Genomic DNA, 47,575 nt, shown 5'->3' with positions numbered 1-47,575 from the left:
CGTTGCTCGAGTACAAAATCCGAAAACGAAAGAGAGCGCTAAAGAATCATTAAAATCCCTAGGTGAAGATGAATTACAGAGGCGCTATAAAGAAAAGTTCATTCCACCCCCACCTAAGGCAAAGAGAAAGTCAGATAAGGAAAGAGCCCAAGAACAGCAAGAATATGCGGAGTTCTATCAAAACTATGTAGATATACGAAGTGGCAAGAAGGCGCCACCTAAACAGTCAACCTCCCCATGGAAAGCTGTGAAGGATCAACTACCGATAAAGGAACTGAAGGCTCATATCGAGAAACAGGCTAATCATAATGAGGCTTTACAGGGGCTTGTGAATGTAACCAAAGCATTATCTGGCTCGATAGAAAAATGGGGGGATCGTTGGGAGGAGCGAAGAGAGGAACATCAATTAAATGAGTTGATTCCGCAGGTACCGGATTATCTTAGCAAAATCCCGGACGAGGATATCTATTTCTCACGTTTCACCTTTGAGGAGCTCGTGGTTAAACAGCAAAAATTGATGACAGAACTCAACTTATTGTTTGGAGCCGTAGCTGTGGTAGGTGCCTTTTTCACCGCAGGTGGCTCGTTATATTTATTAGCTATAGCCAACGGAGTTTGGGGTGTCGCACAGATCGGTGTAAGTACCATGAAGCTGCGGGATTTAAATGATGGGGTAGTATCCGACACAAGCCTCCTAGGGATTAATCAGGAAATGCTGGATGTGACCGGGTTAATGCTAGGAGCGGTGGATCTAGCGATACTTGGGAAAACGTTGCTTAAAGGGGCCAACGGAGCAGCTAACAACAAGTATATGAAAGGGATTGACCAGATTTCTACACCTAAGACTCGCTTTAAACGTGGGCAAGATAGAAGACAGAAAGAAATGGCAATGCGAGTTCGGCAAGCCGTTGAAGAGAGCAAAGCTATTAGGAAAGCTTCTAAAGATAAGAGAGATTTATATTTCAAGAAAGAGAAGGAATTATATGAAGCTTTAAAGAAAAAGAAAACAAGCTCAAGTGGATCGTTTGGGGAAACAGATAATCTTTTCAATACACTGGAGAATTTAGGACTTAATACTCCACAAAATATGGTTCGTGCTAAAAAATTGCAAGCTGTAGGTGTAACAGAAGAGAATATCATTAAAGTAATTCAGAATGGAATGAACTCTTCGGCATTTATTCAAAAGAAAATTTTGAATTTGGATGAATTTAAATATCTTAATGCTGATCAGCGAAATGCAGTAATTTCAGCTATTAATGATGGCAGAGTTGATATTTCTAAGTGGACGGGTAAAGTATCAGGGGAATTAGATGGATTAACTCGAGAAGAATGGTTGGCGATCGATAAATACATGGGGAACGGAAATAAAGTCTATAGAATTCCTGAAAATGCTAAGGAAAAGGTAGCTGATTTTGTAGTTGATGGAGTTAAAGTTGAATTCAAAGGTTTACTTACTGACACACTTGAAGGTATTGAAAGTAAGGCATTTAAATACGCTAGAGAGAGTTTTACGCCGTTACCTGCAGGTAAAAACGCAGACTCTTTAGTGTTGGATGTTTCTTCAAATGGCCAGAGTATTACACTTGAGCAAGCGAGTAATATTGCAAATAAAATTAAGGAGAAATATCCAAACAAAACTATTGAAATATGGACATCAGATGGGGATGTCATTAAGTAGGAGGATATCATGAGAAAGACATGCAAGTGCGGAGTAACTCTGTCGGACACAAAAGTACCTAATAATGTTATTTATTGGACTTATAAAGGAACTGAAAAAAATCAACTTATTAAAAATTTCGAAGGAGAATTTACTGACCTAACTCAAATTGCAATTTGGTACTGTGAGGAATGTAAACGATTTTACTATTGGGGTGACGATGGAAAAGTATACACGTATGTATTAAGAAACAAAGATATGCTAGACAATCACCATATAGACTGGGAAAAAGATGAGGAATTATACTATTCTTTTAATGATTTTGAGGAAGAAGAACTTAGAAGTGAAATGAAGAGAACAGGTGAACTTACTATCCGAAGGAAAATAAAAATACTAGAAAATGGGAGTAAAATTGTGATTAAGTTAAAGGAAAATGAAATTTTAAAGCTATATGAGCTAGAAAATGTTGAATAAACATAAAAGGTGCTCATTGAGAACGTAAAATAAATTAGTCAAGCCACAATACGAGATAGCCCGTATTGTGGTCTTTTTGTCATCTCTTAGGGATTAATTACGAAATGCTGGATGTGACAGGGATGATTCTAGGAGCGGTGGATCTAACGATACTCGGAAAAATGCTGCTTAAAAGGGCCAATACAGCAGCTAACAACAAGTATATTATAGTGTTGAGTACGGGGACAAAGCTTCTAGAGATAGAGGGAATGCTGCTTTAGCTCAAGAGCTAAGAAAATTAGAGGAGAGATAGTATGGATTTTGATATTCGTGAAATCTGCGAATATTATGACTCTGAAGTACGTGACTACGATTACGATGAATTATTAAGTCTCGGCATAAGTCATGATAATGCTCAATTTATGGTTGGCATTGGAGTACCAGAGGAATTTAATGATTTTGTATTCTATGGGACTGATACTTTTAAAAAAACATTTATCGAAGATATACAATTTATTAATATTGGTCATTATGCGTGTTTCGGTATGCACAACCCAGATGGACTGTATTTAAAAGAAGGTAGCGACGAGCTTTTCACTACTTCATCCTTTCATAGACCCCAAATTTATTTGCTTAATAAAAACCTAAAAACATTTTTCTTGTTCCATTTAATTAGAAATGAATTGGCAATGAAAATGAGACAAGAAGGTGAATATAGTTCACAAAAATATGCACGAGAACTACGTAAGTTATACGAACAACTCGATCCCGAAGCAATGAAGGATGTTGAAGGGTATTGGTCACATTTGATTGAAGACTATGAAACTGGATTATGAAACCTTGTAAATAGAGCACTGATATCTGTCGAAAGAGGTCTGTCAATAACATGGAATAATCATTGTGTAGTAAAACAAATAATGCCACAATTACGAGCTAGCCGCCCGTGTTGTGGCTTCTTTTCTATCCGCCGCTATATGATAAACAATACAAACATACAAGTGGCGGCCCCACCCATTGCCGCAGTGAGGCCATATTCCTCCACAATTGCACCTCTGGACTTCCAATTCTCATAGAGTTTTACCATTTTTTTCTTGAATTCTGATGTAAATGTCCGTCGTTCTCTTGGCACTGTAGATCCGCTCCTTTAATCTTATCTGCTTATTCTACAAGCCCTTATCTTTATTGTCTAACTAAGTGTAGCCGATCCAAAGCCAACAAAACCAAAGTATGAGGCTACACTTGCACCAGATAGAGGCGGAAATATAAGAAAAAGAGATAATGATACGGAGTACAAGATTCTAAATGATTTAGCTGCCAGATTGGATAAATTAAATGATCCCTCAAAAGCCCGTGGAAAAATAAAATTATTCACTGAAATAGATACATGCGCAAGTTGCAGTAGGCTTATTAAGCAGTTTAATAAGGATTGATATTGAGGTTATTCATAACGGTGATAAATTGGTTGGTTCATAGATCATATTAAAGGAGACAAATATATGAGACGAAATTATGAAGCGTTATTTGGTGCATATTATGAAAGATACTTTGATTTTAAAAGTGAGAAAATGAGCGATGCTGAAGCCATTGCGTGTACAGCTGATGCATATTATGGTGTGCAAAGTAGAGGAGAAATGGAGAAGGCCGTTGTATATATTGCAGAGGGTAAAATTTACCTAGCGCATTCAAAGATATTTATTAAAGCAAAGGAAAGAATAGTTGGGGCATTAAATTCTTTAGATTTAAATAAGCTTCAAATTGAAACAACCTCAGATGAGTATAAGGACATATTAGAGCGTAGAGATATGGTACTGGATGAAATTGATAATATTCCAGTAGATTATAGCCCATACTCAAGATGGAAATACCATGAAATGGGGAAAGAAGTTAATAATTATTTGGGGCTCATTTATAATGAATTAAAAGACAAAAGTAAAATTATAGAGAAAGTGTTGGAACGTTTTGAGCGTGAATGTACGAATACTCTTAGTGAAAATATTGTTGTAAAAACAACACTTTTGGAACTACTCATCAGATACAATGTCAAGGTTGACGAAGAAGAGCTAGTGAAATTAAGAAGCGAACTGGAGCAGTTTGAAATAGGTGATGTAGGACAACAATTATCAGAATTTGAAAAGTTAGACTTATCCTTTCGAATTAAGGATTTAAAGAGTAAGCACTAGAAAGTAAAAATACTGCCTCGAATAATGTTTTAGCGTTATTGTCAAAGCTCTCTTGGTATTCATAGATTGTTCTAATGTGACAAATTCAAGATTTGCTTCTGTATGTCTGGTGTGATTCCTGCCTGTAGAGTGTCTAACCTATAAGAGAAGACAACTTGAAGGGAGAACTCATTTGTGAATCATCCAGTTAAAGAATGCATTCAGAAGCTAGGGCTGACACATCGAGCGTTTGTTGTCCTGTATGACATCTGATGGAAAAGGTTTCGTAGTTGCTTGTACGGCTACACCGATTCCATCCCACGCGCCATCCTGAATGTCATGGTGCAGAATGGCTATGATGAACAGGAAGCACAGCGGCAGTATCTCTTATGGAGGAAGTGGAGAGTCGAGCAAGAGCTAAGCGCCCCCGCCGCCGCAGAAGGGAGGGCGAATCCATGAAACGACTACCGTTAGATACAGCCTTAGCCCTGATGCGGCGGGAGAATGTGCTAGGACATTGTTCCGATGATATGGACGAGCTTGTCGGCATCTTCGTCAAGTATGTCAAAGACCCGATGTCACAGGAGCAAGTCGAGCTAAGCCTTGCGCATTACCTTACTAAGTCTAAACACAATGATGTTGTTCATCGGAATCAAGTCTTAGCAAAAGTTGCTCAGTTCTTTAATCAGTATGATTGGCGGTTATCCGACGATCATATAGATTACTACCGTAAATACTTGTCGTTGTTTGGCTAACCTATCCCCCCGCCGTTTGCGGGGGATTTTCTTTTACTGGGGTCTTAACTGTCACATCACCTTAATCGTATAGAGAAATTGAAGGAACATCGCTTCTGACAACATAGAAAAGGATGATGAACATGGCAGTATATCAATGGTTGAATGACATGAAAAACCAGTTTCACTACATTGACGACGAGGGCGCATTCGCAGAATTGGACGTGGAACAGGAGAAAGGCAGTTACGTAACATGCCGTCAAGGTAATAATACCCATTTCTTGCCCGTTCCCCAAGTGCTAAGAAGATGCTTCTTCCTGTCAGTTAATGAGAAGGCGGTATTGTGGGAGTTGATGTCTTGGCTTGATGACATTGGATTTAGTCGCGGCTCTCTCAAAACGCTAAGTCTATATACAGGGGTATCCGAAAAAACGGTTAGCAAAATGTTAAATGGACTTGTAGATAAGGGGATTATTTGCAGGAAGCATACGTCCTCGACAGAAATGTTTTTGGTTTGCGATCTGTCGAAAAACGTAATCGGATAATTCCAGTTCTAACTTTCGAAGCATTAGAATTCATTTGGTTCACGAATTCTATTTTCATAATTTTATAGGTAGCTTCGGCGACGGTGTTGTCATATGGACAGCCTTTCATTGGCAAGTGAGCGTTAGAAAAGGAAATGCTGACAAAAAGAGATATGGATGGACAAGTACAAGGAGAGTTAAATGGATAGAAATTGGTTGGTTACGTTAAATACGAAGAATTAAGCAACTTTGCTTATAAGACAACCCAAAGCGAAGCGTTAAATAGAGTACAGTTACAATCAGTATCGTACATACAGCTTGTGGTTTACCGGTGAAGCTTGTTAAGCTGCGAAAGTTGAGAATTTTGTAAAACATGCTTTCGCTTGTTGCAACAATGCGAAGGAATCAATATAGTTAAGTGTGACCGTATTTTTCCAATCCAAGGAGTAATATGAATGAAGGTAATTCTCGTAGATGACGAACCGTTGGCTTTGAAGTATTTAGAACGTCAGCTGTTAAAACTGGATACCATGTCTATAGATGTAATCGGTACATATACGAATCCCTTTGAAGGACGAGACGAAATTCTTACGAGGGATGTTGATATCGTGTTTTTGGATATCAGCTTGCCGGAATTGAACGGCATTGAGCTGGCAGAGCAACTGCTTGAGCAGAAGCCTCATCTCTGTATTGTATTTGTGACGGGGTATCACGAATATGCAGTCACTGCCTTTGAATTGAATGCCGTAGACTATATTGTTAAACCTGTCCAGCTTGATCGAGTCGCCAAAACGATGGAGCGTTTGCGAAGCCGCATTGCGTCCAGACCGGAAGAGGTCATGGAGTCCAATCGAAACATTCGGATGACGATGTTCCGCCAGGTTATGATCGAGCAGCCGAATGAACAGGGGCAATTCGCGCTACTTCATTGGCGGACAACCCGGGCTCAGGAGATATTCATTTATCTGCTCCAGCATAGAGGACAGCTTGTACGAAAGTCGGCATTGATCGATATGTTATGGCCGGATTTTGACATGGATAAAGCCTATCCCCAGCTGTACACGGCTATTTATCATATCCGAAAAACATTGGAGCCTTATGATACCCGCTTCCAAATCACCAACACGACAGAAGGCTACGTGCTGAATATGGAAGGCGTGCAGCTGGACATAGAGGAGTGGGAGAATTGGTTCAAGTTAAACCCCTCTGTGTCAGCTGAATTGATTGAGCGACATATTGAAATGATGAAGTTGTATACGGGGGACTACCTGCAGGAATATGACTACTGGTGGGGAGAAGGAGAGCGTCAAAGGCTGAAGGAGTTGTGGCTTAGCGTTTCTTTATCCATGGCGGAATGGTATGTCGATCAGGAACGCATTGATGAAGCCATATTATGCTACTTCTCGATCCAGAGGCAGCATCACCTGGAGGAAAAGGCTTATTTTTCATTGATGAAAATATATGCTTTGCAGGATAATCCGGCCCAGGTGCACCGTCAATTCAGTCTTCTGTGTCAGGTGTTAGAAGATGAGATGGGCGAGGAGCCAAGTCCTTACATTGTGAAATGGTACGACGAATGGGGCAATGGAATCGAAGTCACCAGTATGAAATAGATGAAAAAGCCAAGTACTCATACGATATGAAATCACCGGTTGTTCGACCGGTGATTTTTTTGTTGCCCGATTTTATGGTTCTCCCGTGTTGTTCAGAAATTGTAGAGGACGGCCTCCTATACTGTGGAGTGAACCACAACAATCGGGAGGTACATGATTCGGTTATGAAATTCATTCGGAAATTTAAGGAATCTTCGCTGCATAAGGCCATGGGATTGGAGCTTGGAACGTTTCGGGAGATCGAGCTTGATGCGGAGAAGGACCTCCAGCATTGCAGAGGCTTCTATGTTCACTTCAACAGCAAGCGGATTGGCATCGTTGCTACTGATGAGGGTCCGGTATTTCTGTGTGGTCAGGAAAAGTACTTGCTGGATGAGCGTACCGTTCATTTTTTGTTGCAAAAAAATGCCGAGGTTAACACATTTATTTTTATGTGGGACGGGGGAGTGAAACTCCAAATCCCTTATTTGCGGTCGTTGATCGAGTACAACGGAAAATGGGTGGATGATTCGATTTTTGACTTTTTTTCGTGGATCTATGAGGCATCCGGGAGAAAAAGATTCTACTCTTATTATACGGTGAAGCATGTATCCGCTGCGGAATTATGTCCGTACCAGCCGCTGCAGCGCCCAGGCAAGACATTATCGTTTGTATAGCGGCCTGACCAGACCTGTTAATTTATTGGACTTTATGGAAAAGGAACAGACAACGGCTCCGTAACGATGTAAAATAATGGACAGTTGTGCAGTGTTGTTGATTTTTTACAATATGTTATAAGGGACTGTTATTATTGTCGACTTATTCCAACTCGAAATTGAAACGGATCTCCGGCAGAAGGCTGCTGGGGATTACTTTTCTGTTTATTGTCATCTTACTTTCCGTGCGGCTGGCGTATTTTAAAATCATCATGATCCCTGAGGAAGTTCCGTTTCAGCAAGGCGTGCTGGATCTTCGGGATTGGCAGGCGGATGACCGCAATACGGTTGCGCTGAACGGAGAATGGGCCTTTTATCCGAATCAATGGATGGGCCCGGATAGATGGTCTCAAGGAGAGCGGCAGCCTGCCGCCGATCCGCGCTGGATGCAGGTTCCCGGTCCATGGGAAGGCGTAAACGAGAACGGGAACCAAATGGGCTTCGGAACTTATCGTCTCAAGCTGCTCGTACCGGAGCTTAACGTAACTTACGGCCTCTGGATCACCGATATTCGTACAGCCTATCGTTTGTACGTCAATGGTGAGTTATTGTACGAATCCGGACATCCCTCCGATACGCCGGAGACCCATGTGGCAAGAAACGTACCCCATGTCGAATTCATCCCTCCGGCTGCCGGGAATGAGCTGAATATCATCCTGGAAGTGAGCAATTATCAATATGCTGATTCAGGCGGGATCAAGCTGCCGATCAAATTCGGGACAGCAGAAGCGGTGATGAAGGGGAAAGCGTTCTCGGAGAATATGCAGCTGCTGGTCTGCATTGTGCTATTTCTTCATGTCATGTATGTCTTAATCTTGTATCTAATCGGCTATCGGAGCAAAGGCCTCTTTTATTTTGCGGCTCTTATCCTGTTTACGCTGCTGGCCACGCTGGTTGACGACGATAAACTCCTGCTCGTTTGGCAGCCTGCTATTAGTTTCGAATGGTCAGTAAAGATTAAGGTTGTTGCTTATGTGGCTTTATCATTATGTTTGATTCTGTGTACCAAGCATTTGCTCCGGCCGAGAATCAAAGAAGGGTTTTACCGGGCCTATACGATCCTTGTGGTTTCGTATGCCGTCGCCTATTTGCTGCTTCCGTTTCATCTGACGGTACATCTCTCTACTTATTTATCATTCGTATTAATAAGTTCGGTGCTGTTCCTGCCTTCGATTGCCAGGAAGGCGGTCAGCGAACGGACGGAAGCGGCCATATTTATCTTGCTGTCGGCGGTTGCCGTTTCCTGCAACATTATCTTAAGCGGAATTTTAAGGTTCCGGTATTTTAAGGAACTGCCGTATTACCCGATTGATCTGATCGTTGCGTTTCTCGGATTTGCTTCCTTCTGGTTTATCCGGTTTACCCGAAACGCTGTCGTGCTGAGGGAACAGGCAGAGCAGCTGAAGCAGGCGGACAAGATGAAGGATGAATTTCTGGCAAATACGTCCCATGAGCTGCGAAATCCGCTGCACGGGATGATTAACATGGCGCAAACGCTGCTGGAACGAAAGGGGAGTTTGCTTCAGCAAGAGGATCGTGGCCACCTGGAGTTGATTACCGGCATTGGTAGGCGGATGTCGCTATTGTTGGATGACTTGCTGGATGTTTCCTTATTGAAGGAGAAGCGGATCCGGCTGAATGTGCAGAGCGTCCATCTCGGTTCGACTGCTCAAGGCGTGCTGGATATGCTCCGTCCGATGGCGGAGGGCAAGCGAATCGAGCTTGTATGCGAGATCGAGGATGACTTTCCCAAGGTATGGGCAGATGAAGGCCGCTTGGTTCAGATTGTATTTAATCTGATTCATAATGCAATCAAATATACGGAGTCAGGCCGGATCGTGGTGGCTGCCGACGTTGTTGATGGAAGGGCTTGCGTCCATGTTCTTGATACGGGGATAGGCATGGACGAAGAGACATTAAGACGGATATTCCTTCCCTACGAGCAGGGAGACTCCAGCTTTGCCGCAGCGAGAGGCGGGTTGGGGCTTGGCCTCAGCATCTGCAAGCAGCTGGTTGAGCTGCATGGCGGGGAACTCTCCGTGTCATCCGCTCCGGGGCATGGTAGTTCCTTTACGTTCACGCTGAAAATTGACGATATGATGAGGCAGGAGAAGTCGGATAAACAGGAGTTTATGGCCGACTCCTCGGCTTCAAATTCAGAGAAAGAGAAGGAGAGGCTGTCTTACATGTCAGATAAACACGAACAGGATGATGCCGAATCCGAGGCTAAGAAGCGTTCTCGTCAAAACGATGGCAGGCTGCTCATCGTAGATGACGATCCGGTTAACCTAAAAGTTATCCATCATTTGCTTGAAGACGAAGGGTATCAGATCGTGACTGTTACCCGGGCTGAGGAAGCCCTTCAATTATTGGAGCGGGGAGAATGGGATCTTATCATATCTGATGTGATGATGCCCCAGATGTCAGGATATGAATTGTCCAGGACGATTCGGCAGAGGTATATGATATCGGAGCTTCCGATTCTTCTGCTGACCGCAAGAAACCGGCCTGAGGATATTCATATGGGCTTCATTTCCGGAGCTAACGATTATTTGATTAAACCGGTGGACCATCTTGAATTAAAAACAAGGGTACGCGCACTGCTGGAGCTGAAGCGCTCCATCAAGGAACGGCTGCATATGGAGGCAGCTTGGCTCCAGGCTCAAATTCAGCCGCATTTTTTGCACAATACCTTAAATTCGATCGCTTCACTTAGTGAGATTGACCCTTCCCGAATGGTTGCGCTGATCGGAGAATTCAGCCACTATCTGAGAGCCAGCTATGATATCAGCAACTTGGAACGTTTTATCCCGCTGGAGCAGGAGCTGGGCTTGGTTCGCTCATACCTGTATATCGAAGGGGAGCGGTTTGGGGAACGGCTGCGTGTCCGTTGGCATATTTCCGAGGAAGTTGCTGTTCAGCAGTGGAAGCTTCCCCCTTTGACCATGCAGACGATTGTGGAGAATGCGGTCGTTCATGGAGTATTGGCACGAACCCAGGGAGGGACCGTAACGATTCGCATCGTAAGTGAAGCTGAATCCGCCAAGGTCATTATCGCGGATGATGGTGCCGGGATGGATCCCGAGAAGCTCCGCTTGATGCTGGGAAGCGGACAGCGTACCGGCAAGGGAGTCGGCCTGATGAACACGGATCGGCGTTTGAAGCAAGTCTATGGGCAAGGGCTCATGATTGACAGCACAAGGGGCAGAGGAACTACCGTGTCGTTTGTCATCAGAAAGATGGCATAATGAAAGCCTGTGCCTATTAGACCTATAGTCTTTAAATCTTGGACAAATGCTTGAGGTATGGGTTAGGATGTAGAGATAATGATATTTTACTTTGCATAAAGGTGGACCTCATGATCTCTTCTTTCTTAGCTACGATTTATAGCGTTTTCCTACCAATATCGCTGCCCGTCATCGGCGGAGGCCTGCTCAAGCGGTTCAAGGGCATTGAAACCAAAGGGCTTTCGGCCCTTTCTTTATATGTGCTGAGCCCGGCTCTGATCTTCGAGACGCTGGAGAAGGCATCGATTACCTCGAATGAGGTCACGGTAACGGTTGCGTTTTGCCTGTTGAATGTGATCGCCCTTTGGGCGCTGAGTGCCTTTGCCGGTAAAATGCTGGGCTTGTCCCAGACAGAGAAATCGGGCCTCGCCTTGACCACGATTTTTACCAACAGCGTGAATTACGGGCTTCCTCTCGTCCTGCTTGCATTCGGGCAAGCAGGGCTGGATAAAGCATCGGTGTATGTCATCGTGCAGATTATCATTATGAATACATTAGGGGTGTACCTGGCAGCGAGATCTCATTTTTCGGCTGTGAAGGCGATCAAATCGGTGTTTACGCTCCCCTCGGTCTATGCGGCGGCACTCGCCGTCCTCTTCCGGTTGACGGACTTTCAGCTTCCAGACGGGTTGAATACCGGCGTCTCCATGCTGTCCGCGGCTTATGCGCCTCTGGCTCTGGTCATACTGGGCGCCCAGATGGTTGGGGTTCGGGAGGGCGGAGCTTCGGCCGTCTCAAAGCGTGGATTCTGGTCGGGCATGGCGATGCGAATGCTGGTGGGCCCATTGGTGGCTTGGGGCTTGCTCGCGATTTTATCCATTGAGGGAACCTTGTTTGCGGTTATTCTGATATTGTCGGCGATGCCTGCAGCCGTGAATGCGGTAATCCTTGCTGAACAATACGATGCCGCACCCAAGCTGGTATCCAGGTGCATTCTGTGGACCACGCTGGCTTCCTTTATCGTTCTGCCTGCCATGATCGGCTTTCTCTAAGCTTGCCAACTCCTGACCTGAAGATTGGTTCAATCTCAAGACGTGTGTGTAAAGAGTAGTAAGCGTCAAGAGATAACCATCATCTGCAACTAAAGAATCGGATGGAGGTGGAGACTATGAGCAGGCAGCGTGATCGGGACGTGGAGATCGAGACCCGAAATATCGAGGAACGCAATGACTCCAGCAGGGTAGCATCTACGTTGATTAAGTATGTGGCTTATCTGATTATCTTCTTTGGATTTTTGTATTTTCTTATCAAATACGTATTTCCGATGTTCTAGATGGAGCAGATGGTATTCGTTAAAAAGCCTTTCTTTCGCGGTACGCGAAAGAGAGGCTTTTTAGCATGGATCAGCTTTTTTTTCATAACAAGCTCTACCTTAGACAGGCGATTCGCCTAACCCCGAACGATCAGCTTTACTTTGCACCTGGGATCATCAAATCTTCCAGCTTGGTCTCTTCATCAGACCAGTTGGCAAGCAGTTCCTGAATATACCGGATGTCCGAATCGTCCGGATCATAAAAGTAATCGCCGCGGATCACTAAATCTTTTCCCTTCAGCATGTAATTCTCAAACGTAGGCGGGGAGTCGTTAAAAAATAGGTTTTCGCCCAGATTGAGAATGAAATCGGAGTTTAGGTCCATCGTAAGATTGCTGCCTCCAATACGAATCAACTCCGGGATTTTGGTTATATTTTTCAGTTCAAATACCCGATCCATTAAGGAACTGAGGAATATGCGCTGGCGCATGGTGCGGTTGAAATCCGAATCTTCCCGGTACCTGACATAATTTAATGCCTCTGTTCCATCGTAAATCGGCTTGTTGGGCTCGATCCGCAGTTTGATATGATTGGCGCTTTTGTTCTCGATAACTTTATCGATGGGGAGTTTAATCCCATTCAATGCATTGACGATATCCGTTAATCCGTAGAAATTGATGGCTGCATAATAATCGACAGGGTGCTGAAACAGATGCTCAACCGTATCAATGGCCATTCTCGCGCCGCCGTGGGCGTAAGCTGAGTTGATTCTGGAGGTGACTCCCCTGCCGATGACTTCGGTGTATGTATCCCTGGGAATGGAGACGAGCAATATTTTATTAAGGTCAGGTCGGATGACAGAGTAGATGATCGTGTCGGAACGGGCAGGCTCGTCCTCACGTTGATCAACGCCCAGAAGCAAAACCGAGAATGGCTTCGTTGCCTCCACAACAGGCTTGGGCGAATCAGGACCCACGGGTTTGTAGGAGCGGTCTAGTGTATCTTTGATATCTTTCGCGAAAAAGGTGTGAAAAACCATCCAGGACAATTCTTTTCTGAAAATATAGCCTAGTCCGCCTAAGAGAATGAGTATAGATAAGGATATTCCTATCCATTTTTTGAGTTTGATATGGCGTTTAGGTTTTCGAGGACGTCTGATAGAATACGTTTCGTTTCGGTTTTGACTTGGATCCATGGATTTCCTCCTTGAATGTTATAGGATCATGTAGGGATGCTGGAATATGTTTAAATAGGATGAATTTACCAATGCATGTTGTGATCATTATAGTGAAAAACTCAGGAAAATCAACATAAAATTACATTAAATTCCATAATTATTTAGAAATTTGTACATGTAACACCTGATTTTGGCTTATGGGACGGCGGCTTCACCGTTGACTTTAGGGGTTAATGTAACTATGATGGTTACATGATAGTCATCTGAAGATTTGGTCCGTCAGGAGGGGTCACATGAACATAAGCAGCCGATTTGCAGTGGCCATTCATATTCTTTCCGTGTTGGAGATGAATAAAGCTGGCGTCAGCACCTCAGATTATATCGCGGAGAGTGTGAACACGAATCCGGTGGTTATCCGGCGTATTGTAGGCATGCTGAGCAAAGCGGGTCTGGTCGAGGTTAAGCCTGGCGTAGCGGGAGCGAAGCTGGCAAAGCATCCGTCCGAGATTACGCTGCTGGACATTTATCATGCCGTTCATGTCGTGCAGGAGGATTCCCTGTTTGGCATTCACGAGAATTCGGACACAAAATGTCCTGTTGGCAAACATATTCAAACGGCGATCATCCCGGTTTTTTCAACCGCCCAGAAGGCCATGGAGAACACACTGCATGAGGTGAGTCTGGAAGAAATCGTCCGGAAAATTTATGCCTCTGCGAATGGAACATCAAGTGAATAATCGGAAATCACACGCCCGATCCTATGCAGGAGGGCGTTTTCTTTTGGTTAACCGTTGGCGGCTTTTCGATCTATTTGTAAATTACTGGATTTGACAATAAGGATGTCCTGTAACTATAATGATTACAAGTAAGATGTAACTGATTTGATTACAAGTTGAGCCTGTCGTAGACCTGAATATATTTTATGAAAAAAACAAACAACAACATTCTAAGGAGTGAGAATATGACTGCCATTATACATCCATCCACAAAGCTCGGGCCGGTCTCTCTGCGGATCAGTAATCTGGCACAATCTGTACGCTTTTATACAGAAGTCGTCGGTTTGAAAATGCTTCGCCAGCATGGCCGGGTTGCCGAATTGACGGCAGACGGCAAGCAGCCGCTGCTGATTATAGAGGAGATTCAAGATCTTGTAAGATCGCAGACCCGGACGGCAGGTCTGTACCATTTTGCGATCCTGGTTCCAAATCGGGAATCGCTCGGGCTTGCGCTTGCCAACCTGGTCAAGCATAATATTCCTGTCGGTCAAGGCGATCATCTGGTCAGCGAAGCATTGTACATTAATGATCCGGACGGAAACGGCATTGAGATTTATGCCGACCGACCAAGGGATACCTGGAAGCGTGATGCCAAAGGGGAATATGTGATGACCACAGATCCTGTTGATGTAGAGGGACTGCTGGCTCTCTCCAAGGACAAGGAATGGTACGGACTTCCTGAAGAGACGGTTATCGGGCATGTGCATTTCCATGTGTCCAACCTGCACGATGCCCGCGTATTTTATTGCGATGTTCTGGGTTTTGAGCTGACAGCCCATTATGGCGGAGCTGCGTTGTTTATATCCGCAGGAGGATACCATCATCATATCGGGCTCAATGTTTGGGCAGGACTCGGTGTGCCGAACACTCCACGGAACGCTGCGGGTATGGAAGATTATACGATTGAGCTTCCGAGTCAAGAAGAGCTTGAGGCGGTAACCGGTCGTATCCGTGAGGCGGGGCTGCACCTGGAGCAGCGCGATGGCGTCTGGGCCGTTCAAGATCCTTCGGACATCTGGATCCGGTTGGTTGTTGCTTAATATAAGTCGAAGAAGCTTGTCCGCTATGATAGCGGGCAGGCTTCTTCTATGGATATCACCGTTAACTTTATCTGGGAAGTTACATCCGGTCTAATTCCCCCAACGTACGAAGCATGAACTCCAAGATATTCGGGATATCTCCCATCTGTTCTTCGTTGATCCTGCGGGGAAAGCGCAGCTCGATCGTGTTGTGAAGCGGTACCGGATCATCGCTGTAGGTATACCGGATCGTTTGCAGCGGGGGAAGCTCCGGATTCCATATCTCCTTCATGATCTGGGCGATAGCCGGACACGCTATGGAAGCATCAGCGATGTTTATATGAAAGCGGAGCTTTAGCTCGCAGGCTGGCTGACCTTCCGGAATTTCCAAGATCTCGTCCGCCAAATCCCGAAGCCCGGTCTCCAGGCAAATTTCGGCCGAAGTTGTGGATGGCGTAGCCAGCTCGAACCGGAGGCTAAAACTTCTGGACAGCGTCGCCATATCCAGGAGATCCTTCCGATCGGTAACGCGAATGATTTCATCGAGGTTGTCGAGATCATAGACCGCATTCTCGATGCCAACCTTTAAATTTTCGAATATCGTCGGGTCAAACATGAGGCACATCCTTTGAACATCATAATGTCGTAGTACGATTGTGGATAATATATCATAATTCAGCTGTTTAAGGGGAACATGCTTGTTTGTGCTATAAGCCGGGACCTCTCAGGGTGATTTCATTCATTTTATAATAGTATTGCCTAATCGTATCATCGTTGACTCGTACTTGGTTTCCAGTTTGGGTATAACCGTAAAATCGTAGGAGCAGCATGATTGACCCACGGATAGAAGTCATGATAGGATGAAATCTGACACAACAGTAAAAATAATTTTACCGGTAAAATATATGGAGGTGTTAAAATAAAAATGACAGGTGTCTATAGAATTAAATCCCATGAGCAGCTCAAAGCGATTGCCGATCCCCTGCGTACCAAAATACTGATGAATCTCGTGAAGGATGCCTACACTGGACAGCAGCTAGCCGAGTTACTGGACATTACGCGGAACAATATTTACTTTCATCTGAAAGAGCTGGAGAAGCACGGCATCATTCATGTGGTCCGGAAGGAAGAGAAGAACGGTATCGTGCAAAAATACTATCGCGCCGTCGCAAGTCGTTTCATACCGGAAGATCATTTGCTGCCAAGCCTGGATTTGGTAGAAACGTCCAGACAGGTATTTATGGAGACACTCGATGTTACTCGAACGAAAATTGAGAGCGCACCGGCTTCTTCTTTTACCTTGGACAGCGCGAGCGAACAACATCGAAAAAACATTGCAGGAACCTACCGCTTTCACGCAACGAAGGAGAGCTTCCATGCCTTTGTCGACGAGTTCAAGCAGCTCATGAATAAACACTTCACGATGGAGATGGCCGAAACAGGCAGTGCGCTTTTGTCTGCAGAAGAGAAGAATTACTATATGTCGTTGATCGCATTTCAAGATGATCAGGAGGATATCACCATTCGATAATCCTTGATGGGGGAGTAATTACATATGGAGAATAATCAATACAACGTCGTTATCGATGATGTATGGTTTACCGTATCGCAGCTGGATGAGACCACATTTGCGATCAGCGAATACGGACATTGGGAGAAGGTGCATTCGTTTCTGTTGATAGGAAGCGAGCGAGCTGCATTGATCGATACGGGACTTGGCATCGACAACATGAGGCGGATGACGGATCAGCTGACGGATTTACCTATTATGGTGCTAACCACGCATGTTCACGCAGATCATATCGGCAGTCATGGGCAGTACGGGGAGATTTATGTACATGAGGCAGAGGAGGACTGGCTCGTTAGCGGGATTAAGAAGCTTTCCATTGAAAAAATCCGCAAGGATATATCACGCGATATCACGAGACCTGTACCGTCTTCCTTCGATCCGGCAACCTATACCCCTTATCAGGGCCAGCCGGCCGGTATTCTCCGGGATACAGACGTCATCGAGCTGGGCGGGCGGAGCTTGGTCATTTACCACACACCGGGCCATTCTCCCGGACATATTGCGGTATTTGATATAAACCGAGGTTATTTGTTCACAGGGGATTTGTTGTATGATGAAACGCCGGTATATGCTTTTTATCCAACGACAAGTCCGGAGGATCTCGTAAACTCACTGGAGCGGATCGCAAATCTCGGTAGCGTAAAGCGCATTTATGGTTCTCACAATACCCTTGGATTGGACCCGGCATTACTTGCCGTGGTGAAAGAAGCCGTGCAAGAGCTGCGGGAAAAAGACCTTGTCCGATTTGGAACGGGCATTCACCGGTTCAACGGATTTTCGGTTCAATTTTAATAGTACCGTTATAAGAAAAAGCCGCCTGCAGATCAGAAGTAATCTGGATCTGGCAGGTGGCTTTTTAGCCAAGTGATTGTCTCAGGCGATGAAGCTCCTTCCACATGTTGATGAGCATCTCGGCGTAGTACGACAAATTCATCCGGGCTCTATCTGATATCGCCTCCGGTTTCTTGTTCTCCCCTAGCTGAGAAACGAATTGATATAGAAACTTCAGTGCTTGTTCCCTGGAGCAGCATTCCGGGCGATTGGTAGATGGGGACGAGAACCGCTGAGAAGTCCGTGTCGGATGCGAAATAAAAGCCGATGTAAAAGGGCTGCATATACGTTGTATTTTGTCTGGCAACCTCCGCCCGGTACTGCTGATCATTCATGAACTTATGATCCCTAATTTATTTCGAGGCTAGCGGAAGGGTGTAGTAGTTAAAAGCCTTGTCCAGCAGCGCGCAGGCCTCTTGACGAAGCAGCAGCTGCTTGGAGCGGAAATTGACGGAGCCGTCTTTTTGGATACGGGTGTCCGGATCAATGATTCCACTTCCGATAAGCGCTTGAATAGCTTCTATGGCCCACGGATCTGTTGAATCGGTTAAGGTAACCTTGGTATCCACTTGCAGTTGTTTTAGATTTTGGATCATAACAGCGGCGACTTGCCTCGTAAGAGGTTTCGAACGATTATACCCGGGAATGCCTTTGATCATCTGCTGTTGATTAGCATCGATCATGTCAGGGAACATGTACCAACCATGGGAGCGGATCAGCAGGTCAGCGAACTGCCCCTGGCTTATGGTTCCATGAGGATCAAAGCGGTTTCCTCCTATTCCTTGGATCAAGCCCAAGGTATGCAGGTTATCGATGTGAGTTTTATACTTACTGCTTGCAGGCACGTCGGCAAAAGGAGAGGTAACCTCCATTTTCTGTGATTCCCCTACGACACCGAGACCGATCTGGCTGGTGTAGTAAAAATATTGAATCTGTCCATTTGCTCCCTTTTTGAAGGTGACCTTGTTCCCCAACTCGTCCTGGAACAGCAAGTCGTTAATTTTCTTTAGGGTATGTTTTCCGGTCGTGGAATCTTCCATCGTAAGGCGTCCATTCTCATACGCAAACCGAGTCCGAATACTATAGGCCCGGGTATTTTGATAAAGGCCGGTATAGGATTTGGCTTCCTCTTTGCTTAATTCTACAAACACAGGCTTCGGATTTGATGCAGTTTCCGGAAAGTAATGATCCATGAACTCGTCGTATATTTCCAAGCTCATGTTGGTGTCGTTATTATAGGACATATAAATGCCTGTGTTCTTCTCCGGAATCAATACCATCAAGGAGGAGTGTCCCGGCATATTGCCGCCTTTTAGTATCACATGGTGTCCATTCATCAATTCTTTGTAGTAGCCTTCGAAGCCAACGGTGGCGATTGGGACAGAAGGCTCTGCGTAAGTTTGATAGGTATGCATCTGCTTCAAGCTTTGCGGACTTACCAGCTGATTATCGCCATATTTCCCATTCTGCAGCTGCATGAGCAAATAATTTGCCATGTCCTCACCCGTCGATAAGATGCTCCCCTGCGGGCCATCGGTGGGGGCGTGACCAGACAGTGGTTGAAACTCCCCGGTTGGACTGTAGTGGGAGGCCATTCGCGCAAGCAGGTCAGGTGTGAATCGAACGCTTGTGGATTTCATCCCCAAAGGCTCAAAAATATTCTTTTTCATGTACTGGTCAAAACGCATGCCGCTCATATTCTCCACTGCATACCCGGCGAGCAAGAATCCAAAATTATCGTACACGTAGGCTTCCCCCGGCGGTCTGACCACGGTTGGCATATGTTTCTCCAGAAAATCCCGGGTTGGAATGTCCTGTTTCACGTATTCCGGCGATGTATAGGTTGTAATGTCAGGCATATCCACGCCGCTGGTGTAGGTTAGTAAGTCGAACATGGTTAGAGGCTTCCCTGTTCGATTCGGAATTTTCAGTCCTCCCAAGTACTCTTCGATATTATGTTTTAGATTGATTTTGCCTTCATCCACGAGCTGCATTGCGGCCAATGCCGTGAATGTCTTGCTAATGGAAGCAATTTGAAATACGGTTTGCGAGTCAACGGGAATTTGCTGTTCTTTATTGGCATAACCATACCCCTTATTGACAAGCACCTTGCCATCTTTGACGACTACAAAGTTGGACCCTACGACATTGAACTTCTTCATCTTGTCGGCAAACAGCGGGTCCGCGAATCTCAACAATTCCTGTGTATCGGAAGGTCCGTTGTGGAAGGAGGCGGATAATTCGGCTGAAGAGGCCATAGCCGTAAGTTTAGTCGAGTCGGAAGCCGCCACTCTGGGTAGGAGAGGTCCATTTCCCATTAATGTGGCAGCCGTTAAAGCCCCCGTAGATACAAGTAGAAATGCCGTTTTTACTTTTTGATTGTTCCATTTCATCGATATCATACTCCTTCAGAGATGTGATTGGGTAGCCTCGTCCTCATGCTTCATCCGGAACTCCGAGCAATGAGCGAATGGCTTGATCTCCCACAGTATGGCTGATGGTGTGTCATATGGGTCAGTAACATTCGGTCACTTCTTTGGGAAGGCGTGTCATATGACATTTTGACACTGTTGCACATGACAACGAGTGCAGTAGGATACAGAAATATCAAGGTCATAAAGACATGAAAGGAGTCTAATCTATGAGGAAATGGCTGAGGGAGTACCTGCTAAACTTTTGTTTTTTGATGCTGACTTTTGGAACTGGAGTGTTTTACTTTTGCTACTATCTTGTAGGCCTTGTATTTGGCTTCAGCATGAGTTTCACCCTGATCGGGATACCCGTTCTTACCTTTGTAATGCGAACGTCACGGACCTTCATGAATTACGATCGGATTCAGGCGAAGTTTTATACGGACATAACGATCGAACCTGTTATGAAGAGAACATCATCCGGCTCCTACTGGAGTCAGGCTAAAGTGGAGCTGTCGGACATCCGAAATTGGAAAGCCGTATCGGTACTCATGCTGAAGTTTATCGTTGGCATCGCTAGTTTGTTCAGTGCCGTTATCTTCTTTATCGTTCCCATTCTATGGATATTGGCCCCATGTATCAGTTCCTTTGCGGATATCAACGTAGGACTTATTCGCATCGATACCTTGCCCAAGTCTCTGCTTATGATGGGAGTCGGCCTTCTGTTTGCTTATGCAGGGTCATGGGCGGCTAAGGGAGCGGCGAGATGGACAGGCCGGTACACGCAGTGGATGTTTTCGGTTTGGAGGTAGACACACTGTTGGGGCCGTGTCATATTAGGGAGGAACCGTGAAGGAACTGCAGGGAGTGAAAGCTTTTGTTTGATATCGTGAGACAATGGAAGTGGTACGACTGGGCGATGCTCTTTATTCGCATGATGGGCTGCATCTCCCTGATCATCACATGTATAGAGTTCAGGAACCAGTTTACCGCAGCGTTATGGATCGTCGTCATGTGGGAATTGGCAGCCTTCTCGATACCCTGGCTGTGTCTGCTTCTGAATCATAAAGCATATTTGATCACCGAGATTTTATTATCAGGCGGAATCGCTGTTTATTTGACTTCCTTATTCCCGGGGGCCTACTTGTCGTTTATCATTCCGGCTTTTCTGATGGCTGCGAACAGCTATGGAACGACGTACAGATGGACAGGCCCCCTTGCGGCTATCTTGGTTCCAATACTGATCAAGCTGTATGCCCCGTCAACGGATTTGATACTGATGATAGAGCATGTTGCTTTTGCGTTTGCATTAGGGTTTGCCTTTCATCTGTTGATGGCCAACTACAGCCAGAACGAAATGATTCGGACACATAATACGATATTGGAGCAGTATTTATCTCAGGTCGAACGAGTCACGCTGTTGGAAGAACGGGAACGCGTATCCAAGGAACTGCATGATACAATGGGCCATACGTATACGGCGGTCATCATGGGCTTGGAAACGCTTCGTTCTACGGAAACGGATGCAGCAGCTCAGCGCAAGCTGTCCAATCTGCTGGAACTGACGCGGAGAAGCCTGGATGAGGTCAGAGGGTATTTGCATGAGCTGGATTCACCGCAAGAGCAGCTTCCCTTGGTGCAGTCATTGAGACAGGTAGCGGAGGATTTCGAGCAAAACACAGGGGTAAAGGTAGGACTTAGAGTGCTTGGTGAAGAGTACCCGGTATCCCGGCAGGCCAAAATGACCTTCTACCGTTGTCTTCAGGAGTCCTTAACGAATAGTGTGCGTCACGGTAATGCGACGAGGGTTGACGCCGTGCTTCAATTCGAATTGCAGCAGACCCGGCTTGAAATTCTGGATAACGGCAGTGGTAGCGTGCAAATCCAGGAAGGTTTCGGTTTAAGCGCCATGAAGGAAAGGGCCTATCGCCTTCAAGGCCAAGTATCGGTATATTCGACTCCTGAGGCAGGAACCGTTGTGACCTGCAGCTTGCCTAGAATTTCGGAGCCTGCAGATGAAGTCATCCGGCTTTTATTGGTGGATAATGAACCTTTTATCACGGAGAGTCTTGGCATCATCCTGGAATCGGAGAAGGATCTTGAGGTGGTAGGATGTGCTGAACATGGGGAACATGCCTTGGACTTGTGTGAGAAGCTTAACCCCCAGCTGGTGCTCATGGATCTGGAGATGCCCGTGATGGATGGCATTACAGCGACGAAGTTGATCAAACAACGTTGGCCGTTAGTGAAGGTTATCATATTCACCACATTTGAGCAGAGGGGAAAAGCTGCGGAGGTTATGCGAAGCGGAGCGGACGGTTATTTGCTGAAGTCGATGAAGCCGCGTGAGCTTGCCGAGAACATACGAATCGTGTATCGTGGCGGAACTTTAATGAATCCGGCGATCTCGGCTAAGCTTTTCGATGGTGAAGTGGGTGTTTTCATGAAGGAAGAGGATGGCACTGTATCTGTCATGGAAGTCGATCCAGGGTCGTCTCCACTGCTGAAGTCTTATGATCTGACACCAAGGGAGATTGAGGTTCTGAAGTATCTCTCCCAAGGATTGCGGTACAAAGCGATTGCGATGAAGTTGTATCTCTCAGACGGGACTGTACGGAATTATGCTTCAACCTTGTATGCCAAGCTGGGCGTCCGCAACCGGGACGAAGCGATAGAAGTTGCAAACCAGGCCGGGCTCCTATGAGCCCAGCCTGGTTTTGATTCATTCGTGTTTCCTGTATAGAAGCAAATGTTGGTGATATCACATCTGGAGCCCATTATCAGTAACTGCGGTCCATGTTTTTACCGTAATAAATTTCGTCCATCTCCAGTTTGATGCGCTCGGTGATTTCCTGCTGCTCGGCATCGGACAACTTATCCTTCGTGTAACCGAACAGATAATTGTCCAGGTCAAACTGCTTCAGCTTGCACTTCGTGTGGAAAATGTTTTCCTTGTATACGTTGACGTCAATCATATCGAACAGATCCTTCGCTTCGTCCGGAATATAGTTCTGAATGGAGCTGATCTCATGGTCGATAAACAGCTTGTGTCCGTGAATGTCCCTAGTGAAGCCCCGAATTTTATAGTCGATCGTCATAATATCCGTATCAAAAGAGTGGATCAGGTAATTTAGGGCTTTAAGCGGTGAAATCTCCCCGCAGGTCGACACGTCGATATCGGCCCGGAAGGTGCTGATTCCCTCATCGGGATGGAATTCCGGATACGTATGGACGGTAATGTGGCTCTTGTCGAGCTGCAGGATGACGTTATCCGGCAGCGGCCCCGGCGATTCGTCATAGGATTCCTCCGGAACCTCCACGACAGGGCCCTCGGATACAAGCACTGTTACGCTGGCGCCTTGCGGGATATAATCCTGCTTGGCAATGTTCAGGACATGCGCTCCGATGATTTCGGCCACATGGCTCAATATTTTCGTGAGTCGATCTGCGTTATATTGTTCATCAATATATTCCAAGTATGCTTCCCGTTCTTCTCGGGTCTTCGTATAGCAGACATCGTACATATTAAAGCTGAGCGATTTCGTCAAGTTGTTGAACCCATGCAGGGTAACGCGTTGTTCTGGTGTCATATCCATATGAATTTCCCCTTGTGTCATTAATATATCAGTTCGAGTTCCTATTATTTCCGAAACCGACGATTCCTAATCTGCCCACGCGTCGTCTTCTGCGTTAACATTAATATGTTCTTACCCGCATCGGGTTCAATATTAACAGACGGTTCAGGAATGGTAGAGACAAGTTTCGGCAGCTCAAAAACTCCAAAAAGGCCAACCAGGTTCTCCGGCTGACCTTCATATGAGAAGGACACCTGCTACATGCAGCGTATCCTTCGAGCGTTTAAATGGACTTCACTTGGTATTGCCGATAAACCATGATTCTTCCAAACGGACGATTACTCCGTGAACTCCAGCAGTTCGATCACATTGCCAAAAGGGTCCCGAATCGCGCTGTATAGACCGGGAGGGCACGGCTGCGGGGTATCAAAGATGACCTCCACGCCCTGCGATTTGTAGTTCGCGATCGCTGCGCTTACATCATCTGTCTCGAGTCCGATGATAACCTGGGCTTCATGCGGGTAATCGGTTTTCGTAGGACGGTCGCATTTTTGCAGAACAAGGGACATGCCCTCATGTTTCAAACTGATGATCTGATCATCATAAACCTTGGAAACTTCAAATCCCAGAATGTCACAATAAAATCGCGTGGCTTGAGCCATATCGCTGACATTGATTGATAAAACACAAAGATTTGGCATAGGTCATACTCTCCTCTAGTTTATGGCTTGTCTTACTGGCAGCATAGAATGCCTTCACCGGATTCAATGCTGGATTTTAAGCTGGTCAGCATGCCTTTCCATGCATCCACATGCCATTCCCGGGCTTGCAGCGACGCTTCGGTATCCTTCGCCCGTATGCTCCAAGGTGATTCTTGTACAGCCGTCCTGTTCAGGCCAAAAAGACACCTTGACCGCGGTCAACTCCCCCTGATTCATCGTTTCCGCAAAGGGATCAGGTCCTTTCCACTCAAACACGAGGGTACGCGGCTCATCATACTGCAAAATGTTACAGCCTGCGGTGCACATCGATTCACGATTGGCGGGGTTAAAATAAAGCTCGAACTTTCCGCCCGTCTTCGGTTCAATTTCCGCAGCCGGCGCAAACCACTCGGTTATCCTCGCAGACTCCGTCCATGCTCGCCAGAGGAGCTGCACATCGGCCTGAATCACGGTTTCTTGAATAATGGTCATGTTTAATCCTCCATCATATAGCGCTCATTGCTTTTGGGATAACGCTTCTTGCAGCTCCATTATAAATGGATAGGCGATTCAAAAATTCTTCTACTTTGCGCTGTTATTCCGATCCTTCTCAAACAAGAGCAGAGGCAGATTCACAACAATCGGCGGGTCATAGGGCAGAGGCTCGCGCAAGGTAATCTTCACGGCGAGATCGGTTCCTTCGTCGATATGGACAGGCTCCTCCATCTTGCCTCGCAAGGATTTGCTCAGCAGAAAATAATCCCGCGGATTGAGGCTCCAGGGGATGCCCGCTGCCAGCACATAATACGTACCGGCCGGGATGCCGGTTAACGTGCAGGTCCGGTTCTTGAGGTTGACGGCCGTACCGGTTACGGGCTTCTGATCGGGTACGGGTCTTGGGAACAGACCGACGTAAATCATGCCGCGAAACCTCTCGGGAGCTTCGATCCGGCAATGAATCCGGGGCAGAGCATGCCTTTCTTCCTCTGTCCAGGTTAATGGCTTGTGCTCATATTGATTCACGTAACGATGCAGGGACTCCGTGGTGGTGCGGAACTTTTTTGGAGACAGGCCGACAAACTGCTTAAAGCGGGTATTGAATGTGCCGGGACTTGCCAAACCGATGCTCATTCCGATTTTCACGAGCAGGGAAGGACTTTGAAGGAGCTCGATTTTGCCGGCTTCAACCCGGAGCGCGGACAGGTATTGCCGGAGCGATATGCCGGTTACTCGTTTGAATACTCTGGAGAAATGGAAGGGACTATATCCCACTAGACCAGCGAGCTGCTCGGTAGTCATGGGCTCGTCCAGATGCTTCTTCATATATTGAATAGTTTGATTTACGGCTTCGGTATGTGCGTCATTCATTAGGATCACCAACTTCATTTTTTGGGCTCTGCATGATCGCAACCCTTTTTCCACATTTATGAAGTTCTCCTCGCCCAATGCAATTTCCTTCCCCGATTTGGTTGCCCATTCATGGAAAGGCCGTTAAACTTAAAGGATGAGGGCTTTTCGAAATGGAAAACCAAGGTGAATTAAGGAGTTTTTATCCATGAATGTGGAAACAAATGATAGAGAATCGATGAATATGGATACAGCACGGGATTATCTGCAGAAATATTACGGCTATCCTGATTTTCGGGAGGGTCAGAAAAAAATCGTCGCCAGTCTTCTAGCGGGCCAGGACACGCTCGGGATTATGCCGACGGGTGGAGGCAAATCGATCTGTTATCAGATCCCGGCCCTCCTATGTCCGGGTCTGACGTTGGTTGTATCGCCTTTGATCTCCTTAATGAAGGATCAGGTAGATGCACTTACGACAGCGGGTGTGGCCGCTGCCTATATCAACAGCACGCTCAGCGGCAAGGAAGTGAACGAGCGCATACGTGCGGCCAAGCGCGGAGAACTGAAGCTGTTATATGTCGCCCCGGAACGGCTTGAACTGGATTGGTTCCGGGAGGAGATGGCGGGTCTCGATATTTCGATTGTGGCTGTCGATGAAGCTCACTGCGTATCCCAGTGGGGGCATGATTTCCGGACGAGCTATCTCTCGGTGGCTCCTTTTGTTAAAGGACTTCCGAACCGTCCGATTGTAGCGGCCTTTACGGCCACGGCCACGCCTGAAGTTATGGAGGACATGCAGCGGCTGCTTCGGCTGGAGCAGCCGCAGGTGTTCGTGACGGGCCTTGGACGCGACAATCTGGAGATGTCGGTGCTTCGCGGTGAGAACAAGCGGGAGTTCGTGCTGGACTATGCGGCCTCGCATACCCACCAGCCGGGCATCATCTATGCCGCCACTCGTAAAGAGGTGGATGATTTATGCCAACGCCTTCAAGCCAAGGGGCTCCTTGCGGGTCGATACCATGCCGGCATGAGTGATGCGGAGCGAGCGGAGAGCCAAGAGGCCTTCCTGTATGACGATATTCGCGTTATTGTTGCAACGAACGCATTTGGCATGGGAATCGATAAATCCAACGTCCGGTATGTCATCCATTACAATATGCCGAAAAATATGGAGTCTTACGTGCAGGAAGCGGGTCGTGCCGGGCGTGACGGAGAGCCCAGCCAGTGCATACTGCTGTTCAGCGCCCAGGATATTATGACGCAGAAGTTTCTGATCGAACAGAATCCCCAGGAGGGCGAGCGCAAGCAGAACGACTACCGGAAGCTGCAGCAGATGATTGATTACTGCTACACCACCCGGTGCCTGCGCAGCGCTATGCTGGATTATTTTGGGGAAGAGCACGAAGATAAGTCCTGCGGTACGTGCAGCTCCTGCACGGATGATCGGGAGCTTGTCGATATCACGGTAGATGCGCAGAAAATCTTCTCCTGCATCCACCGGATGCGCGAACGCTTTGGCGTGTCCATGGTCGCTTCCGTGCTGAAGGGCTCAAGGGCCAAAAAAGTACTGGAGTACGGTTTTGATCGCCTACCAACCTATGGCGTGATGGCGAATCGGACCGAGAAGGAGATATCCGAGACGATCAATGTGCTCATCTCGGAAGGGTTCCTGGCGTTGACGGAAGGCCAATACCCTGTCGTGAAGCTGCAAAGCGAGGCGGCCGATGTGTTAAAAGGTCAGCGTGAAGTCATGCAGCGTGTTCCGCGCCCTTCCAAAGCCGCAGGCAGCCAGCGCAGCGGCAGTCGCCGCGATTATTCGCCGTCAGCCGTCAACGAGACGGTGTTCGAGCAGCTGCGCTTGATTCGGCGTGAGCTGGCAAGCAAAGAGCATGTGCCGTCCTACATCATTTTTAATGACGCAACTTTGCGTGAGATGAGTGTGGTTTGCCCGCAGAGCGAGGATGAGATGCTGAATGTCAAAGGGGTCGGCGAAGTGAAATTCCGTAAATACGGCCGTCCGTTCCTGGAATTCTTCCTGAATGGTCAAGGCACATCGAGTGACGGCGACGACTTGTATGACTATGAATGATAAGCCGGCGTAGCAGGCAGAAGCCATTTTGCCGCTTGATTGTTTAAGATAATCCGTCCGGTAACAAAAACATATATTATTTTAGAAGGAAAGTGGATCCTACCATGAAAGTCATACTATCAACCTTGAATGCCAAGTACATTCATACCTCCTTGGCCATTCGCTGCCTGAAGGCATACAGCGAGAAGGATTTCGATATCGAATTGACGGAGTACACGATTAAGGACCCCGTGATGAATATCGTCTCCGACCTGTTCCAGCGCAAGCCGGATGTGATCGGATTCTCCTGTTATATATGGAATATCGAAGAAACGATTAAAGTGATCGATATCGTGAAGAAGATTATGCCGGAGGTCACGATCATACTGGGCGGACCTGAAGTATCCTACGATACCGAATATTGGATGAAACGGCTGCACAATGTCGACTTTATCGTCATGGGAGAAGGCGAGGAGACCTTCCACCATTTGCTGCAAACGATTGAAGGGGACCGGAAGTATCATTTCGTCTATGGCGTGGCTTACCGCAAGCAGGACGAAATTATTGTGAATCCTGGAAGACCGAAGAGCATTCTGGCGGAGCTGCCTTCCCCGCATCGTTTTCCGGAGGATATCCCGCATCTCGGGAAGCGGGTTGTCTATTTTGAGACCAGCCGGGGCTGTCCATTCAGCTGCCAGTTCTGTCTGTCGAGCATTGAGGTGGGGGTTCGCTATTATGATATTGAACGGACCAAGGCGGATATTCTGTACCTGATCGAGAACGGAGCGAAATTGATCAAGTTCGTAGACCGGACCTTCAACATTAAGCGGGATTACGCGCTTGAAATGTTCGAGTTTCTGATTGAGAACCATGGCGGCTGCGTATTCCAGTTTGAGATCACGGCAGATATCATGCGTCCCGAAGTGCTGGATTATTTGGCGAAAAATGCGCCTCCCGGCATTTTCCGGTTTGAAATTGGAGTGCAGTCGACCAACGATCCGACAAATGAGCTGGTGAAGCGTCGCCAGAATTTTACCAAGCTGTCACGCACGGTGACAATGATCAAGGACAGCCGCAAGATCGACCAGCATTTGGATTTGATCGCAGGTCTTCCGGAAGAGGATTACGATACGTTCCGCAAAACGTTTAACGACGTATTTGCGCTTGGACCGGAGGAGCTGCAGTTAGGCTTCCTGAAGATGCTGCGGGGAACCGGGCTGCGGATCGATGCGGACAAGTACAACTACACCTATATGGATCATGCTCCGTATGAGATTCTGGGCAGCGACGTGCTTCCGTTCTCGGATATCGTTCGATTGAAGAGACTGGAGGATGTGCTGGAGAAGTATTGGAATGCGCACCGGATGGACCATACCCTGAATTATTTGATGAAGCATGAATTTACGTCGCCGTTTGATTTCTTCCAAGAGTTTGGCGACTACTGGGAAGGACAGGGCTGGCAAAAAATCGGCCATCAGCTTGAGGACCTGTTCACGCGTTTAACGGCTTTTCTTGAAGATCGGAAGACCCCGCATATGAACGTTGTCTCCGGTCTCATGAAGTTTGATTATTTCCTGGGCCATAAATATAAACCGCGGAAAATATGGTGGGATCATACTCAGGATAAAGCGCAGTGGACCGCCAATGTTCGCAAAATCGTTGAGGAACCTGCGGCCCTATCCGACGGTTTTGCCGATCTGGGGATCACGGAGCGCGATCTGCAGAAACATGCGATGATCGAGGTGCTGCCATTTAACCTCAGCGATGCCATCCAGGGTGGCACCGGATTCCCGGATCACGCGGACCATGCAACGATGCTGCTGGTATTGTACCAGCAGAACGAAACAGGGCAGCCGCAGTACTACACGATGCCTGTGGAGTTAGCGAAGCAGGCATAGTAGGGAAGCGACGGACAACCCCTTACTGGGACTTGATGCGAGCGTCTTGGCCATTGTTGTGGGCAAATTACCTTTCTTCTAGGGATTAGGGGTTGGTAGAGACGGATAGGATGAGACTGTGATCATGCCCCCCTCGTTATCGTAACGGACGGTATCCTGGGCGTCTTGGAATAAAACCCCCTTGGTATCGGTATTCTAATCGCATCAACCGATGAGGAGGGGAAGTTTATGAACGGGAAACAGAAGGGGCAAGAACACGATACGCACGCCGAGCCCACCGTCGCACCGGGTATGGAAACCAATGACGATCTGCGCGAAGAGGCTACAGAGGATGAAGTGAAGTATGGCGAGTACACCGAGGTCACGCAGCTGATCATCGACCGTACGCCGAACGAGGAAGAGTAAGGGATTGGGCTGTCCTGTCGCATAAGCAGTGTAACTTACTTGACGGAGCTCGCCAGATTAATTGGGGGCACCAGCGATTGGAATGAATGCTTCGTATGCGCAGCGTTATAAAAAAACAGACAAAGGGGGCGTCCCAGGTCAGTTGACCTTGAGACGCCCCCTTTTTAATTCGTCCTGCATCATTCTTTTACATAACCCGTTCCGACTCTTGCGGTGTCTCTGACCCATGCGATCCCGATGTGTGCCGTTCGAGCCAGTCGAGAACATGCGCCGCTACTTCATCCCGGTTGATTTCATGCAGCATCTCGTGGCGGCCGCCGGGATACAAACGGTATTCAAGATCCTGAATGCCATGTTTCCGGTACAATTCGATCAACCGCCGCACGCCTTTACCGCGGTGTCCAACCGGATCATCCTCGCCCGAGAAAATATAAACCGGCTTATCCTTTAGAAGGCATTCCATCAATTGCGGTTTGTGGATCTGGGACAGCAGCTTAAAGAAATCACGGAAGAAACGAGCGCTGCATACCTTGCCGCAGTAGGGGTCGTTGATATACTTATCGACTTCCGCTTCATCCCGGGATAACCAATCGAACGGTGTGCGAATAGGGCCGAAACCTTTGCTGTAAGGGCCGAACACCATGGCGTTCAGCATCAGACTCCGGTGCGTGTCTCCTTGCAAGCGCATTTGTGCAGCTGCCAAGCTCATACCGAATGTCAGCAGTCCCTGTGGACCATTGGTTCCTGACAGTATGAATCCGTCGAATAATTCACCGTTCGAACACATGATCTTTTGTGTCAAAAAGGAGCCCATGCTGTGTCCCATCAAATAATGCGGAACACCGGCATGGCGCTTCTTGAGTTCGGAAGCAAGAAGCAGCTGGTCTTCAATCATCCCTTCGAATCCGTTTTCCCCGGGATCGCCGAGAAGCGTAAGGCCCGACGTTTGTCCATGACCCCGATGGTCGTTGCAGTACACGGCGTAGCCGTACCCTGTCAGCAACTCGGCAAGCTCCTCGTACCGCTTGCCGGTTTCGCACATACCATGCGCAATTTGCACGATGGCACGAATGGGATGGTCCTGCTCCGGCAACCATTGATATACAAAAACATGCATGCCCTGCGCATTCAGCATCGTAAACGTGTCGGTTTGCATCACAGGCTTAACACCTCCACAAAAACGAATGGTTTATCTCAATTATTTATACCCTGTTTAAGGAAGATATGAACGAAGAACCGTAGATTGCCCATCCAGTGTATATGCACCCAGGTTAGCTGGGAGCAGGAAGCATTGTCCGGACGTGTAATCAATGGAGCCGTTATCCCAGCTGAGGGTTCCTTGACCATCGCATACCACCACGATTGTGAAGCTTTCCGCGGAAGTGGACAAGGACCAGGCACCGTTAACAACGCCTTTTTCGACTACAAAATAGGGAGATTTGGCAAGCTCAAGCCATTCTCCAGGCGTGGTTCCTTCCGTGCTCATGGTGGTTGCGCCCGATCCTTCATAGGCCGTCACGTTCAAGGAGTCTTCAATATGAAGCTCACGTGGCTTACCGTCAAGGCCTGGTCGATTATAATCGAAAATCCGGTAGGTTGTATCCGAATTTTGCTGAATTTCCGCTACTACAACGCCCGCACACAGCGCATGTACCGTACCGGCAGGTATGTAGAATGTATCTCCGGCTTTTACGGACACTTCTTGCAGCTGGTCCATAACCTTGCCGCTTTCCATAGCTTCTTTCAAAGTTTCGCGGCTAACGCCTTCTTTCAGACCGTATATGATTTTGGCGTCCGGCTTCGCATCCAGCACATACCACATTTCAGTCTTGCCCAGCTCGCCTTTCGGAAGCCCCTCGTAGTCATCGGTTGGATGGACCTGGACCGAGAGGTTGTCATTACAGTCAAGCAGCTTGATCAGCAGAGGGAAACGTCCGTTAACTTCGGAGAATCCTTTGCTGCCAAACCACTCGCGTCCAAATTGCTCACGAACCTGATCCAGGCCGCGGCCGGCAAGTTCACCGTTCACGATACTGGTCGTACCGTTCGGATGGTCGGCGATCATCCAGCCTTCTCCGATATGCCCTTCCGGAATGTCCAAGCCGAATTGCTCCAGGGCACGGCCACCCCACACACGTTCTTTAAATTCGGGTTGGAACAACAATGGATATGGTTTTGTCATTGTAATCATCTACCTTTCATCATGTTTGGAATATTCTATGGATGTAAGTGCGGTACCTCTCCTAGAACTTATATCATATCGGCTTCTTCCGTTCCAGTGCAATGAGATATGGCGCTTCGGATCGCTGAAGACCTCGATATAATATCGTTTGCACTTTGTGCTGGGGCAATTCCGCCGCCCAGGCCTGCACGGCGTCTGCTTCGGCATCGCCGCCCTTGTGGCCTGGATACAGCACGATGGTGATAATGCCGCCGGGGCGAAGCAACTCGATGGCAGCCTCCAGAGCCGTTAGCGTGCTGGCAGTTTCCGTCATGATCCGTTTATCTGATGAATCTGCCGGAAGGTAACCTAGATTGAACATGATCGCACCTATACGGCCATGCTCGCGCTCAGGTACGCATTCTCCCATAAGCGCATGGCTCTGGTGGTGAAGGGCAATCTCTGCAAGGGTGCCTAGCGGTTCCTTATCCAGCCTATCACGAGTCAACTGCAGTGCTTGTTCCTGAATATCAAAAGCGTACACCTTGCCCTTGGATCCTATGCATTTGGCTAGATACAGCGTATCGGCCCCGGTTCCGGCCGTCGCATCCAGCGCAATATCTCCAGGCCGCAGCCTTTCGGACACGAGTTTGTGGGCAAAACTCAAAACCGAGAGAAAGCCCATCAGGATCCCCCCCACAACTTACCCTGCCATGTATCCCGGCGCTTGAGTTCGGCGTCAATGCCGTTAAGCACTTCCCATTTTTTGAGACTCCATGTCGGTCCGATCAAGAGATCCCGGGGAGCGTCTCCGGTCAGACGATGAACAATCATATCCGGAGGCAAGAGCTCCAGACTGTCTGCGATAAGGCTGATGTATTCATCCTGCTCCAGGAACCGCAGCAGCCCAGCCTCATATTGCTTCACCATCGGGGTCTTGCGCATGAGGTGCAGCAGATGGATCTTGATTCCCTGCACATCCATCTTGGAGACCGCTCGGCCGGTGGCGAGCATCATGTCATGGTCCTCTTGCGGAAGGCCATAAATGATGTGTGTGCAGACACGAATGTTATGCTTGCGCAGCTTTTCGACCGCTTCCAGATAACATTCGGTATCATGGGCCCGGTTGATGAGCTCGGAGGTGGAATCATGGATCGTTTGCAGGCCCATTTCCACCCAGAGATAGGTTCGCTCATTCAGCTCCGCCAAGTATTCCACGACGTCGTCAGGCAGGCAATCAGGGCGAGTAGCGATCGATAAACCGACAACACCTGGCTGCTGCAGAATGACTTCATAGTATTCCCTAAGCTCTTCGACCGGAGCATACGTATTGGTATAGGCTTGGAAATAACCGATGTATTTGGCGCTCGGCCACTTCTGGTGCTGCCGGTCACGGATGGTGTTGAACTGGGTAACAAGATCATCCCGCCGTCGTCCGGCAAAATCACCGGAGCCGCGGGCGCTGCAGAAGGTGCACCCGCCCTTGGCAATCGTGCCGTCGCGGTTCGGGCACGTAAAGCCCGCATCCAGCATAACCTTGAATACTTTTTCCTGGAACTGGCTGCGCATCTCGTAATTCCATGTATGAAATCGTTTGTCGCCCCATAACGTTGGGGCGGGTCTAAGTGATGTACTCATGTGTGCTCCTTTTATAGCCGCATATGATGAATAGAGGCAGGTATAACTGTGCCTCAAAGTATACATGTTTTTACTTGCCTTTTACTAAAGCAGATATGTCCATTGTAACAAAAAATAAAGCTTTGCGTTATATACAGGTCTTCAAGACTAATTAAGATGTTGTCACTTGAATGAATTGCATATAATTGGTATATTTAAAGTAGAAAAATAAAAATATGGTTCAAGCCATTTTGGCATGGGTATATATCGGATAGGATTCATATTTGTGTGACGTCATGGATACAATAATACCGTGAGGTGATTACGAATGAATTCATCGACAGTAAAGAATGACAGTAAAGACAAAATCGCTGTGGAGCTTACCCCGAACGAAGCTTTAGCCCTTACCGGCGTGGAGTTTAACTCCAACCAGGATGTGAAGGCTTCGGCACGTCGCAAGATTCGGGCTGCCTTTGAGAAGACGTTTAATTTTACGTCGGAAGAAAGGTAGACTATTCACAGTTTAACTATCGCGGAACCCCAATTCCAAATATAAGAAAGAGGAACCTAAAGCCTTTGCGTTAAGCAAAGCATAGGTTCCTTTTTCTATGGGGCTCTTTACTTTTGGGATTAACTTCGTCACAATAAATGCAGTATGGGGATATCATTCTAATTTACTTGGAAATTTTCGGAGGTATGACATGCGTTTACGCGGAAGAAAAGGTATACGGGAAAATCTGGAGCAGCAGGAAGACCTGGTCGTTTTGGACCCCGGTCAATATAGAGGGAAATGGGCTTCATTATTTGGCAATGACCTTCCGATCCATGTTGAATTCGGCATGGGCAAAGGTCAATTCATAAGCCAGATGAGTTACAAGCATCAGAATGTGAATTTTATCGGAGTGGACATGTACGACGAGCTGATTCGCCGCGCTAGCGAGAAGGGGCGCAATGCTTGGGCTCAGGACGGTATCGATACGCCGCCGAATCTGAAGCTGGCGCTGTTTAATATCGAGAACGTCGAGCAGGTCTTTGAACCCGGCGAGATCGAACGTTTATATTTGAACTTCAGCGATCCGTGGCCAAAATCCAAGCATGCCCGCCGTCGGTTGACGCATCCGCGTTTTCTGGACAAGTATTCCCAAATCCTGAACGAGCGCGGGGAAATTCATTTCAAGACCGATTCGGTCACGCTGTTTGAGTTCTCTCTGAATGCATTTGCCGATTATGGCTTGCAAATGACGAATATTTCGCTGGATCTGCATCGCGACGGGCTGAACGAAGAGCACGTCATGACAGAATACGAGACGAAATTCGTCGGTCAAGGTATGCAGATTCATCGCTGCGAGGCCATTGTCGGCGAGGAAGCACTTGCTTCCTACCAAAAGAATCGCCTTGAAAAATACGGTAAATAATGCCTTTACGTAGAGTCTTTTCTATGATAGCGTTTGCAACTATTATAATAGTAGGAAATCTATCAATTGCGATGACATATTTACAGAAAACGGCGTGAAAAAAGGTGTGCTCCCTCTTTAGGAGTACACCTTTTCGTTTTCCAGCATGTCGATGATGCTGCGTGCGCTTTGCATCGGATGGAAGCGTTCGATGTCTCGCAAATTTTGCGCCCGTTGCTGTTGGATTACGTCATATTGATGAAGCAGTTTGTTCATCCAGTTGCCAATAACCTCCAGCGAGTGGATAGGCTCACCCAATCCCTGCGCCGTGAAGTACTGGCAGTTCTCTTCTTCCTGCCCCGGAAGAGGCTGATGGAACAGCATCGGGATTCCTTTGGCCAGGCCTTCGGTGCATGTCATGCCGCCAGGCTTCGTAACGAGCAGATCCGACACCTCCATTAGCTTGTCGATCTCGCGCGTAAAGCCCAAAATCCGGATGTTCGGATGCTGGAACCGAGGGTTGTTCCCCAGCTCCTCGCGTCCCTTGTCGTTATTGCCGAGGCAAAATATAATCTGGACTTCTTCGCGCCATCTGGTTAGGAATTCATGCACAACTTCGTCATTCATGATGCCCCAGCCTCCGCCCATCACAAGCACGGTGGGCATATCGGACAGATTAAACCGTTCTCTGATTTCCTTCTTGCTCGGATGCGTCCAGAAGTCGGGATGGATTGGAATGCCGGTGACCTGAATTTTGGCTTGGGACACCCCGCGATTGAGCAGCTTTCGCTTCACTTCCGGCGTGGACACGAAATATCGGTCGACCTCGGGACTAATCCATGTATCGTGAGCATCATAATCGGTTATAACGGTACACAGAGGCACATCAATGCCCAGCCGCTTCAAACGCGAGATAACCGCACTTGGTATGAAGTGGGTACACACAATGATGTCGGGTTTGAGCTGTCTGACCACATTTTTGGTGCTTGTATAGAACATTCGGTGAAGTGCTAAAGCCGTAAAGCGGTTAAAGGACTTTTGATGGCGATACATGTACCCGACCAATCTCGGGCGAGTTGTGATCGTCTTTCTGTAGGCCGAAATGATCAGTGGAGCGATTTTAGGGTTCAAGAAGCTCCCGAGCTCGAGAACTTTGGTCTGTACGCTAGGCGATAACTGGCGCAGGCTGCTGGAGAGTGCATGAGCGGCCTGTGTATGGCCTGCACCGAACCCTTCAGATAACAGCAAGACTCTTTTTTTAGCCACTACTTTTCACCCGTTCTGCAGCGTTATTCTTTAACTTTAACATATCGACTTTGGGAAAAGAAATCAACCATTCCCCACTTGCGTTTAGGGGACTTTGGTCCTGGAAACGCAAGCTTTATTCGGCAAGATTCTCGCTGACGCCTTGCTACTTAAGGAGTTGGTCAGCGACGCGCATTTTGTAGAAAATCAGGGTCCGTGGTCTTTTGACTTGAGTAGGAGATGCCGCTACAATGATTCAAACGGACATCAAAAAGTTTATTAGAGAAAGAGCATGAAAAAAAACGAAAACTTTTTGGGTGTTTGTTGCGTTTATTTATTGGCGGACAAGTCGAAAAAGAAAAAATGGGCAGCCAAGAGAAATAAAAAGCAAGGAAACGGATGAAAATAAGAACTAAAGCCGTTTGAAACGAAGCTTGCTGGCAAACTGGATTGCAAGCTGAGCTCTTTTACGAAGTTTTTCCGTGAATTAGAGCATTCCACGGTTTTGACAAAAGATTCAAAAGTGTGGAAAATCGTGTATGACGTGCGAAGTTGCCCCGCGGCACCGAGGCTACAAGAAGGACAGACACAAGTCACAGGGTCATAGCAACAACAAAAAAAGCGAAAAACTTAGAGAGAAAAAAATAACAAACATTCTCGGGTTATAAAAAGGGGGTAACGGAGAATCATGACAGACGCCATCTTTATCGCGCTCCAACTATTCTTGGCCGCGGTGGGTGTGTACCAGTTCGTATTCTCTTTGTTTGGTCTGGTCAAAAGAAAAAAGAAACAACATTTTAAACCCAATAAATCATTTGCAGTGTTAGTTGCTGCGCACAACGAAGAACAGGTTGTCGGTGCATTAATGGAGAACCTGAAACAGCTTGATTATCCGAAACATCTGTACGACGTATTTGTCATTTGCGACAATTGTACAGATCGTACAGCAGAGATCGTCCGTGCCCACGGGATGAACGCCTGCGTGCGTACGAATCAGAATCTTCGAGGCAAGGGTTATGCCATCGAATGGATGCTGAAAGAGCTCTGGGCAATGCCGCGCCAGTATGATGCGGTCGTCATGTTTGACGCGGATAATCTGGCAGATCCGAATTTCCTGAACGAAATGAACAATGATCTTTGCTCTGGAGCAAGAGTTATCCAGGGATATATCGATACCAAGAACCCTGAGGATTCCTGGATAACTGCCTCTTATGGGGTGTCTTACTGGTATATCAACCGCTTGTGGCAGCTTTCCCGCAGCAATCTGAACATGGCGAACTTTCTCGGCGGTACGGGAATGTGCTTTGAGACCAATCTCCTGAAGGAGATCGGCTGGGGCGCAACCAGTCTGGTCGAGGATTTGGAGTTCACTATGCGCAGCGTTATGCGCGGTGTGTATCCGAAGTTCAACTATGACGCTAAGGTATTTGACGAAAAGCCGCTTACGTTTAAGGCTTCGGCCAGACAACGTCTGCGCTGGATGCAGGGTCACTTTACGGTTGCCCGCCGTTATTTCTTCCCGCTGCTGTGGCGTGCCATTAAAGAACGCAGCCTCGTGAAGCTGGACTTGGCATTGTACGGGGTCAATGTTTATATTGTGCTGCTGACTTTCTTGTTGACAGCCATCATCTGGGTTGACACCTCATTCTTCGATGGTCCGAATATCGCGAATCTATACGGTTACTTACCGCTGTGGCTGAGCTTTACGGCGATCGCGGCGAATGTGTTCACGTTCATGATAGCGATGATTCTGGAGAAGGTGAAGTACAAGAAGGTGTACTTGTATCTGGTGCTGTTCCCGATTTACCTGCTGTCGTGGTATCCTATCACGGTATATGCGTTCTTCACGCAGAACAACAAGCAGTGGAGCCATACGGAGCATACCCGGGTTGTGCGCCTTGAAGAAGTTCAAAGCAAACAAGGCTAATCCAATTTTTATTCCATCTGTGTTGACAGAAGATAGGATGACCTGTTATACTATCCTAGTCTGTTAAACAGAATATCTGATTGCAAGCAGAAGCGCCGCTTCTCACCTGACCGACATGTGTTGGCTGGTTTGATCACGAAATCAATGAATGGATTCAACTTCATTTGTGAGATGAGTATCAAATAGGGATGTCGGTGATTAACCCGTCATCCCTTTATTTTTTTTTGCAAACAGGAACAACAAGTAATTTGGAGGTGGAGGACTATCAGTAAGGAACATATGATCAATGACGAGATTCGGGCCAAGGAAGTACGTTTGGTTGGTGCCGAAGGTGAACAAATCGGGATCAAGCCGATTCGTGAAGCACTGCAAATGGCAATTGATCTCAATCTGGATCTGGTGAACGTGGCCCCTCAGGCGAAACCGCCGGTATGCCGCATCATGGACTACGGTAAATTCCGCTATGAGCAGCAGAAGAAAGAGAAGGAAGCACGTAAGAACCAGAAAATTGTGGATATCAAAGAAGTATGGTTCCGAGCCAACATTGAGGAGCATGATTATCAAACCAAGCTTCGCAATGTCGTTAAGTTTTTGAAAGACGGCGATAAAGTGAAATGCTCTGTGCGTTTCCGTGGTCGTGAAATCACCCATGCTAGCATTGGTCAGAAGATTTTGGAGCGCGTGAAGGTGGAAGTGGCGGATCTCTGCGTCATTGAACGTCAACCGAAATTGGAAGGCCGCAGCATGATTATGATTTTGGCTCCAAAAGCCTAAGAGAAATTAGAGGAGGAAGTACTACAATGCCTAAAATGAAAACACATAGCAGCCTGAAAGGCCGCTTCAAAATTACTGGTACTGGTAAAGTTAAACGTTATAAAGCTTACAAAAACCACTTGCTTTCCCACAAATCCAAGCGTGCGAAGCGCGTATTGTCCAATAGCCCAGTTATGGCGCCTGGAGATGTTAAACGTTTGAAGCAAGGTCTGGCTAACTTGAAATAGTAAACAACAATTATTGGGAGGTCTTTTGATATGGCACGAGTTAAAGGCGGATTTGTCGTTCGTCGTCGACATAAAAAAGTATTGAAGCTTGCGAAAGGTTATTTCGGTTCCAAACACCGCATTTTTAAAACAGCTAACGAGCAGGTTATGAAATCCCTCGTTTATGCATACCGGGATCGTCGCAATACGAAACGTAATTTCCGTAAATTGTGGATCGTTCGTATCAACGCGGCTGCTCGTCAAAATGGTCTGTCTTACAGCAAATTGATGCATGGTCTGAAGCTTGCTGGCGTGGACATTAACCGTAAAATGCTGGCTGATTTGGCTGTTAATGATCTGAACGCGTTCAATTCTTTGGCTACTGTAGCTAAAGAAAAAGTGAACGCTTAATTATACGTGTATGAAGAAACCGCCGTAATAGTACGGCGGTTTTTTTATTTTGTGCTCCTGTCCGTCATACATAGGAATCGTAAGCTCTGTGCTCCGCATCGTGGAGCGGTTCACCCATCTTTAGTCGTAGTGAGGGCCATGAAACAAGCAAGGGAACCCCTTCCGGAATAGAATGACTTGTATATTACCTGAGGAGGGATCTTATGCACAAACCTGTCAGTAAGGCAAAGGTGAAATCATATGTGGGCAAACAGATCGTAGCGTATAAGAAAGACGGGACTATGGTGACAGGCAAGCTGGTACGTGTATCCGGCGGCAACCGGCTTTTTGTGGAACAGGCAACTAAGGGTAAAAAGGTGAAAATCAAGGCGATTGTTCCGCTTGCATTGTTTGATCTGCTTGCGATAGGTACATCTCCATTTGGGTTTGGTGGTTTTGGTCCAGGATTTGGTCCAGGCTTCGGTCCAGGGTTTGGTCCAGGGGTTGGTGGTTTTGGCCCGGGCTTCGGACCAGGCTTCGGCCCGGGCTTCTTCTGGTAATTAGAGGAACCAAATCTTTTCCAGCTCATAACATCGACTGGGTTCGATGATTCTGGTTACCGTGTAGCCAAGCTTTCGGTAAAAGTTTAGGCCGGTATGGTTGCCAATGTCCACCATGACCTTGGCACGTTTGCATCCGCGGGATACAGCGAAACGTTCGGCATGTTCCATCAATCGGACACCCCACCGTTTTCGCTGTGCGGTGGATGCGACGGCCAGCATATCGATATACAGCAGTTCGCCGTGCATCATAAAGTGGACAAAGGCAATGATTTTATCGTTATCCTGAGGCGAAGCAACAAGGGTCACGCCGCGTCGTAATCGAGAGGGAATATCCTTACGGATGACGTCCAGCTCTTTTTTTGTCATATGGGAAAGCGGGACGAGTTGGGATTCAATGAGTTGTAGAATCATCGGATCATCCTGCTCCGGTTTTCGATAGCGGATCATCGTGTTGTTTCCTCCCTTCACCGCGATTAAGGATAGCTCCATTTATCATATGTAGCAGGGTTTAAGAGCGTGTTTTGCATTAAGGAAACGAAGGGATTGCTCCAGTTGTGAATGAAAACCTTTCATCGGAAGTAAAATAAATGTGTTGACTTCTGGAATGAATGAATCATATAATGTTTCTAAACATTTTAACGAATATATCCAATCGGCAATGATGAGGACGAAGTTTAAAGGGCTCTTTTGCTCAGAGAGTGGATGGATCAGCTGAAACCACCACCAAAACCCCTTTTATACGAGCTCACCTCGGAGCTGTTTCCCTGAAAGATGCTACGCTATGACTTTATCGCATTAAGTCGTAACAGCGTTTATTAGGGGGAATCGTCTTAGTCCACGTTACGGACTGCAGATATTGAAGAGCTGTGTTCATTATGTTCTTCATACCTGCTGAGGCTTTACACTGCGAAGTGTAGGGCAAACATGGGTGGTACCACGGAAGCTAAACCTTTCGTCCCTCACACGGAGATACTCCGGGTGTGGCGACGGAAGGTTTTTTTGTTGCTTGAATGAAGAGTGCCAATATTTGAGAGGAGGATGACTGATGAGCGCGCAAACTCCAGAAGTGCGGTCTACAGAACAATTACGAGAGAAATGGTTGAAGCCTGAAGTGATTACCGGATCGGAAATCTTGCTTCGGAGTCTTCTGCTCGAAGGTGTCGAATGCGTCTTCGGGTATCCGGGCGGAGCGGTCCTGTACATCTACGATGCCATGTATGGTTTTGAGGACTTTAATCACGTCTTGACCCGTCACGAACAAGGCGCCATTCATGCGGCTGATGGTTACGCTCGCGCAAGCGGCAAAGTCGGTGTGTGCATAGCGACTTCAGGACCGGGGGCAACGAACCTTGTGACCGGTATCGCAACAGCTTATATGGATTCCGTTCCGCTCGTTGTTATAACCGGTAACGTTGCAACAACCCTGATCGGTACGGACGCTTTCCAGGAAGCGGACATTACGGGCATCACGATGCCGATTACGAAACACAGCTATCTGGTAAGGGATGTAAAGGATCTGCCAAGGGTGATTCACGAAGCCTTCCATATCGCTTCAACCGGCCGCAAAGGTCCGGTGCTGATCGATATTCCGAAGGATGTATCCGCGGCTACGACGTTGTTCCAGCCGGAAGAACGAATTCAACTGAGAGGATATAATCCTCGGACGGTACCAAACAAACTTCAGTTGGATAAGCTGGCCCGCGCGATTGAGGAAGCTGAGCGTCCGATGATCATTGCTGGCGGCGGGGTGATTTACTCCGGAGCTCATGAAGGGCTGTACGAATTCGTGAACAAATCGGGGATTCCGATCACGACAACGCTCCTCGGTCTGGGTGCTTTCCCAAGCGGTCATGACTTGTGGACAGGAATGCCGGGCATGCACGGAACCTACACATCGAACCATGGTATTCAGCAGTCGGACCTGCTGATCAACATCGGGGCAAGATTCGATGACAGGGTTACAGGTAAGCTCGACGGATTCGCGCCACATGCGAAGATTGTTCATATCGACATCGATCCGGCTGAGATCGGCAAGAACGTCCCAACCGATATCCCGATTGTCGGAGACGTGAAGACCGTGTTTGAGATGCTGAATCCGCTCGTTCCATACGCAGCGAAAGCAGATGCTTGGAGAGACCAGATTAGAAAATGGAAAGCTGAATACCCATACCGTTACGTCGATTCGGATACGGTGCTGAAGCCGCAATGGGTTATCGAAATGCTGAACGACACCACGAAGGGTGAAGCGATTGTAACGACTGACGTTGGTCAGCACCAAATGTGGTCCGCTCAGTATTACAAGTTCAACCAGCCGCGTTCCTGGATCACCTCCGGCGGTCTCGGAACGATGGGATTCGGATTCCCGTCCGCGATTGGTGCCCAGATGGCGCATCCGGATCGCCTGGTCATTTCGATCAACGGGGATGGCGGCATGCAGATGTGTTCTCAAGAACTTGCCATCTGTGCCATCAACAACATTCCGGTAAAAATCGTTGTTATCAACAACCAGGTGCTCGGCATGGTTCGTCAATGGCAGGAGCTGATTTACGATAACCGTTACAGCCACATCGATCTGGCAGGCAGCCCTGATTTCGTCAAGCTGGCTGAAGCCTACGGTGTCAAAGGACTTCGTGCCACCACAAAAGAAGAAGCACAGCGTGCTTGGGCCGAAGCGATGGAAACACCGGGACCCGTCCTCGTTGAATTCGTTGTAGAGAAAGGCGAGAACGTGTATCCGATGGTGACGCAAGGGTCGACAATCGATCAAATGCTGATGGGGGATGCGTAAGATGAGTACAAAACATACCATTGCCGTACTAGTGAACGACCAGCCGGGTGTCCTGCAGCGCGTATCGGGGTTATTCGGACGCAGGGGCTTTAACATCGAGAGTATTACCGTGGGACAGTCGGAGGAATCCGGTTTGTCCCGGATGGTTATCGTAACCACCGGTGATGAAACAACGCTGGAACAGGTGGAGAAGCAGCTTTACAAGCTGATCGATGTCATTAAAGTTATCAACCTGAGCTCGAAACCGATGGTAGCCCGAGAGCTCGCCCTGATTAAAGTAAAAGCCGAGCCATCGGCCAGACCGGAAATTATGGGCGTTGTCGAGACTTTCCGTGCATCCGTCGTGGATATCGGGACAGCAAACATGATGGTTCAGGTTGTTGGCGATACCGTCAAAATCGATGCCATGATCGAGCTGCTTAAGCCGTATGGCATCCAGGAGCTTTCCCGCACCGGGGTTACCGCGATGATTCGCGGTAATGCGTAATGATTTTACGTTTTTCTTTTATCCGGATGACAAAGTTATTGCAATATAAGCGTTAGACACCTGCATGACATGAGCGGGTGTCTCAGCAGATCGGAAAAGGGATCGGTCTATTGAGATACCCGCTCATCATGAAGGGTCTTTAAAATCAAAGGAGGACTTATACAAATGGCAATTACTACTTATTATGAACAAGATGCAGAACTCAGCGTGTTGAAAGACAAAACGATCGCGGTTATCGGTTATGGAAGCCAAGGTCATGCGCAAGCGCAAAACCTGCGCGACAGCGGACTTCAGGTTGTCATTGGCCTTCGTGAAGGCAAGTCGTTCGACAAAGCGAAAAACGATGGTTTCGAAGTACTTCCTGTAGCCGAAGCTGTTAGCCGTGCAGATGTAGTACAAATCCTGATGCCGGACGAAACGCAAGCAGCGGTGTACAAGAACGATATCGAGCCAAACCTGAAAAAAGGCGCGGCACTGATGTTCTCCCACGGTTTCAACGTTCATTTTGGTCAAATAGTAGCTCCTAAAGACAACGATGTCCTTCTGGTTGCACCTAAATCCCCGGGCCACATGGTTCGTCGTACGTATGTTGAAGGCTTTGGCGTACCTGGATTGATCGCAATCGAGAAAGATGCAACTGGACAAGCTAAGGCGATCGGTCTTGCTTATGCCAAAGGTATTGGTTGTACTCGTGCAGGCGTTATCGAAACTTCCTTCCGCGAAGAAACCGAAACAGACTTGTTTGGTGAGCAAGCGGTATTGTGCGGTGGTGTATCCGCATTGGTTAAAGCCGGTTTCGAAACGTTGACTGAAGCTGGATACGCGCCGGAAATGGCATACTTCGAGTGTCTGCATGAACTGAAACTGATCGTAGACATGATCTATGAGGGTGGTCTTGCAAGCATGCGCGACTCCATCAGCAACACGGCGGAGTACGGCGATTATGTAACAGGCCCGCGTGTGGTGACCGAAGATACGAAGAAGGCAATGAAAGAAGTCCTTTCCGATATTCAACAAGGTAAATTCGCTCGCGACTTTATTCTTGAGAACCAATCGGGACGCGCGTTCCTGACCGCTACCCGCCGCAACGAGTCCGAGCATCCGATTGAAGTGGTTGGTGCCGAGCTTCGTGAAATGATGCATTGGATCAAGAAATAAGAATATATAGAATTCATAAGGAATTCTTCCGGGTATAGAGCAGTCAAGCATGAGATGGATGATGCTGCTGCACGGGACCCGTTAGATTAAGCAGCCGGCGGCAGGGGATTAAGTCAACCTGCCGCCGGATGTTTACGTCAAGCGATAAACTTCAAGGAGGTGCCGACATGCGAAAGATTTATGTCTTTGATACAACGCTGAGAGATGGAGAACAATCTCCTGGCGTGAATTTGAACACTCGGGAAAAGGTGGAAATTGCCCTTCAACTTGAAAAGTTGAAAATCGACCGCATGGAAGCAGGGTTTCCAGCGGCGTCACCCGGTGACCTTGCTGCTGTGAACGCAGTGGCACGCGCGGTTAAGGACGTCACGGTCATTGGATTGTCACGCTCCAGAGAGAGTGACATCGATGCGGTTCGCGAAGCGCTTCAGGGAGCACAGGATCCATGCATTCATGTGTTCCTGGCCACTTCCCCGATTCACCGCAAGTTTAAGCTGCGGATGGAGAAGCAGCAGGTGCTGGAAACGGCGCAGGCCTCGATCCGTTATGCAAAGAAATACTTTTCCAAAGTGGAGTTTTCCCTGGAGGATGCCGGCCGGACGGAGCTGGATTTCATGGCAGAGGTTGTTGGCATGGCTGTGCGCGAAGGAGCCAATGTCGTGAACATTCCGGATACCGTGGGTTATTTGAATCCTTCGGAGTACGGGGCCATCTTCAAATACTTGAAGGAAAATGTTCCGGACATCGAGAAGGTGCAGCTGAGCGCGCATTGCCATAACGATCTGGGCATGGCGACGGCGAACACCCTTGCCGCCATTCTGAACGGGGCCGATCAGATCGAAGGAACGATCAACGGAATCGGTGAACGTGCAGGTAACACCGCGATTGAGGAAATTGCAATGGCGCTGGAGACGCGTTCCGAGTTTTTCGGAGCGAAGACGGGGCTGGTACTGACGGAAATCGCCCGCACGAGCCGCCTTGTGAGCAAGCTGACCGGTATGGTTGTACCGGGCAACAAAGCGATTGTCGGCGCGAACGCATTCGCTCATGAATCGGGCATTCATCAGGACGGCATGCTGAAAGAGAAGACGACCTACGAAATTATGACGCCGGAGTCCATCGGGCTCAAAGAAAGCAAGCTGGTGTTAGGCAAACACTCCGGCCGCCATGCTTTCCGGGAGAAGCTGCTGGATCTGGGTTATGAGTTGAGCGAAGAACAGGTGAATGATGCATTCGCCAAATTCAAAGTGCTGGCCGACAAGAAGAAGGAAGTATCCGATGAGGATCTGCTGGCTCTGCTGGAAGAGAAACTGATCGATACGCCGGAAGTGTTCAAGCTGGAAACAATCTTTGTTGCTTACGGCAATGAATCTACGCCGACGGCGCGGGTTCGTATTGCGACTGCGGAGCAGACGATTGAGGGAGAGGCCGAGGGCAACGGTTCCGTGGACGCGATCTATAACGCGATCGACAAGGTGACCGGAGAAGAGGTTACGCTTGCGGATTATTCCATCAAGTCGGTTACGCATGGCAAGGATGCTCAAGGCGAGGTGCATGTGGTGCTGTCGCAGAACGACGTGGCAGCACAAGGCCGCGGCTTGAGCACGGACATTTTGGAGGCGAGTGCACGAGCTTACGTGGATGCCGTTAACGTCCTGATCGAGAAACGCAAAACGTTCAGCCAGCGCGAGCGCGCTACGCTGTAATCCATACTTGGCGTGATGGGAGCTCTGATCGCAGTGTGAGCGCTGAAGGAGCATACCATGAAAAAGAGGGGCCGCTGTTGAAGCGGCTCCTCTTTTAATTGTTTTATTAAGCTGTTGGCCAGACGTGTAATGCTGGTATTAAGACACTTGCACCGAGCTCTTAACGCCTCATTGCAGTGCGCCGATACCGGCTTGATGCAGCTGATCAACGAGATAAGACAGCATTTCATTTGGGCCTCGAAGTGGAATCCGAATCTTACCAGGCGTAGGCCTGCGGAGCCGCGCCGCCCGGACCCGGGAAGATTTCATCCAGACGCTTCATCACGGCTTCATCGAGTTCAATCTCAAGCGAGCGCAGGGAGCTTTCGAATTGCTCCAGCGTGCGCGGTCCGATAATCGGTCCCGTAACCGCCGGGTTCTTAAGTACCCAGGCAAGGGCGACATTGTCCTGCGGTTCGCCCAGCTCCTGGCAGAGTGCCGCGAACTGTTCCAGCTGCGAGCGATACTTCTCCACGCGTTCCGCATTGCCTCCGCTGCGTGTGCCTTCTATTTTCTTAAGCGCATTGCGTCCCAGCAGTCCACCGTCCAGCGGGCTCCATGGAATGACGCCGAGTCCGAGCTTTTGTGAAGCGGGAAGCACTTCGAGTTCCGGCAATCGACAAGTTAGACTGTATTTATGCTGCTCGGAAACCAAGCCAAGGAAGTGCCGGCTCTGAGCTGCGGCTTGTGCAACCGCAATCTGCCAGCCCGCAAAGTTGCTGGATCCGACATATCCGATTTTTCCTTGATGAACCGCAACCTCAAAAGCTCCCCATAACTCGTCCCATGTGACAGAAGGATCCACGTGATGCATTTGGTACAGCTCGATATGATCTGTCTGCAGACGCTTCAGCGATGCTTCCAGATGACGGCGCAGTTTATAGCTTGATAGTCCGGCTTCATTGTTGGGGCCATCCAGAGGATCACTCATGGAGCCGTAGAATTTGGTAGCCAAAACGACTTTCTCG

General features: G+C 47.8%; 48 protein-coding genes and 1 pseudogene (1 of these 49 running past the window's edge). 33 read left to right on the top strand and 16 right to left on the bottom strand.

Features of this window, described 5'->3' with window-relative positions; genetic code table 11:
• The 13 genes and pseudogenes from ACOZB4_RS08460 to ACOZB4_RS08400 all read left to right on the top strand — a co-directional run.
• A partial coding sequence (locus ACOZB4_RS08460; RefSeq protein ID WP_422759518.1) for a hypothetical protein occupies positions 1-1,678 on the top strand: 1,678 nt, incomplete at its 5' end.
• A 9-nt stretch (positions 1,679-1,687) separates the two neighbouring features.
• Positions 1,688-2,131, top strand: a complete 444-nt coding sequence (locus ACOZB4_RS08455) for a hypothetical protein (RefSeq protein ID WP_379407351.1) — start codon at positions 1,688-1,690, stop codon at positions 2,129-2,131.
• 293 nt (positions 2,132-2,424) lie between these two features.
• Positions 2,425-2,946, top strand: a complete 522-nt coding sequence (locus ACOZB4_RS08450) for an SUKH-4 family immunity protein (protein WP_379407352.1) — start codon at positions 2,425-2,427, stop codon at positions 2,944-2,946.
• Positions 2,947-3,369: 423 nt separating this feature from the next.
• Positions 3,370-3,540, top strand: a pseudogene (locus tag ACOZB4_RS08445) (deaminase domain-containing protein); the annotation flags it as partial.
• Positions 3,541-3,606: 66 nt separating this feature from the next.
• A complete protein-coding gene (locus ACOZB4_RS08440; RefSeq protein ID WP_379407353.1) occupies positions 3,607-4,290 on the top strand; it encodes an Imm3 family immunity protein in 684 nt (227 codons plus the stop codon).
• A 273-nt stretch (positions 4,291-4,563) separates the two neighbouring features.
• A complete protein-coding gene (locus tag ACOZB4_RS08435; protein WP_379407354.1) occupies positions 4,564-4,728 on the top strand; it encodes a hypothetical protein in 165 nt (54 codons plus the stop codon).
• Positions 4,725-5,024 carry a hypothetical protein gene (locus ACOZB4_RS08430; protein ID WP_379407355.1) on the top strand — a complete coding sequence of 100 codons (300 nt, stop codon included), beginning with the start codon at positions 4,725-4,727 and terminating at the stop codon, positions 5,022-5,024. The genes ACOZB4_RS08435 and ACOZB4_RS08430 overlap by 4 nt, the downstream gene beginning before the upstream one ends.
• Positions 5,025-5,146: 122 nt before the next feature.
• A complete protein-coding gene (locus ACOZB4_RS08425; protein WP_379407356.1) occupies positions 5,147-5,548 on the top strand; it encodes a helix-turn-helix domain-containing protein in 402 nt (133 codons plus the stop codon).
• A 434-nt stretch (positions 5,549-5,982) separates the two neighbouring features.
• Positions 5,983-7,140 (top strand): response regulator, encoded by a 1,158-nt coding sequence (locus ACOZB4_RS08420; protein ID WP_379407357.1) that lies wholly within the window; start codon positions 5,983-5,985, stop codon positions 7,138-7,140.
• Between the two features lie 164 nt (positions 7,141-7,304).
• On the top strand, positions 7,305-7,796 hold the full coding sequence (locus ACOZB4_RS08415) for a hypothetical protein (protein ID WP_379407358.1): 492 nt from the start codon (positions 7,305-7,307) through the stop codon (positions 7,794-7,796).
• A gap of 134 nt (positions 7,797-7,930) precedes the next feature.
• Positions 7,931-11,083, top strand: coding sequence for a hybrid sensor histidine kinase/response regulator (locus ACOZB4_RS08410; RefSeq protein WP_379407359.1), 3,153 nt, complete (start codon positions 7,931-7,933; stop codon positions 11,081-11,083).
• Positions 11,084-11,193: 110 nt separating this feature from the next.
• Complete coding sequence (locus tag ACOZB4_RS08405; protein WP_379407360.1) at positions 11,194-12,114, top strand: AEC family transporter; 921 nt, start codon at positions 11,194-11,196, stop codon at positions 12,112-12,114.
• 116 nt (positions 12,115-12,230) lie between these two features.
• Positions 12,231-12,395: a hypothetical protein gene (locus ACOZB4_RS08400; RefSeq protein WP_164817510.1), complete on the top strand. Its 165-nt coding sequence runs from the start codon at positions 12,231-12,233 to the stop codon at positions 12,393-12,395.
• Positions 12,396-12,531: 136 nt separating this feature from the next.
• Here the strand turns inward: ACOZB4_RS08400 and ACOZB4_RS08395 are convergent, their stop codons facing one another.
• Positions 12,532-13,569 (bottom strand): LCP family protein, encoded by a 1,038-nt coding sequence (locus ACOZB4_RS08395; protein WP_422759517.1) that lies wholly within the window; start codon positions 13,567-13,569, stop codon positions 12,532-12,534.
• 275 nt (positions 13,570-13,844) lie between these two features.
• On the opposite strand from ACOZB4_RS08395, the gene ACOZB4_RS08390 reads away from it, so the two are divergent.
• Together ACOZB4_RS08390 and ACOZB4_RS08385 are read left to right on the top strand one after the other, a co-directional pair.
• Complete coding sequence (locus tag ACOZB4_RS08390; protein ID WP_379407362.1) at positions 13,845-14,288, top strand: Rrf2 family transcriptional regulator; 444 nt, start codon at positions 13,845-13,847, stop codon at positions 14,286-14,288.
• Between the two features lie 224 nt (positions 14,289-14,512).
• The gene (locus tag ACOZB4_RS08385) at positions 14,513-15,367 is read left to right on the top strand and encodes a VOC family protein (protein ID WP_379407363.1); all 855 of its coding nucleotides are present in this window, start codon (positions 14,513-14,515) and stop codon (positions 15,365-15,367) included.
• 79 nt (positions 15,368-15,446) lie between these two features.
• Here ACOZB4_RS08385 and ACOZB4_RS08380 read toward each other — a convergent pair whose 3' ends face one another.
• Positions 15,447-15,962 carry a hypothetical protein gene (locus tag ACOZB4_RS08380; protein WP_379407364.1) on the bottom strand — a complete coding sequence of 172 codons (516 nt, stop codon included), beginning with the start codon at positions 15,960-15,962 and terminating at the stop codon, positions 15,447-15,449.
• A gap of 309 nt (positions 15,963-16,271) precedes the next feature.
• Here ACOZB4_RS08380 and ACOZB4_RS08375 point away from each other — a divergent pair, with 309 nt between their 5' ends.
• Together ACOZB4_RS08375 and ACOZB4_RS08370 are read left to right on the top strand one after the other, a co-directional pair.
• A complete protein-coding gene (locus tag ACOZB4_RS08375; RefSeq protein ID WP_379407366.1) occupies positions 16,272-16,877 on the top strand; it encodes a helix-turn-helix domain-containing protein in 606 nt (201 codons plus the stop codon).
• Positions 16,878-16,901: 24 nt separating this feature from the next.
• The gene (locus ACOZB4_RS08370; RefSeq protein ID WP_379407369.1) at positions 16,902-17,708 is read left to right on the top strand and encodes an MBL fold metallo-hydrolase; all 807 of its coding nucleotides are present in this window, start codon (positions 16,902-16,904) and stop codon (positions 17,706-17,708) included.
• 64 nt (positions 17,709-17,772) lie between these two features.
• Here ACOZB4_RS08370 and ACOZB4_RS08365 read toward each other — a convergent pair whose 3' ends face one another.
• Genes ACOZB4_RS08365 through ACOZB4_RS08355 form a run of 3 tightly spaced genes read right to left on the bottom strand, consistent with a single transcriptional unit; the run spans position 17,773 to position 20,140 of the window.
• A complete protein-coding gene (locus ACOZB4_RS08365; protein ID WP_379408009.1) occupies positions 17,773-17,925 on the bottom strand; it encodes a hypothetical protein in 153 nt (50 codons plus the stop codon).
• Positions 17,858-18,082, bottom strand: a complete 225-nt coding sequence (locus ACOZB4_RS08360) for a hypothetical protein (protein WP_379408044.1) — start codon at positions 18,080-18,082, stop codon at positions 17,858-17,860. Before ACOZB4_RS08360 ends, ACOZB4_RS08365 begins: the two co-directional genes overlap by 68 nt.
• A gap of 18 nt (positions 18,083-18,100) precedes the next feature.
• On the bottom strand, positions 18,101-20,140 hold the full coding sequence (locus tag ACOZB4_RS08355; protein ID WP_379407372.1) for a serine hydrolase: 2,040 nt from the start codon (positions 20,138-20,140) through the stop codon (positions 18,101-18,103).
• Positions 20,141-20,388: 248 nt separating this feature from the next.
• Between ACOZB4_RS08355 and ACOZB4_RS08350 the strand changes: the two genes are divergently transcribed.
• Complete coding sequence (locus ACOZB4_RS08350) at positions 20,389-20,970, top strand: sensor domain-containing protein (RefSeq protein WP_379407375.1); 582 nt, start codon at positions 20,389-20,391, stop codon at positions 20,968-20,970.
• A 65-nt stretch (positions 20,971-21,035) separates the two neighbouring features.
• Positions 21,036-22,862, top strand: a complete 1,827-nt coding sequence (locus ACOZB4_RS08345; RefSeq protein WP_379407378.1) for a response regulator — start codon at positions 21,036-21,038, stop codon at positions 22,860-22,862.
• Between the two features lie 76 nt (positions 22,863-22,938).
• Here ACOZB4_RS08345 and speD read toward each other — a convergent pair whose 3' ends face one another.
• The 4 genes from speD to ACOZB4_RS08325 form a co-directional block, all read right to left on the bottom strand.
• The gene (gene speD, locus ACOZB4_RS08340) at positions 22,939-23,754 is read right to left on the bottom strand and encodes an adenosylmethionine decarboxylase (protein WP_076324555.1); all 816 of its coding nucleotides are present in this window, start codon (positions 23,752-23,754) and stop codon (positions 22,939-22,941) included.
• A gap of 317 nt (positions 23,755-24,071) precedes the next feature.
• The gene (locus ACOZB4_RS08335) at positions 24,072-24,434 is read right to left on the bottom strand and encodes a VOC family protein (RefSeq protein ID WP_379407383.1); all 363 of its coding nucleotides are present in this window, start codon (positions 24,432-24,434) and stop codon (positions 24,072-24,074) included.
• 63 nt (positions 24,435-24,497) lie between these two features.
• Positions 24,498-24,926, bottom strand: coding sequence for an SRPBCC family protein (locus ACOZB4_RS08330; RefSeq protein WP_379407386.1), 429 nt, complete (start codon positions 24,924-24,926; stop codon positions 24,498-24,500).
• A gap of 90 nt (positions 24,927-25,016) precedes the next feature.
• Positions 25,017-25,802, bottom strand: coding sequence for an AraC family transcriptional regulator (locus ACOZB4_RS08325; protein ID WP_379408014.1), 786 nt, complete (start codon positions 25,800-25,802; stop codon positions 25,017-25,019).
• Positions 25,803-25,989: 187 nt separating this feature from the next.
• Between ACOZB4_RS08325 and recQ the strand changes: the two genes are divergently transcribed.
• From recQ to ACOZB4_RS08310, 3 genes are all read left to right on the top strand, one after another.
• Positions 25,990-27,870, top strand: coding sequence for a DNA helicase RecQ (recQ, locus tag ACOZB4_RS08320; protein ID WP_076324552.1), 1,881 nt, complete (start codon positions 25,990-25,992; stop codon positions 27,868-27,870).
• 104 nt (positions 27,871-27,974) lie between these two features.
• On the top strand, positions 27,975-29,747 hold the full coding sequence (locus tag ACOZB4_RS08315) for a B12-binding domain-containing radical SAM protein (protein ID WP_379407390.1): 1,773 nt from the start codon (positions 27,975-27,977) through the stop codon (positions 29,745-29,747).
• A gap of 228 nt (positions 29,748-29,975) precedes the next feature.
• Positions 29,976-30,152: a hypothetical protein gene (locus ACOZB4_RS08310; RefSeq protein ID WP_379407393.1), complete on the top strand. Its 177-nt coding sequence runs from the start codon at positions 29,976-29,978 to the stop codon at positions 30,150-30,152.
• A gap of 187 nt (positions 30,153-30,339) precedes the next feature.
• Here ACOZB4_RS08310 and ACOZB4_RS08305 read toward each other — a convergent pair whose 3' ends face one another.
• From ACOZB4_RS08305 to ACOZB4_RS08290, 4 genes are all read right to left on the bottom strand, one after another.
• Entirely contained in the window at positions 30,340-31,308 is a 969-nt protein-coding gene (locus ACOZB4_RS08305; protein WP_379408022.1) for an alpha/beta fold hydrolase, read from the bottom strand.
• Between the two features lie 57 nt (positions 31,309-31,365).
• Positions 31,366-32,334 (bottom strand): type I phosphomannose isomerase catalytic subunit, encoded by a 969-nt coding sequence (locus ACOZB4_RS08300; protein ID WP_379407396.1) that lies wholly within the window; start codon positions 32,332-32,334, stop codon positions 31,366-31,368.
• Between the two features lie 73 nt (positions 32,335-32,407).
• A complete protein-coding gene (locus tag ACOZB4_RS08295; protein ID WP_379407399.1) occupies positions 32,408-32,998 on the bottom strand; it encodes a class I SAM-dependent methyltransferase in 591 nt (196 codons plus the stop codon).
• Complete coding sequence (locus tag ACOZB4_RS08290) at positions 32,998-33,951, bottom strand: TIGR01212 family radical SAM protein (RefSeq protein WP_379407402.1); 954 nt, start codon at positions 33,949-33,951, stop codon at positions 32,998-33,000. The genes ACOZB4_RS08295 and ACOZB4_RS08290 overlap by 1 nt, the downstream gene beginning before the upstream one ends.
• 307 nt (positions 33,952-34,258) lie before the next feature.
• Here ACOZB4_RS08290 and ACOZB4_RS08285 point away from each other — a divergent pair, with 307 nt between their 5' ends.
• Both ACOZB4_RS08285 and trmB read left to right on the top strand, forming a co-directional pair.
• Positions 34,259-34,441 (top strand): hypothetical protein, encoded by a 183-nt coding sequence (locus ACOZB4_RS08285; RefSeq protein WP_379407406.1) that lies wholly within the window; start codon positions 34,259-34,261, stop codon positions 34,439-34,441.
• 190 nt (positions 34,442-34,631) lie between these two features.
• Positions 34,632-35,345 (top strand): tRNA (guanosine(46)-N7)-methyltransferase TrmB, encoded by a 714-nt coding sequence (trmB, locus tag ACOZB4_RS08280; RefSeq protein ID WP_379407409.1) that lies wholly within the window; start codon positions 34,632-34,634, stop codon positions 35,343-35,345.
• A gap of 117 nt (positions 35,346-35,462) precedes the next feature.
• Here the strand turns inward: trmB and ACOZB4_RS08275 are convergent, their stop codons facing one another.
• Positions 35,463-36,590, bottom strand: a complete 1,128-nt coding sequence (locus ACOZB4_RS08275) for an MGDG synthase family glycosyltransferase (protein WP_379407413.1) — start codon at positions 36,588-36,590, stop codon at positions 35,463-35,465.
• A 667-nt stretch (positions 36,591-37,257) separates the two neighbouring features.
• On the opposite strand from ACOZB4_RS08275, the gene ACOZB4_RS08270 reads away from it, so the two are divergent.
• The 5 genes from ACOZB4_RS08270 (at position 37,258) to ACOZB4_RS08250 (ending at position 40,426) form a co-directional block, all read left to right on the top strand.
• On the top strand, positions 37,258-38,496 hold the full coding sequence (locus tag ACOZB4_RS08270) for a glycosyltransferase family 2 protein (protein ID WP_076324543.1): 1,239 nt from the start codon (positions 37,258-37,260) through the stop codon (positions 38,494-38,496).
• A 279-nt stretch (positions 38,497-38,775) separates the two neighbouring features.
• On the top strand, positions 38,776-39,270 hold the full coding sequence (gene infC, locus ACOZB4_RS08265; RefSeq protein WP_114149316.1) for a translation initiation factor IF-3: 495 nt from the start codon (positions 38,776-38,778) through the stop codon (positions 39,268-39,270).
• A 26-nt stretch (positions 39,271-39,296) separates the two neighbouring features.
• Positions 39,297-39,497 carry a 50S ribosomal protein L35 gene (rpmI, locus tag ACOZB4_RS08260; RefSeq protein ID WP_007127239.1) on the top strand — a complete coding sequence of 67 codons (201 nt, stop codon included), beginning with the start codon at positions 39,297-39,299 and terminating at the stop codon, positions 39,495-39,497.
• A gap of 30 nt (positions 39,498-39,527) precedes the next feature.
• A complete protein-coding gene (gene rplT / locus ACOZB4_RS08255; RefSeq protein WP_006212255.1) occupies positions 39,528-39,887 on the top strand; it encodes a 50S ribosomal protein L20 in 360 nt (119 codons plus the stop codon).
• Positions 39,888-40,090: 203 nt separating this feature from the next.
• Complete coding sequence (locus tag ACOZB4_RS08250; protein WP_379407421.1) at positions 40,091-40,426, top strand: hypothetical protein; 336 nt, start codon at positions 40,091-40,093, stop codon at positions 40,424-40,426.
• Here the strand turns inward: ACOZB4_RS08250 and ACOZB4_RS08245 are convergent, their stop codons facing one another.
• Positions 40,427-40,876: a GNAT family N-acetyltransferase gene (locus ACOZB4_RS08245; protein WP_379407424.1), complete on the bottom strand. Its 450-nt coding sequence runs from the start codon at positions 40,874-40,876 to the stop codon at positions 40,427-40,429.
• A gap of 598 nt (positions 40,877-41,474) precedes the next feature.
• Between ACOZB4_RS08245 and ilvB the strand changes: the two genes are divergently transcribed.
• The 4 genes from ilvB (at position 41,475) to ACOZB4_RS08225 (ending at position 46,568) form a co-directional block, all read left to right on the top strand.
• Entirely contained in the window at positions 41,475-43,217 is a 1,743-nt protein-coding gene (ilvB, locus tag ACOZB4_RS08240) for a biosynthetic-type acetolactate synthase large subunit (protein ID WP_213643476.1), read from the top strand.
• A gap of 1 nt (position 43,218) precedes the next feature.
• Complete coding sequence (gene ilvN, locus ACOZB4_RS08235) at positions 43,219-43,704, top strand: acetolactate synthase small subunit (RefSeq protein ID WP_379407429.1); 486 nt, start codon at positions 43,219-43,221, stop codon at positions 43,702-43,704.
• A 165-nt stretch (positions 43,705-43,869) separates the two neighbouring features.
• Positions 43,870-44,862: a ketol-acid reductoisomerase gene (gene ilvC / locus ACOZB4_RS08230; RefSeq protein ID WP_009589347.1), complete on the top strand. Its 993-nt coding sequence runs from the start codon at positions 43,870-43,872 to the stop codon at positions 44,860-44,862.
• 167 nt (positions 44,863-45,029) lie between these two features.
• Positions 45,030-46,568 carry a 2-isopropylmalate synthase gene (locus ACOZB4_RS08225; RefSeq protein WP_076324538.1) on the top strand — a complete coding sequence of 513 codons (1,539 nt, stop codon included), beginning with the start codon at positions 45,030-45,032 and terminating at the stop codon, positions 46,566-46,568.
• A gap of 256 nt (positions 46,569-46,824) precedes the next feature.
• Here the strand turns inward: ACOZB4_RS08225 and ACOZB4_RS08220 are convergent, their stop codons facing one another.
• Positions 46,825-47,575: the 3' portion of an aldo/keto reductase gene (locus ACOZB4_RS08220; protein ID WP_379407435.1), read on the bottom strand. It continues 230 nt past the right edge of the window; the window shows 751 of its 981 coding nt (coding positions 231-981); its start codon lies off the right edge, out of view — the gene reads right to left on this strand; the stop codon is at positions 46,825-46,827.

Source organism: Paenibacillus sp. NPDC058898, assembly GCF_049316025.1.
GTDB lineage: Bacteria > Bacillota > Bacilli > Paenibacillales > Paenibacillaceae > Paenibacillus_AQ.
Note: the sequence above shows the minus strand (reverse complement) of the source record. Positions and strands in the feature narration are given on the sequence as shown.

Coding starts and splice junctions, on each gene's coding strand:
- ACOZB4_RS08455 (WP_379407351.1), top strand. CDS start 1,688: ATGAGAAAGACATGCAAGTGCGGAGTAACTCTGTCGGACACAAAAGTA.
- ACOZB4_RS08450 (WP_379407352.1), top strand. CDS start 2,425: ATGGATTTTGATATTCGTGAAATCTGCGAATATTATGACTCTGAAGTA.
- ACOZB4_RS08440 (WP_379407353.1), top strand. CDS start 3,607: ATGAGACGAAATTATGAAGCGTTATTTGGTGCATATTATGAAAGATAC.
- ACOZB4_RS08430 (WP_379407355.1), top strand. CDS start 4,725: ATGAAACGACTACCGTTAGATACAGCCTTAGCCCTGATGCGGCGGGAG.
- ACOZB4_RS08425 (WP_379407356.1), top strand. CDS start 5,147: ATGGCAGTATATCAATGGTTGAATGACATGAAAAACCAGTTTCACTAC.
- ACOZB4_RS08420 (WP_379407357.1), top strand. CDS start 5,983: ATGAAGGTAATTCTCGTAGATGACGAACCGTTGGCTTTGAAGTATTTA.
- ACOZB4_RS08415 (WP_379407358.1), top strand. CDS start 7,305: ATGAAATTCATTCGGAAATTTAAGGAATCTTCGCTGCATAAGGCCATG.
- ACOZB4_RS08405 (WP_379407360.1), top strand. CDS start 11,194: ATGATCTCTTCTTTCTTAGCTACGATTTATAGCGTTTTCCTACCAATA.
- ACOZB4_RS08400 (WP_164817510.1), top strand. CDS start 12,231: ATGAGCAGGCAGCGTGATCGGGACGTGGAGATCGAGACCCGAAATATC.
- ACOZB4_RS08395 (WP_422759517.1), bottom strand. CDS start 13,569: ATGGATCCAAGTCAAAACCGAAACGAAACGTATTCTATCAGACGTCCT.
- ACOZB4_RS08390 (WP_379407362.1), top strand. CDS start 13,845: ATGAACATAAGCAGCCGATTTGCAGTGGCCATTCATATTCTTTCCGTG.
- ACOZB4_RS08385 (WP_379407363.1), top strand. CDS start 14,513: ATGACTGCCATTATACATCCATCCACAAAGCTCGGGCCGGTCTCTCTG.
- ACOZB4_RS08380 (WP_379407364.1), bottom strand. CDS start 15,962: ATGTTTGACCCGACGATATTCGAAAATTTAAAGGTTGGCATCGAGAAT.
- ACOZB4_RS08375 (WP_379407366.1), top strand. CDS start 16,272: ATGACAGGTGTCTATAGAATTAAATCCCATGAGCAGCTCAAAGCGATT.
- ACOZB4_RS08370 (WP_379407369.1), top strand. CDS start 16,902: ATGGAGAATAATCAATACAACGTCGTTATCGATGATGTATGGTTTACC.
- ACOZB4_RS08360 (WP_379408044.1), bottom strand. CDS start 18,082: ATGAATGATCAGCAGTACCGGGCGGAGGTTGCCAGACAAAATACAACG.
- ACOZB4_RS08355 (WP_379407372.1), bottom strand. CDS start 20,140: ATGAAATGGAACAATCAAAAAGTAAAAACGGCATTTCTACTTGTATCT.
- ACOZB4_RS08350 (WP_379407375.1), top strand. CDS start 20,389: ATGAGGAAATGGCTGAGGGAGTACCTGCTAAACTTTTGTTTTTTGATG.
- speD (WP_076324555.1), bottom strand. CDS start 23,754: ATGGATATGACACCAGAACAACGCGTTACCCTGCATGGGTTCAACAAC.
- ACOZB4_RS08335 (WP_379407383.1), bottom strand. CDS start 24,434: ATGCCAAATCTTTGTGTTTTATCAATCAATGTCAGCGATATGGCTCAA.
- ACOZB4_RS08330 (WP_379407386.1), bottom strand. CDS start 24,926: ATGACCATTATTCAAGAAACCGTGATTCAGGCCGATGTGCAGCTCCTC.
- ACOZB4_RS08325 (WP_379408014.1), bottom strand. CDS start 25,802: ATGAATGACGCACATACCGAAGCCGTAAATCAAACTATTCAATATATG.
- recQ (WP_076324552.1), top strand. CDS start 25,990: ATGAATGTGGAAACAAATGATAGAGAATCGATGAATATGGATACAGCA.
- ACOZB4_RS08315 (WP_379407390.1), top strand. CDS start 27,975: ATGAAAGTCATACTATCAACCTTGAATGCCAAGTACATTCATACCTCC.
- ACOZB4_RS08310 (WP_379407393.1), top strand. CDS start 29,976: ATGAACGGGAAACAGAAGGGGCAAGAACACGATACGCACGCCGAGCCC.
- ACOZB4_RS08305 (WP_379408022.1), bottom strand. CDS start 31,308: ATGCAAACCGACACGTTTACGATGCTGAATGCGCAGGGCATGCATGTT.
- ACOZB4_RS08300 (WP_379407396.1), bottom strand. CDS start 32,334: ATGACAAAACCATATCCATTGTTGTTCCAACCCGAATTTAAAGAACGT.
- ACOZB4_RS08295 (WP_379407399.1), bottom strand. CDS start 32,998: ATGGGCTTTCTCTCGGTTTTGAGTTTTGCCCACAAACTCGTGTCCGAA.
- ACOZB4_RS08290 (WP_379407402.1), bottom strand. CDS start 33,951: ATGAGTACATCACTTAGACCCGCCCCAACGTTATGGGGCGACAAACGA.
- ACOZB4_RS08285 (WP_379407406.1), top strand. CDS start 34,259: ATGAATTCATCGACAGTAAAGAATGACAGTAAAGACAAAATCGCTGTG.
- trmB (WP_379407409.1), top strand. CDS start 34,632: ATGCGTTTACGCGGAAGAAAAGGTATACGGGAAAATCTGGAGCAGCAG.
- ACOZB4_RS08270 (WP_076324543.1), top strand. CDS start 37,258: ATGACAGACGCCATCTTTATCGCGCTCCAACTATTCTTGGCCGCGGTG.
- infC (WP_114149316.1), top strand. CDS start 38,776: ATGATCAATGACGAGATTCGGGCCAAGGAAGTACGTTTGGTTGGTGCC.
- rpmI (WP_007127239.1), top strand. CDS start 39,297: ATGCCTAAAATGAAAACACATAGCAGCCTGAAAGGCCGCTTCAAAATT.
- rplT (WP_006212255.1), top strand. CDS start 39,528: ATGGCACGAGTTAAAGGCGGATTTGTCGTTCGTCGTCGACATAAAAAA.
- ACOZB4_RS08250 (WP_379407421.1), top strand. CDS start 40,091: ATGCACAAACCTGTCAGTAAGGCAAAGGTGAAATCATATGTGGGCAAA.
- ACOZB4_RS08245 (WP_379407424.1), bottom strand. CDS start 40,876: ATGATCCGCTATCGAAAACCGGAGCAGGATGATCCGATGATTCTACAA.
- ilvB (WP_213643476.1), top strand. CDS start 41,475: ATGAGCGCGCAAACTCCAGAAGTGCGGTCTACAGAACAATTACGAGAG.
- ilvN (WP_379407429.1), top strand. CDS start 43,219: ATGAGTACAAAACATACCATTGCCGTACTAGTGAACGACCAGCCGGGT.
- ilvC (WP_009589347.1), top strand. CDS start 43,870: ATGGCAATTACTACTTATTATGAACAAGATGCAGAACTCAGCGTGTTG.
- ACOZB4_RS08225 (WP_076324538.1), top strand. CDS start 45,030: ATGCGAAAGATTTATGTCTTTGATACAACGCTGAGAGATGGAGAACAA.